The sequence below is a fragment of the Occultella gossypii genome (genome assembly GCF_019947135.1).
Taxonomy (GTDB): Bacteria; Actinomycetota; Actinomycetes; order Actinomycetales; family Beutenbergiaceae; genus Occultella; species Occultella gossypii.
In genome coordinates, this window is record NZ_JAGSHT010000008.1 from 1 (window position 1) to 56665 (window position 56665).

51 protein-coding genes and 2 pseudogenes (1 of these 53 cut by a window edge) are annotated in these 56665 nt (G+C 71.6%); 17 read left to right on the forward strand and 36 right to left on the reverse strand.

The window, feature by feature from the left end; genetic code table 11:
- Nucleotides 1-62: 62 nt before the first annotated feature.
- Both KCQ71_RS08055 and KCQ71_RS27880 read right to left on the reverse strand, forming a co-directional pair.
- On the reverse strand, nucleotides 63-749 hold the full coding sequence (locus tag KCQ71_RS08055; RefSeq protein WP_308116620.1) for a serine hydrolase domain-containing protein: 687 nt from the start codon (nucleotides 747-749) through the stop codon (nucleotides 63-65).
- Nucleotides 665-979, reverse strand: a pseudogene (locus tag KCQ71_RS27880) (serine hydrolase); the annotation flags it as partial. The gene KCQ71_RS08055 and the pseudogene KCQ71_RS27880, both read right to left, overlap by 85 nt.
- 195 nt (nucleotides 980-1174) lie before the next feature.
- On the opposite strand from KCQ71_RS27880, the gene KCQ71_RS08060 reads away from it, so the two are divergent.
- Complete coding sequence (locus tag KCQ71_RS08060; RefSeq protein ID WP_372453966.1) at nucleotides 1175-2470, forward strand: alpha-L-fucosidase; 1296 nt, start codon at nucleotides 1175-1177, stop codon at nucleotides 2468-2470.
- A gap of 62 nt (nucleotides 2471-2532) precedes the next feature.
- The gene (locus KCQ71_RS08065) at nucleotides 2533-4836 is read left to right on the forward strand and encodes a glycoside hydrolase family 3 C-terminal domain-containing protein (RefSeq protein ID WP_223404667.1); all 2304 of its coding nucleotides are present in this window, start codon (nucleotides 2533-2535) and stop codon (nucleotides 4834-4836) included.
- 2 nt (nucleotides 4837-4838) lie between these two features.
- On the opposite strand, the gene KCQ71_RS08070 is transcribed toward KCQ71_RS08065, so the two are convergent.
- The 4 genes from KCQ71_RS08070 to KCQ71_RS08085 all read right to left on the reverse strand — a co-directional run bounded on the left by KCQ71_RS08070 (nucleotide 4839) and on the right by KCQ71_RS08085 (nucleotide 8682).
- Nucleotides 4839-5438, reverse strand: coding sequence for an NADPH-dependent FMN reductase (locus tag KCQ71_RS08070; RefSeq protein ID WP_223404669.1), 600 nt, complete (start codon nucleotides 5436-5438; stop codon nucleotides 4839-4841).
- 135 nt (nucleotides 5439-5573) lie between these two features.
- Entirely contained in the window at nucleotides 5574-6836 is a 1263-nt protein-coding gene (locus tag KCQ71_RS08075) for an ATP-grasp domain-containing protein (RefSeq protein ID WP_223404671.1), read from the reverse strand.
- 39 nt (nucleotides 6837-6875) lie between these two features.
- A complete protein-coding gene (locus KCQ71_RS08080) occupies nucleotides 6876-7622 on the reverse strand; it encodes an esterase family protein (protein WP_223404673.1) in 747 nt (248 codons plus the stop codon).
- Complete coding sequence (locus KCQ71_RS08085; RefSeq protein ID WP_223404675.1) at nucleotides 7612-8682, reverse strand: alpha/beta hydrolase-fold protein; 1071 nt, start codon at nucleotides 8680-8682, stop codon at nucleotides 7612-7614. Before KCQ71_RS08085 ends, KCQ71_RS08080 begins: the two co-directional genes overlap by 11 nt.
- A gap of 80 nt (nucleotides 8683-8762) precedes the next feature.
- On the opposite strand from KCQ71_RS08085, the gene KCQ71_RS08090 reads away from it, so the two are divergent.
- From KCQ71_RS08090 to KCQ71_RS08110, 5 genes are all read left to right on the forward strand, one after another.
- The gene (locus KCQ71_RS08090) at nucleotides 8763-9299 is read left to right on the forward strand and encodes a 2'-5' RNA ligase family protein (protein WP_223404677.1); all 537 of its coding nucleotides are present in this window, start codon (nucleotides 8763-8765) and stop codon (nucleotides 9297-9299) included.
- 159 nt (nucleotides 9300-9458) lie between these two features.
- Nucleotides 9459-10292 carry a CPBP family intramembrane glutamic endopeptidase gene (locus KCQ71_RS08095; protein WP_223404679.1) on the forward strand — a complete coding sequence of 278 codons (834 nt, stop codon included), beginning with the start codon at nucleotides 9459-9461 and terminating at the stop codon, nucleotides 10290-10292.
- The gene (locus KCQ71_RS08100) at nucleotides 10289-11476 is read left to right on the forward strand and encodes a sensor histidine kinase (RefSeq protein ID WP_223404681.1); all 1188 of its coding nucleotides are present in this window, start codon (nucleotides 10289-10291) and stop codon (nucleotides 11474-11476) included. Before KCQ71_RS08095 ends, KCQ71_RS08100 begins: the two co-directional genes overlap by 4 nt.
- Nucleotides 11473-12132: a response regulator gene (locus tag KCQ71_RS08105; RefSeq protein WP_223404683.1), complete on the forward strand. Its 660-nt coding sequence runs from the start codon at nucleotides 11473-11475 to the stop codon at nucleotides 12130-12132. The genes KCQ71_RS08100 and KCQ71_RS08105 overlap by 4 nt, the downstream gene beginning before the upstream one ends.
- Before the next feature lie 129 nt (nucleotides 12133-12261).
- A complete protein-coding gene (locus KCQ71_RS08110; RefSeq protein ID WP_223404685.1) occupies nucleotides 12262-12693 on the forward strand; it encodes a PPOX class F420-dependent oxidoreductase in 432 nt (143 codons plus the stop codon).
- Nucleotides 12694-12753: 60 nt separating this feature from the next.
- Here the strand turns inward: KCQ71_RS08110 and KCQ71_RS08115 are convergent, their stop codons facing one another.
- The 5 genes from KCQ71_RS08115 to fgd form a co-directional block, all read right to left on the reverse strand.
- Nucleotides 12754-15285 (reverse strand): golvesin C-terminal-like domain-containing protein, encoded by a 2532-nt coding sequence (locus tag KCQ71_RS08115; protein WP_223404687.1) that lies wholly within the window; start codon nucleotides 15283-15285, stop codon nucleotides 12754-12756.
- A gap of 243 nt (nucleotides 15286-15528) precedes the next feature.
- Complete coding sequence (locus KCQ71_RS08120) at nucleotides 15529-16299, reverse strand: sirohydrochlorin chelatase (RefSeq protein ID WP_308116619.1); 771 nt, start codon at nucleotides 16297-16299, stop codon at nucleotides 15529-15531.
- A 123-nt stretch (nucleotides 16300-16422) separates the two neighbouring features.
- Nucleotides 16423-16854: a type II toxin-antitoxin system VapC family toxin gene (locus tag KCQ71_RS08125; protein ID WP_223404689.1), complete on the reverse strand. Its 432-nt coding sequence runs from the start codon at nucleotides 16852-16854 to the stop codon at nucleotides 16423-16425.
- Nucleotides 16844-17071, reverse strand: a complete 228-nt coding sequence (locus tag KCQ71_RS08130; RefSeq protein ID WP_223404691.1) for an AbrB/MazE/SpoVT family DNA-binding domain-containing protein — start codon at nucleotides 17069-17071, stop codon at nucleotides 16844-16846. The genes KCQ71_RS08125 and KCQ71_RS08130 overlap by 11 nt, the downstream gene beginning before the upstream one ends.
- Before the next feature lie 101 nt (nucleotides 17072-17172).
- Nucleotides 17173-18195, reverse strand: coding sequence for a glucose-6-phosphate dehydrogenase (coenzyme-F420) (gene fgd, locus KCQ71_RS08135; protein ID WP_223404693.1), 1023 nt, complete (start codon nucleotides 18193-18195; stop codon nucleotides 17173-17175).
- 82 nt (nucleotides 18196-18277) lie between these two features.
- On the opposite strand from fgd, the gene cobA (KCQ71_RS08140) reads away from it, so the two are divergent.
- On the forward strand, nucleotides 18278-19261 hold the full coding sequence (cobA, locus tag KCQ71_RS08140; RefSeq protein WP_223404695.1) for a uroporphyrinogen-III C-methyltransferase: 984 nt from the start codon (nucleotides 18278-18280) through the stop codon (nucleotides 19259-19261).
- Nucleotides 19262-19344: 83 nt separating this feature from the next.
- The gene (locus tag KCQ71_RS08145) at nucleotides 19345-20328 is read left to right on the forward strand and encodes a zinc-binding dehydrogenase (RefSeq protein ID WP_223404697.1); all 984 of its coding nucleotides are present in this window, start codon (nucleotides 19345-19347) and stop codon (nucleotides 20326-20328) included.
- 82 nt (nucleotides 20329-20410) lie between these two features.
- Here KCQ71_RS08145 and KCQ71_RS08150 read toward each other — a convergent pair whose 3' ends face one another.
- From KCQ71_RS08150 to KCQ71_RS08185, 8 genes are all read right to left on the reverse strand, one after another.
- Nucleotides 20411-21493 (reverse strand): uroporphyrinogen-III synthase, encoded by a 1083-nt coding sequence (locus tag KCQ71_RS08150; protein WP_223404789.1) that lies wholly within the window; start codon nucleotides 21491-21493, stop codon nucleotides 20411-20413.
- 44 nt (nucleotides 21494-21537) lie between these two features.
- Complete coding sequence (gene cobA, locus KCQ71_RS08155) at nucleotides 21538-22425, reverse strand: uroporphyrinogen-III C-methyltransferase (RefSeq protein ID WP_223404699.1); 888 nt, start codon at nucleotides 22423-22425, stop codon at nucleotides 21538-21540.
- Entirely contained in the window at nucleotides 22422-22853 is a 432-nt protein-coding gene (gene nirD, locus KCQ71_RS08160; protein ID WP_372453967.1) for a nitrite reductase small subunit NirD, read from the reverse strand. The genes cobA (KCQ71_RS08155) and nirD overlap by 4 nt, the downstream gene beginning before the upstream one ends.
- Nucleotides 22850-25525: a nitrite reductase large subunit NirB gene (gene nirB / locus KCQ71_RS08165; RefSeq protein WP_223404700.1), complete on the reverse strand. Its 2676-nt coding sequence runs from the start codon at nucleotides 25523-25525 to the stop codon at nucleotides 22850-22852. Before nirB ends, nirD begins: the two co-directional genes overlap by 4 nt.
- An 86-nt stretch (nucleotides 25526-25611) precedes the next feature.
- Nucleotides 25612-27270, reverse strand: coding sequence for an FAD-dependent oxidoreductase (locus tag KCQ71_RS08170; protein WP_223404702.1), 1659 nt, complete (start codon nucleotides 27268-27270; stop codon nucleotides 25612-25614).
- Complete coding sequence (locus KCQ71_RS08175; protein ID WP_223404704.1) at nucleotides 27267-29441, reverse strand: molybdopterin oxidoreductase family protein; 2175 nt, start codon at nucleotides 29439-29441, stop codon at nucleotides 27267-27269. Before KCQ71_RS08175 ends, KCQ71_RS08170 begins: the two co-directional genes overlap by 4 nt.
- Before the next feature lie 7 nt (nucleotides 29442-29448).
- Nucleotides 29449-30831: an MFS transporter gene (locus KCQ71_RS08180; protein WP_223404706.1), complete on the reverse strand. Its 1383-nt coding sequence runs from the start codon at nucleotides 30829-30831 to the stop codon at nucleotides 29449-29451.
- 165 nt (nucleotides 30832-30996) lie between these two features.
- Nucleotides 30997-31305, reverse strand: a complete 309-nt coding sequence (locus KCQ71_RS08185; protein WP_223404708.1) for a chorismate mutase — start codon at nucleotides 31303-31305, stop codon at nucleotides 30997-30999.
- A gap of 84 nt (nucleotides 31306-31389) precedes the next feature.
- Between KCQ71_RS08185 and KCQ71_RS08190 the strand changes: the two genes are divergently transcribed.
- Complete coding sequence (locus KCQ71_RS08190; RefSeq protein ID WP_223404710.1) at nucleotides 31390-31986, forward strand: TIGR03086 family metal-binding protein; 597 nt, start codon at nucleotides 31390-31392, stop codon at nucleotides 31984-31986.
- A gap of 42 nt (nucleotides 31987-32028) precedes the next feature.
- On the opposite strand, the gene KCQ71_RS08195 is transcribed toward KCQ71_RS08190, so the two are convergent.
- A complete protein-coding gene (locus KCQ71_RS08195) occupies nucleotides 32029-33207 on the reverse strand; it encodes a baeRF2 domain-containing protein (RefSeq protein ID WP_223404712.1) in 1179 nt (392 codons plus the stop codon).
- A gap of 381 nt (nucleotides 33208-33588) precedes the next feature.
- Between KCQ71_RS08195 and KCQ71_RS08200 the strand changes: the two genes are divergently transcribed.
- From KCQ71_RS08200 to KCQ71_RS08220, 5 genes are all read left to right on the forward strand, one after another.
- On the forward strand, nucleotides 33589-34953 hold the full coding sequence (locus KCQ71_RS08200; protein ID WP_223404714.1) for a cystathionine beta-synthase: 1365 nt from the start codon (nucleotides 33589-33591) through the stop codon (nucleotides 34951-34953).
- Between the two features lie 14 nt (nucleotides 34954-34967).
- Entirely contained in the window at nucleotides 34968-36149 is a 1182-nt protein-coding gene (locus KCQ71_RS08205) for a cystathionine gamma-synthase (protein WP_223404716.1), read from the forward strand.
- A gap of 75 nt (nucleotides 36150-36224) precedes the next feature.
- On the forward strand, nucleotides 36225-36791 hold the full coding sequence (locus KCQ71_RS08210) for an RNA polymerase sigma factor (protein WP_223404717.1): 567 nt from the start codon (nucleotides 36225-36227) through the stop codon (nucleotides 36789-36791).
- Nucleotides 36791-37651 carry a hypothetical protein gene (locus KCQ71_RS08215; RefSeq protein WP_223404719.1) on the forward strand — a complete coding sequence of 287 codons (861 nt, stop codon included), beginning with the start codon at nucleotides 36791-36793 and terminating at the stop codon, nucleotides 37649-37651. The genes KCQ71_RS08210 and KCQ71_RS08215 overlap by 1 nt, the downstream gene beginning before the upstream one ends.
- Before the next feature lie 72 nt (nucleotides 37652-37723).
- Nucleotides 37724-38602: a LysR family transcriptional regulator gene (locus KCQ71_RS08220; protein WP_223404721.1), complete on the forward strand. Its 879-nt coding sequence runs from the start codon at nucleotides 37724-37726 to the stop codon at nucleotides 38600-38602.
- Between the two features lie 104 nt (nucleotides 38603-38706).
- On the opposite strand, the gene KCQ71_RS08225 is transcribed toward KCQ71_RS08220, so the two are convergent.
- The 16 genes and pseudogenes from KCQ71_RS08225 to KCQ71_RS08300 all read right to left on the reverse strand — a co-directional run bounded on the left by KCQ71_RS08225 (nucleotide 38707) and on the right by KCQ71_RS08300 (nucleotide 54392).
- Entirely contained in the window at nucleotides 38707-39783 is a 1077-nt protein-coding gene (locus KCQ71_RS08225) for an LLM class flavin-dependent oxidoreductase (RefSeq protein ID WP_223404723.1), read from the reverse strand.
- Between the two features lie 50 nt (nucleotides 39784-39833).
- Nucleotides 39834-40598, reverse strand: a complete 765-nt coding sequence (locus tag KCQ71_RS08230) for an alpha/beta hydrolase (protein ID WP_223404725.1) — start codon at nucleotides 40596-40598, stop codon at nucleotides 39834-39836.
- Nucleotides 40595-41734, reverse strand: coding sequence for an LLM class flavin-dependent oxidoreductase (locus tag KCQ71_RS08235; protein WP_223404727.1), 1140 nt, complete (start codon nucleotides 41732-41734; stop codon nucleotides 40595-40597). Before KCQ71_RS08235 ends, KCQ71_RS08230 begins: the two co-directional genes overlap by 4 nt.
- Before the next feature lie 78 nt (nucleotides 41735-41812).
- The gene (locus tag KCQ71_RS08240; protein ID WP_223404729.1) at nucleotides 41813-42703 is read right to left on the reverse strand and encodes an ABC transporter ATP-binding protein; all 891 of its coding nucleotides are present in this window, start codon (nucleotides 42701-42703) and stop codon (nucleotides 41813-41815) included.
- Nucleotides 42696-43556, reverse strand: a complete 861-nt coding sequence (locus KCQ71_RS08245; protein ID WP_223404731.1) for an ABC transporter ATP-binding protein — start codon at nucleotides 43554-43556, stop codon at nucleotides 42696-42698. The genes KCQ71_RS08240 and KCQ71_RS08245 overlap by 8 nt, the downstream gene beginning before the upstream one ends.
- On the reverse strand, nucleotides 43546-44415 hold the full coding sequence (locus KCQ71_RS08250) for an ABC transporter permease (RefSeq protein ID WP_223404733.1): 870 nt from the start codon (nucleotides 44413-44415) through the stop codon (nucleotides 43546-43548). The genes KCQ71_RS08245 and KCQ71_RS08250 overlap by 11 nt, the downstream gene beginning before the upstream one ends.
- Complete coding sequence (locus KCQ71_RS08255) at nucleotides 44412-45461, reverse strand: ABC transporter permease (RefSeq protein WP_223404735.1); 1050 nt, start codon at nucleotides 45459-45461, stop codon at nucleotides 44412-44414. Before KCQ71_RS08255 ends, KCQ71_RS08250 begins: the two co-directional genes overlap by 4 nt.
- A complete protein-coding gene (locus KCQ71_RS08260) occupies nucleotides 45458-46987 on the reverse strand; it encodes an ABC transporter substrate-binding protein (protein ID WP_223404737.1) in 1530 nt (509 codons plus the stop codon). The genes KCQ71_RS08255 and KCQ71_RS08260 overlap by 4 nt, the downstream gene beginning before the upstream one ends.
- A gap of 440 nt (nucleotides 46988-47427) precedes the next feature.
- The gene (gene clpX / locus KCQ71_RS08265) at nucleotides 47428-48711 is read right to left on the reverse strand and encodes an ATP-dependent Clp protease ATP-binding subunit ClpX (protein WP_223404739.1); all 1284 of its coding nucleotides are present in this window, start codon (nucleotides 48709-48711) and stop codon (nucleotides 47428-47430) included.
- A gap of 181 nt (nucleotides 48712-48892) precedes the next feature.
- Entirely contained in the window at nucleotides 48893-49567 is a 675-nt protein-coding gene (locus KCQ71_RS08270; RefSeq protein ID WP_223404741.1) for an ATP-dependent Clp protease proteolytic subunit, read from the reverse strand.
- Nucleotides 49568-49601: 34 nt separating this feature from the next.
- The gene (locus KCQ71_RS08275) at nucleotides 49602-50219 is read right to left on the reverse strand and encodes an ATP-dependent Clp protease proteolytic subunit (RefSeq protein WP_223404743.1); all 618 of its coding nucleotides are present in this window, start codon (nucleotides 50217-50219) and stop codon (nucleotides 49602-49604) included.
- Nucleotides 50220-50464: 245 nt separating this feature from the next.
- Nucleotides 50465-51940, reverse strand: a pseudogene (gene tig / locus KCQ71_RS08280) (trigger factor); the annotation flags it as partial.
- A gap of 179 nt (nucleotides 51941-52119) precedes the next feature.
- On the reverse strand, nucleotides 52120-52725 hold the full coding sequence (locus tag KCQ71_RS08285; protein WP_223404745.1) for a cysteine hydrolase family protein: 606 nt from the start codon (nucleotides 52723-52725) through the stop codon (nucleotides 52120-52122).
- 86 nt (nucleotides 52726-52811) lie between these two features.
- Nucleotides 52812-53117: a hypothetical protein gene (locus KCQ71_RS08290; protein WP_223404747.1), complete on the reverse strand. Its 306-nt coding sequence runs from the start codon at nucleotides 53115-53117 to the stop codon at nucleotides 52812-52814.
- 54 nt (nucleotides 53118-53171) lie between these two features.
- Nucleotides 53172-54008, reverse strand: coding sequence for a MerR family transcriptional regulator (locus tag KCQ71_RS08295; protein WP_223404749.1), 837 nt, complete (start codon nucleotides 54006-54008; stop codon nucleotides 53172-53174).
- Nucleotides 54009-54011: 3 nt separating this feature from the next.
- Nucleotides 54012-54392, reverse strand: coding sequence for a VOC family protein (locus KCQ71_RS08300; RefSeq protein WP_223404751.1), 381 nt, complete (start codon nucleotides 54390-54392; stop codon nucleotides 54012-54014).
- 120 nt (nucleotides 54393-54512) lie between these two features.
- Between KCQ71_RS08300 and KCQ71_RS08305 the strand changes: the two genes are divergently transcribed.
- Nucleotides 54513-55592 (forward strand): NAD(P)H-dependent flavin oxidoreductase, encoded by a 1080-nt coding sequence (locus KCQ71_RS08305; protein ID WP_223404753.1) that lies wholly within the window; start codon nucleotides 54513-54515, stop codon nucleotides 55590-55592.
- A gap of 109 nt (nucleotides 55593-55701) precedes the next feature.
- A protein-coding gene (locus KCQ71_RS08310; protein WP_223404755.1) for a hypothetical protein crosses the window boundary here: on the forward strand, nucleotides 55702-56665 show its 5' portion. Its footprint extends 164 nt past the window's final position; 964 of the gene's 1128 nt are visible here — the first part of the coding sequence; its start codon is at nucleotides 55702-55704; its stop codon lies beyond the right edge, outside the window.

Genomic DNA, 56665 nt, shown 5'->3' on the forward strand with positions numbered 1-56665 from the left:
GGGTGCGATCCTGCGGCGCAACCGGCCGTTGCGCCGCAGGATCGCACCCCCGCAGCAGTTGGCTACCGGGCTGCGAGGGTTTCCGCGAGCTCGGTGCCGAGATCGCTGATGGCCTGTTCGGTGCCACCCACGCTGAGGACGGCAACCGCGATCCGTCGTGCCGGGACCCGAGCGGTCTTCGCCAGCCAGGCACCCCAGGAACCCCCGTGGGTGACGAGGGAGCCGTGCGGTCGGGCGCGCACGCGAACACCCCACGCGTATCCGGAAGCGTTCCCGGCGTCGAGCCCACCCGGCGTCTCGGCCATGCGTTGGGCACGCTCCCCGAAGCGGTCCCGGTTGCAGGCATCCAGCCAGGTGGTCAGATCCGCGACCGAGGTCCACAGGCCGCCGTCACCGATCGTGCCCGGCGGGTCCGGCACTCCGGGAACCCGGACGATAGGGCTCCCGAGCCTGGTCTCCCGCAGTGCGAGTGGCCGGAACAGCTCGGCCGCGGCCAGCTCGTCGACCGGTCGCCCCGACATCCGGCCCAGCGCCTCGGCCAGGAGGACGTAGCCGGCGTTGTTGTAGGCGTAGCGTGCCCCGGGCTCGGGCGGCTGGACCGGCGTCCAGCCCTGGATGCGTTCGATGACCTCGGCGTTGCCGGCCGGTACCGAGCGGGTGGGGTCGTGACGTCCGGGAGATCCGACGTGTGGTGAACGAGATGGCGAAGCCGGACCGGCTCGACCCAGTCGGGCAGCTCCGGTAGCCAGCGACGCACGGGATCATCGACGCCGGCGGCCCGCGCGAGCAGCAGGCCGATGACCTGCTTCGTCACCGAGGCCGCGTAGAACGAGGTCCGTGCGGTGACGGCCCGACCGTCGACGCCACCTCGGCAGATGACCTCCATCGCATCATCGACGACGACGCCGACCGCCACCGCCTGTACACGCCCGGCAGACAGCACATGGTCCACCCGGCCGACGAGCCCCTCGGTGTCCATGCCACATCCTCCCAGGACCTCGAGCGGGTGATCCTGCGGCCGGTCGGGCCGGTGCGCCGCACGACCGCACGCTCGCCCGGGGCAACCCGGAGCCGGACAGCCGCCACCCCCGCGAGAGCGTCATCATGCGGCGCAACCAACTCTTGCGCCGCACAACCGCGCCCTCGTAGCGCCGGGTGCGCTGGATCGGGTTGAATGGCGCCCGTGAATCCTGCGCACGCGTGGCTGACCCACGCCCGTCTCGGCATGTTCGTCCACTGGGGCCTGTACTCCCTGGCCGCCCGGCACGAGTGGGTGATGAGCCGCGAGTTCACCTCGGTTGCCGACTACGAGCGGTATGCCACCCACTTCGAGGCGGACCGCTACGACCCGCGCGCCTGGGCGAAGGCCGCGAAGGCGGCCGGCATGGAGTACGTCGTGCTCACCACCAAGCACCACGAGGGCTTCTGCCTGTGGGACTCCGCCCTCACCGACTACAAGGCGACGAACACGCCGTTCGGTCGGGACGCCGTCGCCGAGTTCGTCGAAGCGGTCCGGGCCGAAGGACTACGGGTCGGGTTCTACCACTCCGTGATCGACTGGCACCACCCGGACTTCACCATCGACGCCCTGCACCCCCGCCGCGACGACGCGGACATCGCCGAGCAGAACGCCGGCCGGGACATGGCGCGCTACCGCGAGTACCTGCACGGCCAGGTCCGCGAACTGCTCACCGGCTACGGTCAGATCGACTACCTGTTCTTCGACTTCTCCTACCCCGACGGTCGCGACCACCACGCAGACCTGGCCGGCAAGGGCGCCGCGGACTGGGACTCCGAGAACCTGCTCGCCATGGTGCGCGAGCTGCAGCCCGGCATCATCGTCAACGACCGTCTCGGCATCCCCGGTGACCTCATCACCCCCGAGCAGTACCAGCCGGACGGCCCGATGGAGCGCGACGGCGTACCCGTGGTCTGGGAGGCGTGCCAGACCCTGAACGGCTCCTGGGGGTATGACCGGGACAACGACGACTACAAGTCCCCGGACCTGCTCGTCCGGATGCTCATCGACGGCGTCGCCAAGGACGGCAACCTGCTCCTGAACGTCGGGCCGACCGGCCGCGGCGATCTGGACCCGCGAGCCGTCGAGTCGCTCGCCGGGATCGGCGCCTGGATGGACCGGCACGCCCGCTCGATCCGGGGCGCCGGAGCCACCGACTTCGCGCCCCCGCCGGACGCCCGCTACACCCGCGCCGGCGACCGGCTGTACCTACACCTGTTCGCGTGGCCGTTCGGGCACGTCCAGCTGCCCGGGCTCGCCGGCAAGGTGACCTACGCCCAGTTCCTGCACGACGCCTCCGAGGTCGCCTACTCCGAGATCGACCCGGACCAGGCCGGCTGGAACACCACCCCGGACGGGCCGGCGCCCGGCACGCTGACGCTGACGCTGCCGATCCGTCGTCCGGACGTGGCGGTTCCCGTCGTGGAACTCTTCCTGGGCCCGACGGCGTAGGGCTGAGCCCGGCGCTCGACGGCATCCGCCGGCAACCCCCTCCATCCGAAGGATCCGCAGACATGGGCGTCACCGCTTCCGACATTTCCCGCTTCCTCGACGAGCTCACGCTCGAGGAGAAGGCCTCGCTGCTGTCCGGCTCGGACTTCTGGCACACCCAGGCCATCGAGCGGCTGGGCATCGGCGCCGTGATGGTCACGGACGGCCCGCACGGGCTGCGCAAGCAGGCGGGGGCGACGGACCACCTCGGGCTCAACGACTCGGTGCCGGCCACGTGCTTCCCGTCGGCCGCGGGGCTCGGCTCCTCCTGGGACCCCGACCTGCTCCGGCGGGTCGGGGAGGCGCTCGGCGAGGAGACCCGAGCGAACGCGGTGGCCGTGCTCCTCGGCCCCGGCATCAACATGAAGCGCAGCCCGCTGTGTGGGCGCAACTTCGAGTACTTCTCCGAGGACCCACACCTGGCCGGCGAGCTCGCGACGCCGCTGGTGCAGGGCATCCAGTCCAAGGGTGTCGGCACCTCGCTGAAGCATTTCGCCGTGAACAACCAGGAGACCGACCGGATGCGGGTCTCGGCCGAGGTCGACGAGCGCACCCTGCGGGAGATCTACCTGCCCGCGTTCGAGAAGGTCGTCACCCGGGCGCAGCCCTGGACCGTGATGTGCTCGTACAACAGGATCAACGGCACCTACGCCTCGCAGGACCCGTGGCTGCTCACCGGTGTGCTCCGCACCGAGTGGGGCTTCGAAGGGCTCGTGGTCTCCGACTGGGGCGCCGTGGACGACCGGGTCGCCGGGGTGGCCGCGGGCCTCGACCTGGAGATGCCCGCCTCCGACGGGATCAACGACGCCCGGGTGGTCGAGGCGGTCCGCTCCGGCGCGCTCACCGAGGCAGACCTCGACCGCGCCGTCACGCGGGTGCTCACCCTGATCGCACGGTCCCAGGCGGCACTCGCCGAGCCGGGCACCACGGACCTCGAGGCGAACCACGCGCTCGCCCGCGAGGCCGCGACCCGGGCCGCGGTGCTGTTGAAGAACAACGACGGCGTGCTCCCGCTGGAGCGCGAGACGCTCTCCTCGACCGTGGTCATGATCGGTGAGATGGCGCGCACGCCGCGCTACCAGGGCGCGGGCTCCTCTCAGGTGAACCCGACCCGGCTGGTGAGCGCGCTCGACGCCCTGCGCGAGCATGGCCTCGACGTCCCCTTCGCCCCGGGTTACCCGCTCGCGGAGGCCGCGGGCGCCGTCGGGCAGGAGCGCAGCGACAGCGAGCTGCGCCGCGAGGCGGTCGACCTGGCCACCGGCAGGACCGCGGTGCTGTTCCTCGGCCTGCCCGCGATCGACGAGTCCGAGGGCTACGACCGCGAGCACATGGACCTGCCCGAGTCTCACACGGCACTGCTGCGTGAGGTCGCGGCCGTGGCCGACCGCACGGTCGTCCTGCTGGCCAACGGGTCCGCCGTGACGGTCGCCGACTGGCAGGAGCAGGCCGACGCGATCCTCGAGCTCTGGCTCGGCGGTCAGGCGGGCGGGAGCGCCGCCGTCGACCTCCTCCTCGGCGACGCCGCGCCGTCGGGCCGCTTGGCCGAGTCGATGCCGGAGCAGTTGGCCGACGTGCCCGCGCAGCTGAACTTCCCCGGTGAGAACGGGGTCGTGCGCTACGGCGAGGGCATCTTCATCGGCTACCGCGGGCTGGACGCCACGGCCGCGCCGGTGTCCTACCCGTTCGGGCACGGCCTGACCTACACCACGTTCGCGTACTCCGACCTCGCCGTTGACGCCACGCCGGTCACGGAGCACACCGGCGAGGGCGACGGCGTGGTCGCAGTCACTGCGGTCGTCACGAACACCGGTGCTCGGCCCGGCGTCGCCGTGCCGCAGCTGTACGTCGGGCGGCCGGCCTCACAGATCGCGCGGGCACCGCGCGAACTCCGTGCCTTCGCTCGGGTCGACCTCGCGCCCGGTGAGTCCCGGACCGTGGAGTTCGCCCTGACCCGACGCGACCTCAGCCACTGGGACACGGTCACCGGCGGTTGGTCGGTCGAGCCGGGGACCCTCGAGATCTCGGTCGGTGCGTCCTCGCGGGACCTGCCGCTGACCGCGACGGTGCCACTCGAGGCGCCCGCGCGCCGGGTGCCCCTGACCGCCTACTCGACGATCGGCGAGTGGGTCGCCGACCCCGCCGCCGGGCCCGCGCTGCTCGAGGCGATGGGAGCGTTCGGGGCCATGTTCGGCCCGGACAGCCCGGAGCCGTCGACCGCCGCGTTCCTGACCGCGATGCCGCTGGTCAAGGTGCCGCTGATGGGGATGAGCGGCACCTTCACGGTCGACGACCTCGACGCCCTGCTCGAACGGTTCGGGACGCGCTGACCTCAGGGACGCCCCGTTGCCTCCGCGTCCCCGATGTGGCCAGGGGCGTTCACGGCGAGCACCCTCTGGACGAACCCGCTGTACTCCTCCATGTAGTGCCGCAGGAAGCCGGCGGTGGACTCGTCCTTGCACTCGCCGTCGTCGCCGAACGCCTCCGGCACGAAGGTGATGTACGCCTCGGGGGCGTTCAGCTGCGGGGCGTCGAGGAAGCTCAGCACGCTGCGCATCGAGGACTGCATGACGGCGGTCCCGATGCCGCCGATCGAGGCGCCGATGATCCCGCTGGGCTTACGCGCGAACGAGTTCGTGCCCCACGGCCGCGAACCCCAGTCGATCGCGTTCTTCAGCGCGCCCGGGATCGAGCGGTTGTATTCCGGGGAGACGAACAGGATGCCGTCCGATGCCTCGATGGCCTCCTTCAGCGCACGGCCCTGCGGTGGGTAGTTGTCGTCGTAGTCGTAGCTGTACAGGGGCAGGTCCCTGATGCCGATCTCGGTGAACTCGAGCTCCGCCGGCGCCAGGCGGATCAGCGCCTTGGACAGGGTCCGGTTGATCGAGGCCGTTGCCAGGCTCCCGACGAAGTAGCCGATCTTGAACGCCATGGCACTCTCCCATCTCACCGGATCGGCGGGGCGCCGATCCGCTCCGGGCCAGTGGCTCCGGCGGCGTCCATTGTTCTCCTCGTAGGCTCTCCCGGCACGCTGAAACGGACGCGCGGTCCAGGACGGCTCAGCCCCTCAGCCTGCCGCGCCGCCCGCCAGCCGGGCCTGCTCGTCGGAGGTCCACAGCCCGATCAGCCCTCGGAAGTGGGCGAGGAACTGCTCGTGCTCGTGCGGCGGGTAGGTGGCGCGCACGGTGTCCACCAGCATGCGGTCGAAGTCGGGTGAGGTGACCCAGTCGAGGACCCGACCGGGCAGGTCGGCCAGGTGCTTCGCGCACCAGTCCCAGTACCGGTCGGTCTCGAAATGGTCGTCGGCGAGCCGGCGGTACGCGGTGAGTCTGCCCGCGTAGTCCAGCTCGGGGTCGTCGGCGATCGCGTAGTAGGCAGCGGTGTCCGTGTCCACCGACACCCGGCGCCCGGTCACCAGCGCGTACGTGCTCCAGCGCACCAACGCCGTGATCGCCCACGGGAAGTAGTAGTGCAGCGACGTCACGGCCACGTCGGGGCACGCGTTCGCGTAGTCGATCGGGTAGACCTCGTCCCCGGTGACGAGCATCTCCGCGGAGTTGAACTCCCACCTGAAGAACGCGTTGACCAGCCGGGAGATGGTGACCGCCTGGTCCCCCGCCGACGGCGACAGGAAGTCGTGCGTGACGGCGTACCGGTTGTGCATGGGCTGGTCCGGGCGGAAGTCCATCACCATGGTCTCCGGCCCGATCGACAGGGCGCGGGCGAAGTGCTCGTAGTCCACGGTCGCCTGCAGGTGCATGAGCATCTGACCCGAGGAGTCGTACGCGCTGCGCAGGTCCTCGGGGTTGTCGATGCGGGACACGCCCCGCCAGCCACCGCCGTCGAACGGCTTCATGTACAGCGGGTAGCCCAGGTCCGCGGCGATCGCTTCGAGGTCGAACTGCTCGTTGTACTTCGCCGACGTGTACGCCCAGCGGGCGTTGTCCACCGGGTTCTTGTACGGCACCAGCACGGTGCGCGGGATATTCAGCCCGAGTCGCAGCATCGCGCAGTAGGCGCTGTGCTTCTCCATGGCCTGGAACGTGAACGGCGAGTTCAGCAGGTACGTGCCGTCCATCAGGGCGGCCTTCTTCAGCCACTCCCGAGGCACGTAGTACCAGTACGCGAGCCGGTCGATGACGAGGTCCGAGGCCACCGGATCGGTGAGTTCGAACGGGGCCACGGTGAGCCGCTTCGTGGTGATCTCGTGGGAGCGGCCGGCGGCATCGGTGACCGGCCCGAGCCGGGAGACGATCGCCTCGAACGCACGCGGCCAGTCCTCCTCCTGCCCGAGCAGCAGGCCGATCAGGTGCCGGGAGATGTCGCTCATGTGCCCTCCGAGGATCGCGCTCGCGGCAAACGTATCGGTTCAGCAGAACCGCGGCAGATGATGTGCGATCTGCTCGCGCCACCACGGCCACTGATGGGACACGTCGTGGCCCCAGACGTCCAGCTCGTGGCCGATGCCCTTCTCGGTGAGCAGCCGGTCCATCGCGAGCGTGGCGGGCAGCGCCCCCGTCGGGTCCACCTCGAACTCGCCCTGCCCCACCACCAGCACCGGGTACACCCGCGAGCGCAGCCAGTCCAGGTGGTCGCCGGCTGCACCACGCAGGTAGTCCATCGGGTTGGTGAAGTAGGCGTCATCGCCGCGCTCGCCCCAGGTGCGCCAGAACGACGGGTCGTAGTTACCCGACTGGCAGATCGCGACCGTGAACAGGTCCGCCCGCGAGAGCATCACGTGCAGGGCGTGGTAGGCGCCGAGGCTCGCGCCGGTGGTGATCAGGTCCCCCGCTCCCGGGGAGTCGTCGCGGATCACCGACACCACGGCGTCGGTCACCCAGCGCTCGTAGTCCCGGTACCGTCGGGCCCGCTCCTCGTGGGAGATCGAGGTGTCCGACCAGGTCAGGTGGTCGAAGGAGTCCACGCAGTAGAGCTTGATCCGACCGTCGTCGATCAGCGGCGCGAGCGCGCCGACCATCCCGTTCTCCTCGTACTCCCAGGCCCGTCCCAGCTCCGTGGGGAACACCACGACCGGGCGGCCCCAGTGCCCGTACCGGATCAGCGTGCCGGGCCGGTCCAGGCCGGGGGCGTCCAGTTCGATCTGGTCACGTCGCATCGTGGCCTCCGGCCACCGGGTGTCCGACGGCGGAGGTCAGCAGCCGTTCCAGGTGCGGTTCCAGGGCATCGCGCCAGGAGACGAAGTTGTGCAGGTCGTCGGTCTCCGCGTGGCGCACGTCCCAGCCGAGCCGGCTCAGGTGGGCGGCCATCAGCCGGTTGTTCACGACGTTCTCCTCCGTCGCGCCACAGGTGAGCGTCACGACCGGGCCAGGCTCCGCCGTCGGTGCTGCCGGGGCTCCGGCGATCTCGGCCACGAACGAGGTGATGTCGTCGAACCTGCTGAACCACGATTCCTGGGCGTCGGTGCCGGGGGTGAAGAACGAGCCGGACTGCAGGAACAGGCCGTCGAACGTGCCGGGGTGGCGCCACTGGGCGTGCAGCGCGGCGAGGGCGCCGAGGCTGACGCCCGCGGCGATGGTGGCGGTCGTTGGCCACTGGTCGCGCGCGGCGTCCAGGACGTGCAGCACGAGGGCGTCGGCGTAGTCGTCGTTGGCGGCGTACCAGGACATCCGGTCGGGTGAGCCGAGCAGCAGCACCCGCAGCGGCGCGAGGACTCCGGCGCCGATCCGGGACCCGATGAAGTCGGTCAGGTGCCCCATCGCGCTGTAGTCGGGCCCGTCATGGGCGATCAGTAGCGGCGCAGGCTCGTCCGGGTCGAGCCGTTCGGGGACCCAGAGAGTGGCGTCGATGTCTCCGACCGGGGTGTCGGTGAAGGAGACGTCCGCGAGCCGGCTCGCGATGGCTTCGGCGGCGACCCACTCGGGCGTGGCGTAGCCGGGTAGTTCGAGCACGGACCTGTCGCCGAAGCCGCCTGGCACCGTGCGCGGGTTGGTCGGGTCAAGGATCGTGCTGGTGACCTCGAACCGGTACTCCACCCGGCCCAGCGGTGGGCGCGGGATGCGCAACTCCCAGACACCGTCGGTCCGGGTCAGGTCCCGGGGAGCGTCGGTGGTACCGAGATCGGCGTCCACGCGGACGCGCCGGTAGCGGGCGTCGGGGTCGGCGAGGCGGAAGCTCAACTCGTCCCCGACGGTCTCGGTGATGGAGTCGTCGCGCACAGGGCGAGACTATCCGCCCCCCGCCCCCGTTTCTTCCGGACCATCCTCGCTCGGGCGGTGGGTGTCCGTATGCTCCGAGGGTGGCTCGCTTTCCCCTCGGTGCGACGGGCCTGACCGTCCTGGTTCCGGAGGCGGAACCGATCGTCGCCGGTCCGCGCTCCCGGTATGACGTCGCGGCCCAGTTCGGGATGCCCGCCCACGTGACGGTGCTCTACCCGTGGCTACCGCGCGAGACACTGGGTACCGGCGACCTCGAAGCAGTCAGCTCGCTCGCTCGCGCGACCGCCTCGTTCGAATCGGTACTGGCCCGCACGGCGCGGTTCCCGCGCACGCTCTGGCTGGAACCGACTCCGGCGGACCCGTTCCGAGTGCTGACCGAGGCGGTCGCGCGACGGTGGCCGCAGGCGCAGCCCTACGACGGCGAGTTCGAGACGGTGGTCCCCCACCTGACGGTCGCCCACGAGCAACCGGAGGAGGTCCTCACCGCCGTGGCGGCCGAGGTGTCGACCTTGCTGCCGGTCACGTTCTGGGCCACGGCTCTCGTGCTGCACGAGTTCGACGGCGTCCGGTGGGTCGAGCGCGACCGTTTCGCGTTCGGTGGGTCCAGCGAGGATTAGCCCAACCGGGCCTCTGCCGGAGCCCTGGGTCTGTCCCCGCTGTCCCCCGTGCGGACTACACGCAAGTGTCCGCCGTGCGGTGACGTTTCCGGCTCGGGGATTCCATAGCGTTCGGAGTAGTCCGCGGCGGTCGGCCGCGGCTTCAGCGAGGGAGTCATCGTGCGATTGGTTTGGCAACTACTGGCCGTGGTCGCGATCGCGGTTATCGGCCGTCTGAGCAGCGTCGCGGTGCAGGGCAACGCGTGGCTGACGCTCGTGATCGGCCTGGCGACGGGGGTGCTGTCGATCGTCGTCTACGCCCGGGTGGTCCAGCGCACCGAGCACCGGGCGCCGGTGGAGGTCGCCGTGAAGGGCGCCGGCCCCGCGATGGCCTGGGGCACGCTGCTCGGCATCGGCCTGTTCGGTGCCGTCATCGCGATCATCGCACTCCAGGGCCACTACACGGTCAACGGCCTCGGCACCCCGGCGGGCGCCATCGGGCTGCTCGGCTTCATGGCCGGCGCCGCCGTGACCGAGGAACTGGTCTTCCGCGGCATCCTGTTCCGGATCGTCGAGGAACGGACCGGCACCTGGATCGCGCTCACGCTGGTCGGCCTGCTGTTCGGCCTGGTACACCTGCTCAACCCCAACGCCAGCCTCTGGGGCGCCATCGCGATCGCGATCGAGGCCGGCGGAATGCTGACCGCCGCCTACGTCGCCACCCGCAAACTCTGGGTACCGATCGGCCTGCACTTCGGCTGGAACTTCGCCGCCAGCGCCATCTTCAGCACCGAGGTCTCCGGAAGCAACACCCCGCAGGGCCTGCTGGACGCCACGATGACGGGCCCCACCCTGATCACCGGCGGCACCTTCGGACCCGAGGGCAGCTTGTACGCAATCGCCTTCGGCATGCTGGCCACCGGCGCGTTCATGTGGCTCGCCTACCGGCGCGGCCACGTGATCCCCCGCCGCCGCTCGGCCCGAACGAACCAGGCCACTACGCTCACCCGGTGAACGATCTCCGGCAGGTCCTGGACCGGTGGCGACAGCTCGACGTCACGATCCGGGACCTGCCTCTCGCATTGCTGCTGGCCGTCTCACCGTTCGTGCCCACGTTCCACGGGATTGGAACGGAGGTCGGCAAGCTGCCGACCCGCCCCTTCGACGCGTTGACCGTCGTGGCGATCATCCTCCAGTCCTTCCCGCTCGCCGTGCGCCGGCGGTGGCCGGCCGCCTGCCTCGTCCTGGTGGCGCTGGGCTTCGCCCTCGACCAGCTCCGGGGTTACCACACGTTCGCGGGCACCGGGCTCGCGATCGCGCTGCTGAGCGCGGGGGCCCACCTGGAACGCCGTCGCCGCACGGTCGCGATCCTCCTCTCGGGGGCATACGTGGCGCTGGCGGTTGCGATCGCACGGGTCGGCGGGACCGAGCGGGCGGTCGGGTACCTGACGTTCTATCTGGCGCTGGCTCTCATATGGGGCGTCGGCTCCTGGCTACGGTCCACCCGGGCCGCCGAGGCCGAACGTCGGCTCCGGGTCGCCGAGGACACCCGCACCGCCGAACGCACCCGGATCGCCCGCGAGCTGCACGACGTCGTGACCCACCACGTGACCGCGATGGTCGTGCAGACAGAGGCCGCCCGGTACCTGACGGGAGCCCCCGACCGTCTCGACGAGACCCTGAACGCGATCACCGACACGGGCCGGCGGGCCATCGGCGACCTCCGGCAGCTCCTGGACCTGCTCGATCCGGGCCACGACGTCGCCGCCCGGACGCCGTCCCTCCGCGAGTTGCACACGCTCGTCGAGCAGGCCCGTCGGGCCGGGCAGCCGGTCGAGCTCACCGAGGAGGGCACGCCGTCGGAGTCGGCCGGGAGTGCCGAGCTGGTCGCGTACCGGGTGGTGCAGGAGGCCCTGACGAACGCCCTCAAGCATGCACAGGGCAGCCCGACGGCGGTCGGCGTGCGCTACGACGAAAGGGAGATCACCGTGGAGGTCAGCACTGCCGGGCCGATATCCGGGCCGGCCGCCGAGCGGGTCGGGGTCGGCGCCCGCCTTCGGCCACCGGACGGGAGTGGTCGGGGTCTCGTCGGGCTCCGCGACCGGGTGGACGCCTTGGGTGGCGAGTTCGGCACGGATCGTCGGGCCGACGGCGGATTCGTCGTCCGGGCCCGCATCCCCACCAGGAGCCCGGCATGAAAGCGCCGATCCGGGTCCTGGTGTGCGACGACCAGGCGCTGATCCGCACCGGGTTCGCGACGATCATCGACGCCCAGCCCGACCTCGAGGTGGTCGGCGAGTGCGGGGACGGACGGGCCGCCGTCGAACTCGCTGGGCGGCTGGACCCGGACATCGTGGTGATGGACGTCCGGATGCCGGTGCTCGACGGCATCGAGGCGACCCGCCTGCTCGCCGGTGCTGGCGTGGCGCACCCCGTCAAAGTGCTCGTGGTGACGACGTTCAACCTCGACGAGTACGTCTACGAGGCGCTCCGCGCCGGGGCCAGTGGGTTCCTGCTCAAGGACGCCCCCGCGGCGCAGTTGCTGCACGGCATCCGCACGGTCGCGGCCGGGGCCGCACTGCTCGCGCCCGAGGTGACACGGCAGCTCGTCGGCAGGTACGCGGCGCGGATCCGCCCCTCCGAGAGCCCAACTGCCGACACCGTGCTGACGCCGCGCGAGCTCGAGGTGCTGCGCCTCATCGCCAATGGCCTGTCGAACAGTGAGATCGCCGCAACGCTGGTGCTCAGCCAGGAGACCGTCAAGACGTACGTGTCGCGCATCCTGGCCAAGCTCGGCCTGCGGGACCGCGTACAGGCGGTGGTCCACGCCTACCGCAGCGGTCTGGTGACCTGAGCGGCAGAGGTGCCGTTGATCCAGGTGAGAGCCGCGCGTCGGCTCCGGGACCCCGAGGAGTTCCCCTCCGTTGGTCTCAGGGAGAGCAACCGCGGAATAGTCGTGCCCACACGCGGGGTTGGCCCGAGCATGACCGACACCACATTCGATCCCCGCGGCGTGCTCGCCAACGCCAAGATCGGCGTCCTCGCCACGATCAAGGCGAACGGCCTGCCCCAACTCTCACCGGTGACGCCGTTCTACGACCGCGACACCGAGCAGCTGCTCGTCTCGATGACCGAGGGCCGCGCCAAGACGACCAACCTGCGCCGCGATCCCCGGGCCGCGCTCGAGGTGACCAGCGAGAACGGCTGGGAATGGGCGACCGCCGAGGGCTCGGTGACGCTGACCGGGCCGGGCACCGAGCCGAACGGGCCCGAAGTCGAGGCGCTCGTGGACTACTACCGGCGTGCCGCCGGGGAGCATCCGGACTGGGAGGAGTACCGCGCGGTCATGGTCTCCGATCGCCGGGTGCTGATGACGATGACCGTGGCGCGTGTGTACGGGGCGAAGATCCGCTGACGCGGCTACCCGCGTTCAACCAGCCCCGGCACGGGCCGTCACCAGGTCCACCGATCGCGGCTAGGGCTGGAATCGGACCGCGTTGCTCCGCAGCCAGCCCTCGCCGGCAGTGTTGCGCACCCTGACCTCGGCCGTCGTAGCGAACGAGTACGTGCCAAGGGCCAGCCATTCGTTGCCACCCGCGGTCTGATCAACGGTGAAGGTGGCCATGCCGTCCTGGTGTTCGACGCTGTATTCGGCCGCGACCGTGCTGGTCGTGTGGGCCGGGTACCAGACCGCGACCGCATACGCTCCGGCGGAGTCGAGTTGCGCCTGCCATCCCGCCGCACCGTTGGGATCCTCGGTCGCACGGCACGTGGTCCCGGCCCACCCCGCGAGACCAGAGGCCTCCCACAACCCCGACTCCACGTAGCCGTCATCACCGACCCTCACGTCGAACGCGTCCACGGGCGTGACGCTGGCAGTGGCCGCACCCGACTCGTTTCCGGAACGATCGATGGCCGTCACCCCGACCGTCTGCACGGTGCCGGGAGGGAGGCCCTCGACCACTGTGCCACCCCGCGACCAGGCCTGAGGTTCGGTGGTGCGCCTGACTCCGTCGACGTAGATGTGATAGCCGGCGACGTCGTACTCGGTGTTGCGGGCCCACTTCACCGCAGCGGAGCGTCCCCCAGGCTCCACGCTGAGCGAGGTCGGTGTCGCCGGCGCTGCGGCGTCGGTCGGCATCGTCGCGACTGTCACAGGTGACATCGTCCGTTCTCCATTGCGCCCGACGGCCTGCACCGAAAGGTCGTAGGAGAGGCCGAAGGTCAAGGAACTGATGCTGAACCTGCCACGTACGACTGGTTGCCAGGTCAGCTGGGCTCCGTCGAGGAAGACGTGGTACCCGGCGACGCTCGGGTCGACGTCCCAGGTGTAGTCGAGGTCTATCCGGCCCGTGTCAGGGTGCGACTGCAGCGTGAAGGACGGTGCTGCCGGTGTGGAGGGGGGTGGGGTGGACGGCGACGCGATCGGGGTCAAGCTCACCGGCCCGGCCCAGACGCCGTCATCTTCCAGCGGCCGGAGCTCGAGTGTGCAGGGCCGAAGGGTCGTCAGCGTGACCGTGCCGACATCGACCCACCCGGCCGCAACTGGTTCCTCGATCTCCTTGACGACGTGATGCCAGCCGTTTCGCATCGTCAACCGCAGGCCGCCGGTGTTCGCTGGCATCCAGACGCGCAGGTGCGCGAGGCCGGTCTGGGGTTGGGCGGTCCACATCACACGGGCGCCCGCACCACCGGACGTGAGGCGAAGGTCCCTGCCGTTCGGGCCGGTGCCGGCCTCCGTGATCCAGCCGTTGCCGATCTCGCGATAGCCGGCCGATACGGACGTGAGCAGCGTCGTCGGGACGAATCGTGTCGCGTCGACGCGAAGGCTGCCAGCATTCCCAGGGCCCTGCGACGCCGTGACACCGTGGCTCGCGCCCGGGCTCATCTCGAAGGTGCCAAGATCCACCCACTGCTGGCCAGCCGTGCTGAGGTCGACGTCGACGGCGGTGGCGCCGGCGTCGTGGGTCACCTCGTACCGCGCCGACGTGGCCGCCGCGGGGTAACTCGGGTTCCAGACCGCCACCTGATAGGCCTCGGCGTCGACAGGCAGGACGGGAGTCCAGGTGGCGGTGGCGGCCACGGTCCGGGCGACCTTGGTCTCCTTGTCCTGAAAGCCGTACGGACCCGGCGAGGGGACCCAGGTGCCAGTCTCGGCGTAGCCCGGCTCGTCGTTGTCGACGACGATCGTCCCGTCGACACCATCGAGGGGGTTCCATACCGGGCGGTAGTACCGGAAGTACTGGTAGAGGTCTTGACCGGGCAGGTCCGACTCGTCGACCGGTGGCGTGAGCCCGATTGAACTCAGCCAGACGTTCTGCATCGCGTGGGGCCCGTGATAGGCCGCTTCACCCGTCTGGACGCCGTCGACGAAGAACCTCACGTGCGTCGGCGTCCATTCGTAGCCGTACACATGGAACCCGTCGCTGGTATCCACCTGGTCGTAGGCGGCAACGCTGATGACGTCGTACGCCGGCGTGTACCAGTGCAGGTTGTGCATCACGTGCGACGGCTCGTGGGTGTTGACCTCGAAGCCATCGAGTTCGTTGATCGCGTTGCTCGGACCGACGTAGTCCGGCACATGGGCACTGTAGGCGCTCAGGCCCAACTGCCAGAAGGAGGGGTGGAAGCCGGCACCGTGCCAGAGCTTCGCGGTGACCTCGTAGTAGCCGTAGCCGAAGAGTTGCCGCGTGACCACGCCGCCGGTGGTGTACTCCATGCCGGCAGCTGCCTCCTTCTTGAGGGCGATGCGCAGACACCCCTGGTCGACGCTCACGTTCTCTGGGCGACAGGCGGACAGCCCCTTCGTGTCCTGCCGGTAGAACCAGTTCGAGGTGTCCAGCGCGGTGCCGGTGAACTCGTCGGACCACGCGAGCTGATACTCCTGCTGACCCGACGGCTGCAACGTGGGGTCAGCGGCCTGTGCGCGCGAACCGCTGCTCGCACCTCCTGCTCCGGCGATCACAACCGCGGCGGCGGCGCCGCGGAGAACGGTTCGTCGTGTCATGTCGACCATGCGGGTATCCCATCTCGCTGACCAGCCGCGATGCTGGCGCGCCACAGCGTGCAGATCGACACGCCGACGCGGTTGCCTCATCCGTAATACGGATGACAACTTCAGGATTCAGGCTACCCACCTATGGATGATTGCCGCAACCGTTTGCGCCGACAACTGTTCATCGACATGGATTCGCACGCGATGACGGTTGACGGAGTCGACGGAGCCACGATCCGGTGACGCGGCGGACCTTCAGCAGGCCAGGTAGCGGTCCAGCACCAGATCCACCAACTCGGCGGCGGGCTCCTCACCGTCGACGAGTAGCGGCGCGGTGACCACGTCGGCGCCGCAGACCGCGGCGAGGTCGGCGAAGTAGCCCGGCGCGAGCAGGTACGTCGCTACCACGACGTGACCTCCGCCGTCGCCCCGGGCCCGCAGGCCTGCCCGCGCGGTCGCCACGGCGTCCCCCAGGCGCGGGCCGGCCGCGGAGATGAAGCCGGTGATGACGTCGCGGCGCAGCGCGGCCGCAAGCATCTCGCCGGTCTGCTCGCAGTGGGCGACGGCGCCCGCGTCCGAGGAGCCGGCGGCCGCCAGGACCACCGCGTCCCCGGGTGCCAAGCCCGCCTGCGTGAGCCGGTGCTGGAGTTGGCGGACGAGCCGCGGGTCCGGGCCGAGCGCCCGCATCACGCGAGTGTCGGGATTCGTGGCGGCGGCCTCGGTGAGGTCCACGTGCACGTGGTAGCCGGCCGAGAGCAGCAGCGGCACGATCCGCACCGCCCCGCGGCCCAGCCCGGTCAGCGACGTCGGCACGTCGGGCTGCTGTACGTCCACGAACGAGCCGGCCACGGGCACGTCCGGGCGACGATCCGCCACCGCCCGCACGAGCTCGGCGACGGCCCGCTGGCCGGCGGGCGAGGAGGTGCCGTGCGAGCACGCGAGCAGGGCCGGCATCGTCCGGGTGGCGGGGGTGAGCGGGGCCCGGCCGTGGCGGGTGTGCGGGGCACCGGCGAGGATCGCTGTCATGCCCCGACGCTACGGAGGCGCTGTTACGCCCAGCCGCGCCGATGCGTTTCGGGGCGGTTAAGACTTCCGCACGCCCCGCCGACGGGCCTGTGGCTCACACCGGGCGCGGCGCGCGGTGCGTACCTAGCCCTCCGTCGGGGTCAGCAGAGCCACGCCCGGGAAATACGTCCGATATCGGCGCGCGTCGCGGGTGAGCAGCCGGTAGCCGGCAACCGCGGCGTGTGCCCCGATGTAGAAGTCCGGCAGCGGTGACGACCTCGAGCCGCCGTGGCGGCGATACCGCAGGAAGGCCTTCCCGGCGAGGAAACCGGCCGGATACGGGAGTGGTTCGCGCCGGAACGCGGTCGCCGGTAACACAGCGTCGAGATCCTCGATCCGGTCGAAGCCGACGGACACCTCGGCGTAGACAAGAGGGTTCAGGACCGCTTCGCCGTCGTCGAGGACATGTGCGAGGGCCTGGCTCGACCACCCTGACCATGCTGGATCATCGGTGGCGATGTCGAGGAGCACGTTGGAGTCGACCAGCGTGATCATCCGCTCCCTGTCACTCGCCACGCAGCAACATCATCAGCTCGTCGGTTGTCTGCGTCGTGGAAGCCTGATTGCGCATCCTGCTGACGACCCGCTCACCCCTGGTCCGACCGGGCGTGAGGTGCACGATGCGTAGCGTGTTGCCGTCTTCGACAACGTCCACCTCATCGCCCTCGTCGAATCCGTGCCGGTGCCGCAACTCGGCCGGGATGGTCACTTGGCCCTTGCTGTTGAGCTTCACTGCGCCTCCTGACACGTTGCTGATGTATTACATGATACGCCGTGGCCGGCGGGTACCTCAGCGACGACCGCAACGAGGACGCATTGACCCGGACACTCTGGTCAGCCGTGCGCACGCAACCGCGGCGCGAGGTCCCGCTCGAACAGGTCCAGGAACCGGCGCTGGTCGTGCCCCGGCGCGTGGAAGACGAGGTGGTTGAACCCGGCCCGGCGGTACTCGAGCACCTTCTCGGCGGCCTCGTCCGGATCGGCGGCGACGATCCACCGCCCGGCGATGGTCTCGATCGGCAGCGCGTCCGCGGCCCGCTCCATCTCGATCGGGTCGTGGATCGAGTGCTTCTGCTCCGCCGTCAGCGACAACGGGGACCAGAACCGGGTGTTCTCCAGCGCTGCCTCGGGGTCGGTGTCGTAGGAGATCTTGATCTCGATCATCCGGTCGATCGTCTCCGGGTCCCGCTCTGCCTTCGCCGCACCCTCGGCGACCGCCGGGATGAGCTTCTCGGTGTACAGGTCCCAGCCCTTGCCGGAGGTGCAGATGAACCCGTCCCCGGCGCGCCCTGCGTACCGGGCCACCATCGGGCCGCCGGCCGCGATGTAGACGGGGATACCCACGTCGGGCCGGTCATAGATGCTCGCGCCGTGCGTGGAGTAGTACTCGCCCTCGAAGTCGACCCGGTCGGAGGTCCACAGCTCACGCATCAGGCGGACTGCCTCGCGCAAGCGGGCGAACCGCTCCTTGAACTCCGGCCAGTCCTGCTCGCCGGCGCCGCGGAAGCCGGTGGCGATCTCGTTCAACGCCTCCCCCGTGCCGACCCCGAGCATGATCCGGCCGGGGTAGAGCACTCCCATCGTCGCGAACGCCTGGGCGATCACGGCGGGGTTGTACCGGAACGTCGGGGTCAGCACGGAGGTGCCGATCTGCACCCGCGAGGTCCGCTCACCCACGGCCGCCATCCACGCGAGCGAGAACGGGGCGTGCCCGCCGTCGTGGCGCCACGGCTGGAAGTGGTCGCTGACGGCGACGCTCTCCATCCCGTGCGCCTCCGCGGCGACCGCGATCTCCACCAGCTCCCGCGGGGCGAACTGTTCGGCCGAGGCCTTGTATCCGAGTTTCAGGGGCAGCATGAGACGTTCCTCCGTGGTGCGATGCGGTCCTCCAAACGTAGTCGACAATGTTGTCCACCAAGCGATGAGGGGAGCACGCCGGATGCTGATCGAGACCCGGGTCGACGGCCTGCCCGTGCTCGTGCTGGGCTCGGGCGAGCAGGCCGCGCGCCTCGAGCGCCGCTACGCCGCTGCGGGCGCGCGGGTGCGCACCGCGTCGATGCCCGACGGCGTCACGCCCGCCGCGCTCGACGGCGTCGCGCTCGTGGTGGTCGGGCTGGGCCCGGCCGAGGTCTCGGCGGACTGGGAGCAGGCGCTCGCCGGGGTTGGACGCACGCACCTGATCAGCCGCGAGCCCGGCGCTCCGGCCGGGCAGGTGACCCTCGTCGGAGGCGGTCCGGGTGCCGACGACCTGCTCACCCTCGCCGCCCTCCGGGCCCTCGCAGCCGCGGACGTGATCCTCTACGACCGGCTCGCCCCCACCGATCACCTGGCCGACCTCGCCCCCGGCGCGGAGCTGATCGACGTCGGCAAGCGGCCCGGCCATCACCCGCTGGGGCAGGCCGAGATCGAGGAGCTGATGCTCACCCGGGCCGCCGCCGGGGAGCGGGTGGTCCGGCTCAAGGGCGGGGACCCGTTCGTGTTCGGCCGCGGCGCGGAGGAACTCGCCGCCGCGCGCGCCGCCGGGGTCACGGCGCGGGTGGTCCCTGGGATCAGCGCGGCGATCGCCGTGCCGGCCGCGGCGGGGATCCCGGTGACCTACCGGGACCTCTCGCACCACTTCACCGTGATCTCGGGCCACCACCCCCTCTCGGACGACGAGCACGCCCATCTGACCCGCGCACTCACCCTCGGCGGGACCGTCGTGGTCCTGATGGGCGTCGCCACCCTGCCGCATCTGCTCGCCGGGCTGCTCCGCAACGGCCTCGGTCCCGAGACCCCGGTCGCGGCGATCGAGCGCGGGTACACGCCGGACCAGGCGAGCACGGTCAGCACGGTCGGGGACGCCGTCGCCGGGGCTACTCTCGCCGGGGTCTGCTCCCCCGCCGTCATCGTGCTCGGAGACGTGGTCCGGGTCGGCGGCTGACCCGACCTCCCGGGTCTTGACCTCAACCATTGTTGATGTCGTTGGATCGAGTCCTGACCGACCGACCACAAGGGAGACCACTGATGGACGCCATCCGCCTGCACGCCTTCGGCCCGCCCGAGAACCTCGTCCTGGACGAGGTGCCCGACCCCGAGCCGGGCGCTGGGGAGGTGCTGATCGCCGGCCGCGCGCACGGCGTGCACCTGCTCGACACGACGCTGCGTCGCGGCGAGCCCGGCCCGCTACCGCTGCCGGCCCTGCCGACGATCCCGGGCCGCGAGGTCGCCGGCTCCGTCGCCGCTGTCGGGCCCGGGGTGGATCCGGGCTGGGTCGGTCGCCGGGTCGCCGCGCACCTGGGCGCAGTGCCCGACGGCGGAGGTTACGCCAGGCTCGTCGTGGCACCGCTCGAGGTGCTGCACCCGATCCCCGACGGACTCTCGGAGGCGGCGGCCGTCGCCATGATCGGCACCGGCCGGATGGCCACGATCGTGCTCGACGCCGCCCGGCTCGGCCCCGACGACCAGGTGGTCATCACCGCAGCCGCGGGCGGGTTGGGCAGCCTGTTCGTGCAGGCCGCGCTCCGGGCCGGCGCCCGGGTGGTCGCCCTCGTCGGCGGCCGGTCGAAGGCGGACCAACTGGCCGGGGCACTCGCCGACATCGACACGGCCGCCCTCACCGTCATCGACTACCGCGCCGACGGCTGGCTCGACGAGGCCCGCACGGCGCTCGGCGACGGCGGTGCGACCGTGGCGTTCGACGGCGTCGGCGGCGATTCGGGCACTGCTGCGGCGTCCCTGCTCAGTGCCGGCGGCCGCCTGGTCAGCTACGGCTGGGCCTCCGGCACCGCGACCGACGTCCCGTCCGACGCGCTCTACACCGTGGTGCCGATCGTCGGACCCGGTGCGAAGCCGATCACCGACATCTACGAACGCCAGCAGCGGGCCCTGGCCCTCGCGGCCGCCGGGACCTGGCGTCCGCTGCTCCACGAGGTCCCGTTCGCCGACGCCGCCCGCGCCCACCACGACCTCGAGTCCCGCGCCACGACGGGCAAGGTCGTCCTGGTCTGACGTCACCGAACGTGCGCTCCTGCGGCGCAACGGCGCCATCAGCCGCACGATGTCACTCTCGGTGCTGTCTGAGCAGCCGCCATCAGGCGAGTTCGAGCCGGTACCCCCGCTTGACCACCGTCTTGATCAGGCCGCGCCCGGCGGCCTCCCGCAGCCGGGCGATCGCCACCTCGGCGGCGTGCGGGTCGGTGGAGTCCCCCGGCAGCACGGCCAGCACTGCCTCCCGGGACACCACACCGCCGCCGGCGAGCAGCCGCAGCACCTCCACCCCGGTGGGCGAGAGCGGCAGCACCTGCCCGTCCAGCACGGCTACCCGGGAGCGGATCTGCAGGGTCCCGACGGCGGTGCACAGCGCGAGGGTCTCGGCCTGTTCGTAGTGGCTCACCAGGGCGCGCACGAGCGCGCCGAGGCGACCGCGCTCGGGTTGCAGTGTGGTGATCCCCCGGTGCTCCAGCGGCTTGGCCGTGATCGGCCCGACCGCCGCCGCGATCATCGCCCCCGAGGTGAACCGTGCCACGACCTGGGGTCCGACCCCGTCCGCCTCGGCGGCGCACAGCCACGCCTCGGCGCCGGGCGCGGAGGTGAACACGACCGCGTCGATATCCCCGGTCGCGGCGGCGCGGGCGGAGGCGCGCACCGCGTCGGGATCCGGGGCAGGGCCCCAGCGGTAGACGATCAGGCTCTGCACGTCGGCGCCGGCCTTCGCGAACACGGCGTCCAGCCCGTCGGCCCCGGCGCCGTGATGCTGCACGGCCACCCGCAGCCCGGCCACGCCCTCGCCGAGCAGCACGTCGGCGATCTCCCCGGACGTCTCGGACTCGGCGACCCAGTCGGCCTGGAGCCCGGCGGCCTGGATGGCGCCGCGCGCCTTCGGGCCGCGGGCCACGATCCGCGAACCGGCCAGCACGGTCATCAGGTCATCTGCGATGCCGTGCGCGTCCGCGGCCTCGATCCAGCCGCGGAACCCGATGCCGGTGGTGACGACCACCACGTCCGGGGCGCGTTCGATCAGCTCCCGGGTGTCGGCGATGAGCTGCTCGTCGTCGACGTTGGAGAGGATGCTCAGCGCGGGCGCGTGCCGCACCTGCGCGCCCCGCCGGGTCAGTGCCGCGGCCAGTTCGGCGGAGCGGCGGTCCGCGGTGATCAGCACGGTGCACCCGGCCATCACCTGGCCGAGGGCGGGCCTGCCCGGTGGCAGGTCCTCTCGGTTCACGCGAGGAGCACCCGGGCGCCCGGCGCCGCCACGTCGTGACCAACATGCTCCGGGCCGAACCCGGAACGTACCCGCGTCGGACGGCTCGCCGGCTCTTCCGGCCCCAAGGGCACCGGTGTGAGCAGTCCCGGCGCCGCCACGTCCCCGAGCACGATTACGGCGGGGTTGCGCACCCCGACCTGCTCGGCGCGGGCGACCAGATCACCGAGCGCCGCACGGGTGACCCTCTGGGCCCGCGTCGAGCCGTTCTCCACGATGGCCGCGGGCAGCGCGGGGTCGGACCCGGCGGCCAGCGCCTGGTCCACGATCCGCTCCAGCATCGCGACTCCCATCAGGATGACGACGGTAGCGCTGCGGTGTTTCAGGCAGGTGACGGCCGCCTCGTCCAGCCCGTCATGGCCGCTGAGCACGTGGAACGCGGCCACGGTGCCGCGATGGGTCACCGGGATGTCCGCGAGCGCGGGCACCGACAGGGCGCTGCTCACCCCGGGGATGATCTCGACGGCGATGCCGGCCTCCCGGCACGCGATCGCCTCCTCGCCGCCACGGCCAAACACGAATGGGTCGCCGCCCTTGAGACGCACCACCACGCGGCCCCGCCGGGCCTGCTCGAGCAGGATCTCGTTGATCTCCTCCTGCGGCACCCGGTGGTGGCCGGGCACCTTTCCCACGTCGATGACCTCGACGTGCGGCGGCAGGTCGTCGAGTACCTCGGTCGGGGCCAGCCGGTCGACCACCACGACGTCCGCCGTCTGCAGCGCCCGCCACGCCCGCAGGGTGAGCAGGTCCAGCGCCCCCGGGCCGCCGCCGACCAGGATCACCCGGCCGGCGCCGCCGGAGGCGGTGCCGCCACGTGCTGCACCGCGAGCCCGGGGCGCGCTCACGCGCCCGGCTCCGCTGCGCCGTCGGGCGGGCCCACCTGCACCACACCGTCGGTGACCCGCACGGGGAAGGTGACCAGGTGTGCGTGCGCGGGGTCGAGCGGGGTGTACCCGACCGGGTCGAGGCAGACGCCGGTCTCGAGGCTGAACACCTGCTTGTACATCGGCGCGGCGACCGTGGGCAGGCCCCGCCTGGTGCCGACGATGCCACGGGACATGACGTTCGCGCCGCTGTACGGGTCGCGCTGCTGCACGGCCCGCACGGAGTCGTCCGGGAGCCGGAACAGGGCGATCTGGGTGCCGTCCACGAGCGCGGCGGCCCCGCGCTCGACGGCGAGGTCGTGCAGCAGGCAGACGCGCACCCAACGCCCGACGGCGGTGCTCGCCTCATCCGGGACCGCGGCCGTTGAGGCAGTGGTTGCGGTGCTCACGAGCGGACCTCCAGGGTGGCGCCGGCGATCAGGACCGGGACGCCGGTCTCGGCGGCCGCCTCGCGTTCGGCCGAGGTGGCCGGGCGGATCTGACCACGCTCGGGCACGTAGGCCAGATCGGGGTCGGGGGTGGCCGGGGCGTTGACGAAGGAGCCGAACCGACGCAGTTTCTCCGGATCCTCGAGCACGGCCCGCCACTCGTCCTCGTAGTTGCCGACGTGGGCGGCCATCGCGGCGTCGAGGTCCGCGGCGATGCCGAGGGAGTCGTTCATGATGACCTCCCGGACGCCGTCGAGTCCGCCCTCGACGTCCTCGATCCAGGGCGCGGTGCGCTGCAGCCGGTCCGCGGTGCGGATGTAGTACATGAGGAACCGGTCGATGGTGCGGATCAGGGCTTCGGAGTCGAGGTCCTCGGCGAGCAGCTGCGCGTGCCGCGGGGTGAACCCGCCGTTGCCGCCGACGTAGACGTTCCAGCCCTTGTCCGTGGCGATCACGCCGACGTCCTTGCCGCGGGCTTCGGCGCACTCCCGGGCGCACCCGGAGACGCCGAGCTTGATCTTGTGCGGGGACCGCAGGCCCCGGTAGCGCAGTTCCAGCTCGACGGCCATGCCGACCGAGTCCTGCACGCCGTAGCGGCACCAGGTGGAACCGACGCACGACTTCACGGTCCGCAGCGACTTGCCGTAGGCATGCCCGGACTCGAACCCGTGCTCCACGAGCCGGCGCCAGATCTGCGGCAGCTGCTCGATCCGAGCGCCGAACATGTCGATGCGCTGCCCGCCGGTGATCTTCGTGTAGAGGCCGAAATCCTTGGCGACCTGACCGATGACGAGCAGCCCGTCCGGGGTGATCTCGCCGCCGGGGATCCGCGGCACCACGGAGTAGGTGCCGTCCTTCTGCAGGTTCGCCATGACGTGGTCGTTCGTGTCCTGCAGGGTGGCCTGCTCCCCGTCGAGGATGTGCCCGTTGCCCAGGGACGCCAGGATCGAGGCCACCACCGGCTTGCAGATGTCGCACCCGCGACCCGCCCCCACGCCGTCCGGCATCTCCGCGGTAGCGGCCGCGAGGGTCCCGACGGTGCCGAACCGGTCGATGATCTCGCTGAACGTGTGCAGGTCCGCGACCCGGACGGCATCGAAGAGCTGCGCCCGGGACAGGTCGAAGTGTTCGCAGAGGGCGTTGGAGACCTCCACGCCGGCCCGTTCGAGCTCGGTGGTGGTGAGCTTCTTCACCAGCGGCAGGCAGGATCCGCAGGAGGTGCCGGCCCTGGTACAGGCCTTCACACCGGCGACATCGGTGCACTCGTGCTCGGTGACCGCCGCGCGGATGGTGCCGGCCGTGACGTTGTTGCAGGAGCACACGGTGGCGGCGTCGGGCAGTTCCAGGCTCGCCGCGCCGCCGGTGGACTCCGGGAGCAGGAAGGCGCCGGGGTCCCCGGGCAGCTCGCTGCCGACCATCGGACGCAGCGACGCGTACGGGGTGGCGTCCCCGACGAACACGCCGCCGAGCAGGGTGCGGGCGTCGTCGGAGAGCACCAGCTTCTTGTAGACGCCGGCCACCGGGTCCGCCCAGACGAGTTCCATGGCGCCCTCGGTGCGGGCGAACGCGTCCCCGAAGCTGGCCACGTCCACGCCCTGCAGCTTGAGCTTCGTGGCGGTGTCCGCGCCGGGGAACGTGGCCTCGCCGCCGAGGAGGCGGTCCGCGACCACCTCGGCCATCGCGTACCCGGGGGCGACGAGCCCGATGCAGCGGCCCTCGATGCACGCGACCTCACCGACCGCCCAGACGTGCGGGTCCTGCGTGCGGCAGCCGAGGTCCACCACGGCGCCGCCGCGGTTCCCGATGTCCAGCCCGGCGGCGCGGGCCAGCTCGTCGCGGGGACGCACGCCCGTGGCGACGACCACGACGTCGACGTCGAGCCGGCCGCCATCGACGAAGTCGAGCCGGCCCACGTGCCCGTTGCGGCGGGACGGGCGCATCTGCGCGGTGGCGGTGTCCGTGCGCACGGCAATGCCCATGTCGTTGATGAGGCGTTTGAGCGCCTGCCCGCCGCCGAGGTCGATCTGGGCGTCCATCATGTGCGTGCCGAACTGGATCACGGTGGCCTGCGCGCCGAGGGCCTTGAGCGCACCGGCGGCCTCGAGGCCGAGCAGGCCACCACCGATGACGGCGCCGCGCACGGGGCGCTCGAAGTCGGTGGACCTTCCCCTGCCGGCGGCACGCTTCTCCTCGACCCAGCCGCGCAGTGCGGCGACGTCGTCGATAGTCCGGTAGACGAACACGCCGGGCAGGTCGTTGCCGGGGATCGGCGGCATCGCCGCGCTGGAACCGGTCGCGAGCACGAGCTCGTCATAGTGGTGGATTCGCCCGAGCCGGTCGGTGACCAGGCGGCTGCCGGTGTCGATCGAGGTGACCGCGCAGTCCCGGTGCAGGGTGACCAGCGGGTCCTCCCACAGTGCCGGGTCGCCCAGGGTGAGTTCCTCGGGGTCGCGGGCGGAGAAGTAGGAGGTCAGGGCCACCCGGTCGTAGGGCTTGGCGGCCTCCTCGGCGAACACGCTGATCCGCCAGGCGCCGGCGCCGTCCCGGGCGCGCAGGGCCTCGACGAGGCGCTGGGCCACCATGCCGCCGCCGACGACCACCAGGTGCTTGGGCTCGTTCTCGGTCTGGCTCATCTGGACTCTCCCGGGTGATCGACGGCCGGCTGCCGATCGGCAGTGGTGGGGCGATGTCGGCGACGCTATGCGGTGGCGGTTTCCTGTCAGTGCCCCGCCCGTTGCCCGGTCGTAACGTTGTTCTCACTCGTCGCCCGGGCGCGCTGAGAGGTCGCGTCGCTCCCGCCCGACGGCGTGGGCCGGGCCGGCCCCTCGGCCTCGGCGAGCCACTCCAGCAGTCCGCAGACGGTCTCCTTGCAGCCACCGCACCCGGTGGTGGCGCGGGTGGCGCTCGCGAGGTCCGCAGCGGTATGGGCGCCGGCGCGGCAGGCGTCCACGATGTCCTTCTTGGTGACGCCGTTGCACAGGCACACGGTGGCCCCCTCCGGCATCCGCTCCGGGGTGGCTGCGGGGGCGGCGGCGGTCGCGAGCGGCCGGATCAGCAGGTGCGCCGGGTCCGCCGGAACCGGGGTGCGGCGGACGTAGGCGGCGCTCAGGTCCGCGGCCACCTCGGGGGCGCCCACGCAGGTGGCCCCGACGACGAGTCCGTCGGCGACGACCACCTCGACGTGCCGGCCGGAGGCCGGGTCGGACAGCCGCACCGACCGGTGCGTGGGGTCCCGCCTGCGCCGGGTACCGCTGACGCCCATGGTCACCACCTCGAGGCCGGCTGCCTTGAGGCGGACCACGTCGGTCCCGGCGGCGAGCGCCGGGGTGGTGGGCCCCGCCGAAACGGAATCCGCCGGGCGGGACACCACACCGGCGCTGAGGCTCAGCCGCAGCGCCATGCTCGGCTGCTCGGGCCGGGCCGCGGTGGGCGGCCCTTGCGCCGGCCGGGTGAGCCGGCCGGCGAGCCGGCGGGCCTGGTCCCAGCCCTGGGCGATCAGGCCGGCCCCACCCTCGGGCGGCTGGGCGCAGTCCCCGATCGCGAAGATCCTGGGGTCGTCGGGGCTGGCCAGGTCCGCGCCCACCAGCACACCGCGGTCGACGGCGAGCCCCGCGGAGCGGGCCAGCGCGACCTCCGGGGTGGTGCCGCAGGCGAGGACCACCAGGTCGGCGGTCAGGGTGACCGGCCGCTCCCCCGCGTCGACGTCGACTCCGGTGACCCGGCCGTCCTCGACGACGACCCGCCGGGTCCTGGCCCGGGTCCAGGTGGCGATGCCGAGGCCGGCGAGGGTCGCCTGCGCCACGCGGCCGGCGTCGGGGTCGAGCTGGCGGTCCATCACCGTGTCTGCGGAGTGGATCACGGCCACGTCGAGCCCGCGCCGGGCCAGCCCGCAGGCGGCCTCGATGCCGAGCACCCCGGCGCCGATGACGACGGCGCGGCCGGCGTTCGCGGTCACCGCGACGATCTCGCGGGCGTCGTCGAGGGTGCGCAGCGCGTGCACGCCGGCGGGCAGGTCGCCCTCGAGCCCGGGCAGGTCCGGGATCCGGGCGACCGAGCCGGTGGCGAGCACCACCCGGTCGTAGCGGTGCGACCCGGAGCTGGTGAGCACGGTCCGCGAGGCGCGGTCGATCGCGATCACCGGGGTACCGCGCTCGACGCGCACCCGGTCGCCGTCGGCCTCGGGCAGTGCGAGGGCGGAGAGGTCCGCCTTGCCGGCCACCACCTCGGAGAGCAGCACCCGGTTGTAGGGGTGGTACTCCTCCTCGCCGAGCAGGGTCACGTCGAACTCGGCGTCGGCGTCCCGGGTGGTCAGGTCGGCGACGAACCGGGAGCCGACCATGCCGTTGCCGACCACCACGATCCGGGTGCGTGTGGTCACGGGGCGACCCCTTGCGCGGCCATCGGCTCGGCGGCGGCGGGGATCAGCGGGGTCACCGAGACGGCGCAGACCTTGAACTCGGGCATGTGCGAGATCGGGTCGGTCGCGTCGGTGGTGATCCGGTTGACGCTGCCGGCGCCGCTCCAGTGGAACGGCATGAACACGGTGTCCGGGCGGATCCGGTCGGTCCAGCGGGCGGGTGCCTGGATCGTGCCGCGTGCGGAGGTGAGCCGGACCCGGTCGCCGTCGGCGATGCCGAGCCGAAAGCCCAGGATCGGGTGCAGCTCCACGAACGGTTCGCTGCTGAGCCGTTCGAGCTCGGGCACCCGGTGGGTCTGCGCGCCGGACTGGTAGTGCTGCAGGACCCGGCCGGTGACGAGGTAGATGGGCGCGTCCGGGCGGACGTCGTCGCTGGGGCCGACGTGGTCGACAGCGATCATCCGGGCCCGCCCGTCCGGGGTGGGGAAGGCGTCCAGGAACAGCCGCGGAGTGCCCGGGTGCTCCGGGGCGGGGACCGGCCAGAACAGGCCGGGGCCGCCGTCGGCCTCGTCGGCGTCGAGGCGGGCGTGACTCAGGCCGGCGTAGTCGGCGATCCCGCCGGCGGAGGCCGCGGCGAGTTCGTCGAAGACGTCGGCGGGGTCGGTCTCGAAGTGGACGTCGGAGCCGAGCCGGCGAGCCAACTCGGCGAGGATCCACAGTTCCGAGCGGGCCTGCCCGGGGGCGTCGACGGCGCGGCGGCGCCGGATCACGCGACCCTCGAGGGAGGTCATGGTGCCCTCCTCCTCCGCCCATTGGGTGACCGGCAGCACCACGTCCGCGCCCAGTGCGGTCTCCGAGGGGACGAAGTCGCACACCACGAGCAGGTCGAGGGCACGCAGCCGGTCCGCGACCCGGTCGGCGTTCGGGGCGCTGACGAGCACGTTCGAGCCGTGCACGAACAGGGCCCGAGGGCCGCCGGGGGTGCCGAGCGAGTTCAGTAGCTGCACGGCGGGCTTGCCGGGCCCGGGGATCGTGGCCGGGTCCACGCCCCAGACCCGCGCGACGTGGGCGCGGGCGGCCGGGTCGTCGATCTTGCGGTAGCCGGGTAGCTGGTCGGACTTCTGGCCGTGCTCGCGTCCGCCCTGCCCGTTGCCCTGCCCGGTGATGGCGCCGTAGCCGGACCCGACCCGGCCGGGCAGCCCGAGCGCCAGGGCGAGGTTGATGGCGGCGGTGACGGTCGCGGTGCCCTGGGTGGACTGCTCCACCCCGCGGCCGGTGAGGACGTAGGCGCCCGGTCCCCCGTGCACCGTGGCGGCGGCCGCGAGGAGCCGGGCCGTGGCCCGCAGGTGCGCCGCCGGCACCCCGCATACGCCCTCCGCGCGTTCGGGCCACCAGGCCGCCACCGAGCGCTGCACATCGGCCGCGCCGGTGGTGCGGCCGGCGAGGTAGGCCTGGTCGGCGAGCCCTTCGGTGAGCACCACGTGCGTGAGCGCGAGCAGGACCACCAGGTCCGTGCCGGGCACCGGCTGCAGATGCACGCCACCCTCGCCGTCGGCCCCGGTGAGGGCCGCCGTCGTACTCCGGCGCGGGTCCACCACCACGAGACCGCCGCGTTCACGCACACCGGCCAGGTGCTGCACGGACGGCGGCATCGTCTCGGCGAGGTTGGACCCGAGCAGCATCACGGCGCCGGCCCCGGCGAGGTCGGCGAGTGGGAACGGCAGCCCGCGGTCCGCGCCGAGGCTTCGGTTCGCCCCGGCCGCGGCGCTGGCCATGCAGAACCGGCCGTTGTAGTCGATGTTCGGCGTGCGCAGGACGGTCCGGGCGAACTTCCCGAGGGCGTAGGCCTTCTCGTTCGTGAGCCCGCCGCCGCCGAACACCGCGATCGCCTCCCGGCCGTGCTCGGCCTGGATGGCCCGGACCCTGCTCGCGATCACCGTGAGTGCCTCGTCCCAGCCGGCGGGGTGCAGGTCACCGTCCGCGCCGCGCAGCAGCGGGGTGGTGATCCGGTCCGGGGTGGTCAGCACTTCTGCGCTCGTCCAGCCCTTCTGGCACAGGCCGCCGAGGTTGGTCGGGAACTGCCGGGGCGTGATGGTGACCGGCGTCGGCGCGGTCGCGGCCTCGGGACGGGTCAGGGTCATCGCGCACTGCAGCGCGCAGTACGGGCAGTGGGACTGCGTGCCGACGCTCATCCGCTCCTCAGATCCCGGCCGCGGCCATGGCGGACCCGCGCCGCGCGTAGACGGCCCAGGTCACCACGGCCATCACCGCGTAGACCGCGATGAAGATCCACAGCGCCGGCGCGAGCGAGCCCGCCATCGAGCTCGACGCGGCGAACCCACGCGGGATTCCGAACCCGCCGAACGCGCCGATCGCGCCCGCGATGCCGATGCACCCGGCGGCGGCCTTCACCGAGGCCGGCCCACCGCCGTCGACCTGGAAGACGGCCGGGATCATCCGGTACGTCGACCCGTTGCCGACCCCGGTCGCGACGAACAGCACGAGGAACGAGGCGAAGAACAGGCCGAAGCTGCCCCGGTCCAGGGCCGCGATCGCACCGGCCGCGCCGAGCCCCATCACCACGAACGAGGCGATGGTGACCCGCGCGCCGCCGACCCGGTCGGCGATGATGCCGCCGAGCGGGCGCGACACCGAGCCGACGAGCGCCCCGAGGAACGCGATCGAGAGCGTCACGGTCGGGAACTCCGCGCGCAGCAGCGTCGGGAACACCCCGGCGTAGCCGATGAAGGACCCGAAGGTGCCGATGTACAGGAACGAGATGATCCAGGTGTGCCGGTTGCGGGTCGCGGCCGCGAACGAGCGCAGGTCCGCCCTCGCGGTGGACAGGTTGTCCATCCGGCGCCAGGCAAGGAACGCGGCCAGCAGGATGAACGGGATCAGCATCAACCCGGCCCGCTCCAGGGCGATGCCGGCACCGGTGACGATCACGAGCGGCACCGCGAACTGCACGGCGGCCGTGCCGAGGTTCCCGCCGGCGGCGTTCAGCCCGAGCGCCCGGCCCTTCTCCCGCTCGGGGAAGAAGAACGAGATGTTCGCCATCGAGGAGGCGAAGTTGCCGCCGCCGACGCCCGCGAGTGCCGCGATCGCCAGCAGCGCCCCGAACGGGATCTGCGGGTGCTGCACGGCGATGGCCAGGGCGGCGGTCGGCAGCAGGAGCAGCAGCGCACTCGCCACCGTCCAGTTCCGGCCGCCGAGGACCGGTACCGCGAAGGTGTACGGGATCCGCAGGGTCGCCCCCACCAGTGACGGCACCGCGATCAGCCAGAACTGCTGGTCCACGGTGAGTGCGAACCCGGCCGCGCCCAGCTGCGGCACCACGATCGACCACAGCGCCCACACGGAGAACCCGAGGAACTCGGCGAAGATCGAGATCCGCAGGTTCCGCCCGGCGACCTTCGCGCCGCCGTCACGCCAGAACGTCGGGTCCTCAGGGTCCCAGTGGTCGATCCACCGCCCACCGCGGTGGGTGACGTGCCCGACGGCGGTGGTCGCCGCCGCGGGCGCGGCGTCGGAGTCCGTGGTCTCCTCGGTGGTGCTCGACGGTGTCGCAGGCGCAGACATGGCGGCTCCTCACGCGCTCGGTGTCAGTACCGAGGACGGTAGGAACCGCGTGTTTCACCGGGCTGCGCGGGTGGTTACCCGCCCGTAATCATTTCCGCACAGGCCGGCCGGGGTGGCTGTGAGAGGAACGCTGCTGGGCTTGAGTCAGTGGCCCGGGGCGGGCGATCAGCCCTGCGAGCCGGCGATGTCCTCGTGGTGCCGGATCACCTCGGCGACGATGAAGTTCAGGAACTTCTCCGCGAACACCGGGTCCAGCCCGGCCTCCTCCGCGAGTGCGCGCAGCCGCTTGATCTGCCGTTCCTCGCGTGCCGGGTCCGACGGCGGCAGCCCGGTGCGTGCCTTCAGCCGGCCCACCGTCTGGGTGTACTTGAACCGCTCGGCCAGCATGTGCACGAGCGCGGCGTCGATGTTGTCGATGCTGCCGCGGATCCGGACCAGCTCGGCCGGAAGGTCCACGTCTGTTCCCTCGCTCATGGACGCCCATCCTAGGCAGACGTCCGCGTCACGGGAGTGCAGTCCCACGGACCGAACGCCGACGCCCCGCGCTACCGTTCTGACATGGCGACGCTGCTGGAACTGCACCACCGGACCCTGACCGTGAGCCGTGACCTGGTGCGCCGGGTGGCGCCGGACGTACTCGGGGCGGCCACGCCGTGCGCCGACTGGGACCTGGGTGAGCTGCTCGCGCACATGGCCGGCCAGAACCACGGCTTCGCCGCGGCCGCGGACGGTCCGAGCACCACCACCGGGGACTTCGAGCCGCGGAACGTGGCCGCGGACCCGGCGGGTATCTACTCGGCGTCGGTGGACCGGGTGCTGGCCGCCGTCGCCGCCGAGGGTGCCACCGAACGAACATGGCACCTGGCGGAGTTCTCACCGCGGCAGGACTTCCCCGGGCAGGTCGCGCTCGGCTTCCATCTGATCGACTATGTGGCCCACGGCTGGGACGTGGCTCGCGCGATCGGGACGGACCCGGTGTTCGACGACGAGGTGCTCACGACGGCCGTGCGGATCGCGGAGCAGGTCCCCGACGGTCCCGCGCGGCTCGCCCCGGGCGCCGCGTTCGCGCCGCGCCTGCCGACCGCGGACCCGGACGCGGACCTGCTCGTAACCTTCCTGCGGCTGCTCGGCCGAGATCCCGACTGGCGCGCCTGACCCGGGCCGGGTACCTCAGGCGCTGACCCGGCCCGGGGTGTCTCAGGCGCGGCTGCGGTCCGTGCTGCGCGTGTACGCGGTCTCCCCCGGCGTGGACGCGTCGTTCCAGCGCAGGATCGCACCCACACCGTCGACGAGTGTGACCGATTCGGCGTCCGCCACCGTGATGCCCGCGCCCTGTTCCAAGGCCGCCCGACCGATCGCGAGGTCGGCCCGCAGCTCGGTCGGCTCGCTGACCCCGAGGTCGGTCAGGTCGGAGCGCGTCAGGGCGAGCTCGAGCGCGCCCGGGCCCACCCAGAGTGTCCGTTGCGCGATCGCCGACGGCGGCCCGGCCACCTCCTCGGTGATCACCAGTTCGGCGACCTGGCCTCGGCGCAGCACCTCCACCACGTCCTCGACGCCGGACACGGCCGCACCGTCCCGACCCTGCTCCTGGCGCAGGTGATCGAGGGCGGCTTCGCGCCGTCGGTCCCGGAACTCGCCGAGCGCCTGGCCGATGGCGGCGTCGAACGCACGGTTGTTCACGCCCTCGGTTCGGGCGCCACCCTCCACCTCCGTGAGGAGCTCCCGCGCGGACTGGCCCAGGTCCGCCCGCACGAGGGACACCGCGCGCAGGTCCCCGGTGAGCAGCACCAGCTCGGGGCGCCGCTCGGCCACGACGCGGTCGATCTCGGTGGCCACCACCTCGGCGTTACGCTCCCAGGAGTCCTCGGCGCGGTTCTCGATCCGCTTGTGCGCGAGGGGCCCGAGCTGCGGCTTGGCGAGCTCGTCGTGATCGCCTTCGACGCTGTGCTGCTCACGGGTGGCCTGGAGGTCGGTGGTGTCGTGCAGGCTCAGGTCCGCCCCCGCCCTGTCCACCGTGACCAGCAGGTACCGCACACCGCAGTCCGCCACACGAGCGAGCGCGAACGCATGCGGGGCGTCCCCGACGACGGCCCGATCGACACCGGGCGGCGCGGCCAGGGAACGGTCCAGGTACACCCGCGTCCCCGCGGCGACCACCACCCGGCCGTGCGGACCACTGAGCCAGGTGGGCCGGGACACGGCGTCGTCGATGGCCTCGAGCAGCACGCCGTCGGCGCCCTGCTTGTGCAGCTGACGGCGAAGATCGGCCCACCGGCCGAGTACCGTCTGGTCGCCACTCTCGCTGGTTCGCGTGGCGTCCATGATCACGGTCACCACCGGCTCACCGGCCGGCAGATCGGGGACATTCAGGCGCATTTGCTCCTCCGCAACGTTGCTCGGATCCCGCTGGTGAGACTGTCCCCCAACCTTGCATCAACGGCACTGTGCGCGCCACTGCTTACGCCCGCCCTGACCGAACCCGGGTCCGCTCAGGTGTGGCGGTCGCGGGGCGCGGGGCCGGAGCCGACGCGGGGCGCGGCGTCGGCTACAGTCAAGCCATGGTCCTGTGCACCCGCCTGTGTTGTTGTTGAGCCGAGCTCCGACCCTCGCCGCGCGGCGCGTTCGCATCCCGACCGCCGCTGCACCCCGCATGACCTCACGGCCCGACGACGGGCCCGCCTCAGCCGATCAAGCGCTCGGCGATCACAGACCGTTCCCGGCCCACCACCTCACCTAGCCCCACGCAAGGACACTGAGATGAAGTACGCAGAGACCATCGTCGACCTCGTCGGGAACACCCCGCTGGTCAAACTCAACCGCGTCACCGCCGGGATCGCTGCCACGGTGCTGGTCAAGGTGGAGTACTTCAACCCGGGCGGGTCGAGCAAGGACCGGATCGCGACCAAGATCATCGAGGCCGCCGAGGCCGAGGGGAAGCTCGGTCCGGGTGGCACGATCGTGGAGCCGACCTCCGGGAACACCGGCGTCGGGCTGGCCCTGGTGGCGCAGCAGCGCGGATACCGGTGCGTCTTCGTGGTGCCGGACAAGGTCGGCGAGGACAAGCGCGCCGTGCTGCGTGCCTACGGGGCCGAGGTAGTCGTGACGCCCACGTCCGTGGCACCGGACAGCCCGGAGTCCTACTACTCCGTCTCCGACCGGCTCACCGCAGAGATCCCCGGGGCCTTCAAGCCGAACCAGTACGAGAACCAGAACGGCCCCCTCTCCCACTACGAGAGCACCGGGCCGGAGATCTGGCGGGACACCGACTCGCGGATCACGCACTTCGTGGCCGGGGTCGGTACCGGCGGCACGATCAGCGGCACCGGCCGTTACCTCAAGGAGGTCTCCGAGGGCGCCGTCACCGTCGTCGGTGCCGACCCGGAGGGCTCGGTCTACTCCGGCGGGACCGGCCGCCCGTACCTGGTGGAGGGCGTCGGCGAGGACTTCTGGCCGGGTGCCTACGACCCGTCCGTGGTGGACGAGATCATCGCCGTTTCCGACGCGGAGTCTTTCGAGATGACCCGGCGGCTCGCGCAGGAGGAGGGCATCCTCGTCGGTGGCTCCAGCGGCATGGCCGTGGTGGCTGCCCTGCGAGCCGCGAAGGACCTCGGCCCCGACGCCGTCATGGTCGTCCTGCTGCCCGACGGCGGTCGCGGCTACCTCGGCAAGATCTTCAACGACGGCTGGATGCGCTCGTACGGTTTCGCACCCGACTCCGAGGAGCGCACCGTCGCCGACGTGATCAGCGCCAAGACCGGGCACCTGCCCGACCTCGTGCACGTGCACCCGGCCGACACCGTGCGCGAGGCCATCGACATCCTCAACGAGTACGGCGTCTCCCAGGTGCCGATCCTGTCCGCGGAACCCCCGGTGGTGATGGGCGAGGTGGCCGGCTCGATCAGCGAGCGCACGCTCGTCGACCTCGTGTTCTCGCGTGACGTCGAGCTGACCGACCCGGTCTCGAAGGCGATCGGCCCGCCGCTGCCGCTGATCGGTGCCAACGAGTCGGTCCGGGCCGCCCGCGCGGCCCTCGCCGGCGCCGACGCCCTGCTGGTCACCGAGTCGGGTAAACCCGTCGGTGTCCTGACCCGGCACGACCTGCTCGCCTACGCGGGCGTCTGAGGAGAGGAACCACCATGAGCGCGAGCAACGCGGACGGCCCCGGCAGAACCCACGGCGCTTTCGACACCCGGGCCATCCACGCCGGCCAGGAATTCGACCCGACCACGGGTGCCGTCATCCCCCCGATCTACCAGACCTCCACGTTCGTCCAGGATGGAATCGGTGGGCTGCGCGGCGGCTACGAGTACAACCGGAGCGCCAACCCGACCCGCACCGCGCTGCAGACCCAGCTCGCCTCGCTCGAGGGCGCCGCACACGGGTACTCGTTCGCCTCCGGGCTCGCCGCGGAGGACGCTCTGCTGCGTGCCGCGATGCGCCCCGGCGACCACGTGGTGCTCGGCAATGACGTCTACGGCGGCACCCACCGGCTGATCTCGAAGATCCTCGGCGAGTGGGGCATCGAGATCACCACCGTGGAGATGGGCGACCTCGACGCGGTCGGCGCCGCGATCCGGCCCAGCACGAAGGTGCTCTGGGTGGAGACCCCGTCCAACCCGCTGATGAAGATCACCGACATCGCCAGCCTGGCGCAACTCGGTCACGACCGGGGTCTGCTCGTGGTCGTGGACAACACGTTCGCCACCCCGGCCCTGCAGACGCCGCTCGCCCTGGGCGCGGACGTGGTGGTGCACTCGACGACGAAGTACCTCGGCGGCCACTCCGACGTCCTCGGTGGCGCCGTGCTGCTCAACGACGACGAACTGGCCGAGAAGGTCGGTTTCATCCAGTTCGCGGCCGGCGCGGTCTCCGCCCCGCTGGACGCCTGGCTCACCACCCGCGGCATCAAGACCCTCTCGGTCCGGATGCAGCGGCACAGCGAGAACGCCCAGGCCATCGCCGAGCACCTCGCCGGGCACGCGGCCATCGAGCGCGTCTACTACCCCGGGCTGCCGGACCACCCGGGGCACGACACCGCCTCCAGCCAGATGTCCCGGTTCGGCGGCATGGTCTCGCTCGGGCTGACGGCGGGCCCGACGGCGGCCCGCACCCTCGCGGAGAGCACCCACCTGTTCCAGCTGGCCGAGTCGCTCGGTGGCGTCGAGTCGCTGATCGGATACCCGCCGGAGATGACGCACGCCTCGGTACGAGGCACCGAGCTGGCGGTACCGGAGAACGTGGTGCGCCTGTCCGTGGGCATCGAGGACGTCAGTGACCTGATCGCGGACCTGGACGACGCGCTGGACCGGCTCGGCTGACGCGTCCGGCGGCCCGGAGCGTCCCGCGCGTCACCACGATTGTGACCATCCGGTGGCGCGCGGACACTACTGGGTGTGACCGACGATTCCGATGAGGCCGTGTGGCAACGGGTGCTTTCGGGGGACGCCTCCGCCTACGGCACGATCTGGCGTCGCCACCGGGATCGGGTCTTCCGTCATCACCTGGCCTGCGGCACCCCGGCCCCGGACGCGGAGGACCTGACCGCGACGACATTCCTGGAGCTGTGGCGGCGCCGCGACGACGTGCGCTTCGTCGATCACTCGCTGCTGCCGTGGCTGATCGTGACGGCCCACAACGTGTCCCGCAACGCCGCGCGCGCCCGTCGCCGCTACCACCGGTTCCTGGCCGCCCTTCCCCCACCCGCCGAGATTCCCGATCATGCCGACGGCGTGACCGACGCACACGACGAACGGCTCCGCGCCGTCCGCGAGGCACTGGCCGCGGCCCGCCCGGCCGACGCACGGCTACTCGCGATGACCGCGCTGGAGGGCTTCACCGTCCGGGAGTCGGCCGCCGCCCTGGGCCTCTCGGAGTCCGCGGCCAAGATGCGCCTGTCCCGCTTGCGCAGTTCCCTGCGCGCTCTGATCGGCGAACAACCACTCACCGAAGGAGGGTCATGATGGCTGCTGACTTCACCCCCGAGCGCTCCCAGGCGATCGAGCAGGCGCTCATCGAGCATGTGTCGCGTCACCCCGGCCGAGGGCGCCACGTGTCCCGGACGATCGCGCTCCTGGTGTCCGGTGCCCTCGTGGGGGCGGGTGCCACCGCCAGTGCCTTCGCCGCCACCGACACGACGCCGCCCGCCGTCACCGGGGCCACGGCCGCGCCGCAGGGCGAGCCGACACCGGACCTGCCGGACGCCGTCGTGGCCCCGGCCGGGGTGACACCCGGCACGCCGCTGGTCTCCGCACTCGCCGATCCCCTGGCCGTCACCGTCGCCGCCGACACCGTGGTGCCGCTGACCGAGCGGCCCGACGAGGCAACACACGCGCGGGTGATCGTGTCCCCGACCGGCACCGGGTCGCTGTCCTTCGGCACCGACCCCGGTGGCAACAACCCGTCCGCCGCCTGGTCGCCGTCGGAGATCGGCGGGGACCTCACCCCCGCAGCCTCCTACGACTTCCCGCTCGACGCCTCGGTCGACGCGCTCTACCTGGTGCCGTCCGGTTTCACCGGGACCGTCACCGTGCAGTTCGTCACGCACGTCCCCACGCGGCTGGGCGTCAACCCAAGCGGGCAGACGTTCGGCACGTCCGGGGGCCCGCAGGGTGAACCCGACCTGATCGCCGTGATCGCGACCAACGGACGGACCGGCTACGTGTCCCAGGAGTCGCTCGAGACGGCCTCGGGTGGCCACGTCGCCGACCCTGAGGAGGCGCTCGCCTGGCAGGAGGAGAACGCCGGCACCACTATTGTGCTGCCCGTCTACGAGTCGGACGGGACCACACCGATCGGGGAGTTCCAGCTCGACGGCCCGTGAGCCTCGTTCCCATCTGGTGAGACGAATCAGGTGCACCCGCTGGACGCACCAGCGGATTCCTAGACTCACGGCATGCAGGCCACCCTCGACATCACCCCGCTGCGCAGCCTCGTCGCGGTCGCTGACCACGGCGGCTTCGCACGGGCCGCCGAGGCGCTGCACCTGACCCAGCCCGCGGTGAGCCAGCACATCCGCAAGCTCGAGAAGGCCGTCGGGCGGGACCTGGTCACCAAGCGCGGCCGGGTCAGCGTGTTCACCGAGGCCGGCACCCAGCTGCTCGACGAGGCCCGCCTGATCCTGAGCGCCCACGACGGCGGCCTCGGTCGGCTACAGGCCCTGCCGACCACGATCATGGTCGGCTCCACCGAGCACGGCGCCGAGGATCTGCTCCCCGTCGTCGCCGACGCCTTGCGTGCCGCGAACCCCGGCGCCACCGTACGGTTCCGCGTGGACCGCGGCGCCCGGCTGGCGGAGGAGGTCGAGCAGGGCACCGTCGACGTGGCACTGCTGCTCGGCACCGACGACGCGACGCCAGGTGATCTGCCCGCCGCTCCCCTGCCGCTGAGCTGGTTCGCGGCGCCCGGCTGGCGCGCTCCCGAGCACGGCGCGATCCCCGTGGTCGCCTTCGACGCCCCCTGCCGGATCCGGGACCGGGCCCTGCGTGGCCTCGCCGAGGACGGCCGCCCGGGCGAGGTCACGGTCGACTGCACTTCCTTGTCCGGAGTCCTGGTGGCGGTCCGGTCCGGCCTCGGTGTCACCGCCCTACCCCTGCAGGACGCCGTCCCCGGCCTCGTGCTCCGCCCGGACCTACCCGACCTGGAGCCGATCCCGCTGCGCGTCCGCGCCCGGGTCGGCGCGATCGACCTCGGCCGGGTGGCCGCGCGGGCCATTCGCGACCACCTGCGCTCGGAGTCGGACGCCCAGGTCCGCACCTTCGCCACGGCGAACTGACCCGAAACCCTCCCGGGCACGCCGAGGCTCAGAGGGTTCCGGGTGAGTCAGCGGGTCCTGACGCGCCGGCTCACCCGGGACCCTCTGACTCAACCAGTCGCGCCTCAGGGCGCGGCGACGCCGGCGAGGCCCGCACCAGCACCCGTGCCGAGGCGGTGCCCCACCAGCGGGAACACCTGTTCGGCGATCCGCTCCAGCTCCTCGTGCAGCGGCGAGGACTGGATCAGGACGAGGTCGAGGCCGGCGTCGGCGTAGGCGAGCAGCTTCTCCGCGACCTGCTCCGGGGTGCCCACCAGATTCGGGCGCAGCCCACGGGTGCCGACCGAGTAGTCGCGCAGGCTGACCTTCTGCTCCAGCTGGGAGTGCGAGATGAACTCCTGGTAGGACGCGAAGCTCGGACTGTCCGCGGACGGCGCGGCGGTGATGCGCTCCAGCTCCGCCTGCGCCTGCTCCTCCGTGTCCCGCACGATCACGTAGGCGGCCATGCCGAACTCGCCGAAGCTCTCCTTGCCGAGCTCCTCGCGGCGCCGACGCATCTCGGCGACCTTCGTGCCGATCTCGTCGACCGTGCCGCCGTGCATCACGTAGGAGTCCGCGAACCTCGCGATCGAGGCCTTGCCGCCCTCGCTCTCACCGCCGGCCCAGATCGGCGGGATCCGCTGCGGCTTGGGTTCCAGGATCGTGCCCTCCGCCGTGTAGAACTGGCCGGCGAAGTTGAACGGCGTCTCGCGCCAGAGCCCGGACACCACGTCCATCCACTCCTCGGTGCGCACGTACCGCTCGTCGTGCTCGCCGAACACCCCGCCGTACTGCTTGGCCTCTTCGGCCCACCACGCGGAGACCACGTTCAGGGCGAGCCGGCCGCCGCTGATGTCGTCCAGCGTCGCGGCCCGCTTGGCGAGCACCTGCGGCGAGTGGAACCCGGGCCGCACGGCGACCATGATCTCGACCTGCTCCGTGACCGCGGCGACCGCGGCGGCGAGTTCCCAGGCCTCGAGGCTCGGCGCCGACGGGCCCTTGCGGTCGTTCAGGTACAGCTCCGGGATGAGCGTGATGTCATAGCCGAGCCGGTCGGCGATCTCGGACACGCGCCGCACGTAGGCGAACGTGGCCGGCATCTGCTCGTCGTCGATGTTGCGGAGGAATCCGCCGTAGATCGGGGTCCAATAGCCCAGTCGCATCGCTGGTCTCCTTCAGGGTGTGGGGGTGGTGGTCGGGCGCGGGGGCCGGTTCAGGCCGGGCGGCCGCCGTGGTTGAGGATCTGGCCGCCTGCGCGCAGCTGCTCGAGGAACTGCACGATGACGGCGGCCACGCTGCGGTGGTTGGCATCGTTGAGCACGTCGTGGACGCCGCCGCGCACGGTGACGAGTTCCACGCCGGGCCAGTGCCCGACGGCGTCGCGCACCCGGTCCCAGGGCGCGAGCAGGTCCGCCTCGCCGTGCAGGACGAGCGTGGGGACGGCGACCTGCCAGGCCTCGCCGCCCTCGATGGCGGCGCCGTCGAGCGCTGCCCGCCACTGCCCGACGGCGGGGGTGCTGTCCGCGAGCGCGGTCACCGTGGTCGGGTCGGCGGCGAGCAGCCCGCGGTGCAGGGGGCAGGCGGTGCGGGCGGCCAGCGCCTCCTCGACGTCGGTCGGCGCCACGCCCACCTCGAGGGTGGTGCCGGCCAGCACGAGCGCGTTCGCGTCGATGGTGGCCGGGGAGAGCGCCTGCACGGCAGCCGCGGCGGACACGTCGGTGGCGACGAGCACCCGGGGTGCGTCGCCGAGCCGCCCGGCCAGGGCCAGGGCGTCCCAGGCGTGCGCGAGCTCGTTCCCGGCGGAGGCCAGGTGCGGCAGGACCTCGACGGCGTACCCGTCGGCGCTGATCCGGCGCCCGAACCGCGCGTAGTGCTCGGGGCGCTCGCCGCGGCCGGGCACGAGGACGATCGTGCCGCGGACGGCGGCCGGCGGGTCCCAGCGGACGGCGTCGACCGCGTTCTCGATCAGGGTGCTCATGCCGTCCCACCTGCGCCGACCAGGGCCGGTTCGCCGGAGCCGTCGGACGCAGCGGCGTCGCGCGCCTGCGCACCGGAGCGCAGCAGCGGGACGAGCTCCTCGCCCCACCGGCGCACGTCGTTCAGCGGGTCGAAGCCGCGGATCAGCACCCGGGTGACGCCGAGGTCGTAGTACCGCAGGATCGCCTCGGCCACCTGCGCCGGGGTGCCCACGGGCGCCGTCGAGTTACCGGCCGGGCCGACCAGCTTGGTGATGCCGGTCCAGAGCCGCTCGTCGTGGATCTCGGACTCGGCGGCGGCGTCCTGCAGGCGCTGCGCGGAAGTCGAGGTCTGGTCCCCCTGCCGCCTGCCGAAACGCCACCCGGCCTGGTGGTTGCCGAGACGCTCCGCGGCAGCGTCGTAGATGGCCGCGGCCTTCTCCCACGCGGCGTCCTCTGTGTCCGCGACGATCGGGCGCAGCGAGACGGAGAACTCGACGTTGCGGCCGTGCTTGGCGGCCTCGGCCCGGATCAGTGCGATCCGCTCGGCCGTGGGCGCCAGTGGCTCTCCGAACAGCATGAACGTGTCCGTGTGCTGGGCGCCGATCGCGACGGCGTCGCCGGACTGGCCGCCGAAGAAGATCGGGATCTGGCCGCTGGGCTTGACCGCGCTGAACGCGCCCACGTACTTGTAGAACTCGCCCTCGTGGTCGAACGGCTCGGCACTGGTGAGGGTGCGACGCAGGACGTCGATGAACTCCGCGGTGCGGCGGTAGCGGGCAGGCTTGTCGGAGAAGTCGCCCTCGCGCTGCTGGTCGGTGTCGCTGCCGCCGGAGATGTGGTGGATCGCCACGCGGCCCTCACCGTAGAGGTTCTCGAGGGTGGCGAGCTTGCGCGCCACGAGCACGGGCTCAGTGAAGCCGGGCCGGTGCGCGATCAGCACGCCGAGTCGCTCGGTGGTGGCGAGGATGTCGGAGGCGATCGCGAAGCCGTCCGGGGAGGCGGCGCTGTAGCCGATCAGGGTGCGGTCGAAGCCGGCCGCGTCGTGGGCGCGGGCGAACGCACGCAGGAAGGCGGGGTCGACGACCTTGCTGTTGGCCCAGCCGAGGGACTCGGAGCCGTTCTGGGTGGCGACCATGCCGAGGATCTGGATGCTCATGGGAACTCCTTGGGTGACGATGAGGTCGGGTCAAGTCGGGATGTTCTGGCAGATGGGTTGGGCAGGCGACCGGACTGCTCAGGTGCTGGCGAGCACCTCCCGGCGCAGAGCCTGGCGTTGTGCCGCCCCGGCGTCACCGGCGTGCAGCGATGCCGCGGACGCGAGCAGCATCCGGGTGTACGGGTGCTCCGGCTGGGCGAGCACCTGCGCCGTCGGACCCTCCTCCACGATCGAGCCGCGGTAGAGCACGGCGACCCGGTCGCTGACGGCGGCCACCGAGCCGAGGTCGTGGGAGATGAGCAGAAGGCCGAGGTCCCGGTCGCGGCGCAGCCCGTTCAGCAGCTGCAGCACGTGGTTGCGGTGCGCGGCGTCGAGCGCGCTGACCGGCTCGTCGCAGATGAGCACCTGCGGCGAGACCGCGAGCGCGCGGGCGATCGCGACCCGCTGGCGCTGGCCACCGGAGAGCTGTCCCGGCGTGCGACCGGTCAGCTCGGGTTCGAGCCCGACGGCGTGCAGCGCCTCGGTCACGCCCGTCTCGATCTGCGCGGCGCCGAGTCCGCCGCGCAGGACCAACCCCTGGGCCACCGAGCGGCCCACGGTCAGGTCCGGGTCGAGGGATCGCAGCGGGTCCTGGAAGACGTACTGCACGGTGCCGGTGCGGCGGAATGCTCGTAGCCTGGAGCCGTGCAGGCCGGTCACCTGGGTGCCCTCCCGGCCGACCGTGATCGACCCGTCGGTGGTCGGTACCAGACCGAGCGCCGCCCGGGCGAAGGTGGTCTTGCCGGATCCGGTCTCCCCGATCAGGCCGACGACCTCTCCGGAGCGCACCGACAGGTCCACTCCGTGCAGGATCTCCCGGCGCCCGAGGCGCACCCTGATCCCGGTGGCGGTCAGCAGGACCGGGCCGGCAGCGCCGACCGGGCCGGCAGCGGTGCCTGGTCGGGACGCAGTCACGACGGACTCAGACATCGGCGGTCTCCTTCTCCAGGTACCCGGCGAGCGAGTACGCGTCGTGGTGCTCCACCAGCAGCTGGGTGTAGGGGTGCTGGGGGTTCGCAAGGACCTGCGTCGTCGGCCCGGACTCGACGACCTCGCCGTTGCGCATCACGAGCAGGTTCTCCGTGCTTCGGGCCACCACGGCGAGGTCGTGCGAGACCAGCACCAGGGCCAGTCCCGCCCGGGCGCGGACCGTGTCGAACAGGTCGAGCACGTCCGCCTGGACGGTCACGTCGAGGGCCGTCGTGGCCTCGTCCGCGATGAGCAGCTCGGGACCGAGGCAGATGGCGATCGCGAGCAGGACCCGTTGCAGCATCCCGCCGGAGAGTTCGTGCGGGTACTGGGTCAGAACCAGGTCCACCCGGTGCAGCCCCAGGGACTCGAGCAGTTCGGCGGCCCGTTCCCTGGCTGCGGACCGCGTCAGCCCGCCGCGCACCCGGAGCACCTCGGTGAGTTGCTTGCCGACGGCGATCGAGGGGTTCAGGTAGGAGGCCGGGTCCTGGAACACTGCGCCGATGCGGGAGCCCCGCACCTGCTCCCACTCCTTGCGTCGCAGGGTGCGAAGGTCGAGACCGTCGAAGCCGACACTCCCGCTGGTCACTGAGATCCCGTGGGGCAGCAGCCCGAGCAGCGCCCGGGTGGTGAGGGTCTTGCCGGAACCGGACTCCCCGACGATCCCGAGCGAGCCACCCCGGGCGAGGCCGAACGACACCCCGGCGACGAGGTCGCGGCCGTCCGGGGCCGCGATCCACAGGTCCTCGACCTGGACCAGGTCGGTGTTCGCCGTCGCAGGGACGGTCGCGCCGATGCTGGCGTCAGCGGACATCGGCCACCTCCCGCTTGAGTGGGTTGCGCAGGGCCTCGGCCGCGCGGCCGGCGTCCCCGCTGGCGTCGCGGATCGCGTCGGCGAGCAGGTTCAGGGCCGCGACCGTGCCCATGATCGCCAGCGCCGGGGCCACCGGGCCGAACGGACGCTGGGTGAGGTAGCCGAGGTCGCTGGCGAGCATGCCACCCCAGGTGGGCTCCGGCGGCTGGATCCCGATGCCGAGGAACGTCAGCGAGGAGACCACGAGCAGGCCGCCGGCGGCGAGGTTCGCCGTGGTGACGACGACGGCGGGCAGCACCTTGGGCCAGATGTGTACCGCCAGCACGTGCCACCAGGGCGCGCCGAGCAGGGTCGCCGCCTCGACGTACTGCGCGCCGGCGTGGCTGAGGGCCGCGGCCCGGATGATCCGGAAGTAGACCGGGGCGATGAGTATCCCGACGGCCACCATCGCCTGGAACAGGCCGTTGCCGAACAGGCCGGCGACGGCGATCGCGAAGATGATGAACGGCAGTGCCAAGAACGCGTCCGCGACCCGCAGGCTGGTCCAGGTCGCGACCTTGCCGCTGAACGCACTGAGCATGCCCGGCACGATCCCGAGCACGGCGCCGATCACGACGGCGGTCAGCGCGGCGAACACCGAGACCCGGGTGCCCGCGATGAGCCGGGAGAGCACGTCCCGGCCCAGGTAGTCGGTGCCGAGCCAGTGCGCGGCACTGGAGCCCTGCAGCACGGCACCGGTGTCCTGCGCCAGCGGGTCCTGCGGGGCGAACAGGTCACCGGTGATGACGAGAAGGAGGACGAGGCCGAGGAACGCCACGGCCACCTGGGCGGTTCGCGCCCGCAGCGCCCGGCGGATCATGCCGCACGCCCCGAGGCGGGCAGCAGCCGGGCCAGCACCACGTTCACCACGAGCGAGGAGACCAGCACGAGCAGCACGGCCACCAGGAGCGCACCCTGGATCACCGGCACGTCCCCGCGCAGGGCCGCGTCCCGGGTGAGTTGCCCGATGCCGGGCATCTGGAAGACCGCCTCGGTGATGACGGCGCCCCCGACCAGCCGCGGGATGTGCAGACCGACGACCGCGATCGCCGGGGCAGCCCCGTTGCGCAGGGCGTGCACGAGCACCACCCGGCGCCACGGCAGGCCGCGCACCTGGGCACCGAGGACGTAGTTCTCGTCGAGCGAGCCGACCAGACCGGTGCGCAACTGCCGGGCCAGGTCCGCGGACGCGTCGAGGCCGAGGGCGAACGCAGGCAGCACCAGGAACGAGGCCCAGAGGCCGATGCCTGCTGAGATCGGCACGTAGCCGCCGGTCGGGAACACCGGGATGAGCACCGCGAACACGATGATGAGGCCGATGCCGGCCACGAACGCCGGCACAGTGGTGATCGCCGCGGACACGGCGGTGATCGCCCGGTCGACGAACCGGCCCCGGTTCAGCGCCGCGACGATGCCGCCGCCGGCGCCGAGAACCAGCGCGATCGCCAGGGCGAGCCCGGCCACGGACAGGCTGACCGGGAGACGCTCGACGATCGAGTCGGCGACCGGGATGTTCGTGAACCACGAGGAGCCGAGGTCGCCGTGCAGCGCGTTCCAGACCCAGCTGCCGTACTGGGAGTAGAACGGCCGGTCCAGCCCGAACTCGTGGCGCATCCGCTCCACGTCGGCGGGGGTGGCGACCTCACCGAGCACCGCCGCCGCCGGGTCCTGGTCGCTGAACGCACCGAGCGCGAACGTGATCAGGGTGGTCAGGAACAGCACCGGGACCGCGATGGCCAGGCCCTTGCCGAGCGCGATCAGGACACCGCGCGCCGGGGAGTGCGGGGCGAGGTCGGCGACCTCGTCGAGAGGGGCGAGCACTTCCTCGGCCGGGGCCTGCACCTCGGGGGTCGCGACCGCCGTCATTCGACCCACACGCCTTCGAATCGCACCGTGCCGATCTGGTGCTGCCAGTCGTGCACGTTGTCGCCGTGGACGTACAGCCGCGGCCAGGTGAACAGGAACGTGTTCGGCATCGTGGTCACGGCCGTGTGCACGGCCGTCTGCAGTGTCTCGGCGTAGGCGGGGTCGTCCAGCGGGACCTGGCGGGCCGCGTCGATCGCGGCGTCGAGCTCGGGCGGGCTGTTGCGGCCGAGGTTCATCAGGCCCTCCGGGCCGAACAACACCTCGAGGGCCTGCAGCGGCGACTCCCGTCCGGAGAAGCTGTCCAGGTAGAGCGGGTACTGGCGGGAGATGTAGTTGCTCACGCCGGGCGTGGCCACCTCGATGGTGATGGTGATGCCGGCCTCGGCGACCTGCGCCTGGATCTGCTCGGCAAGTGCCTGGTCGGCGGCGCTACCGATGGTCAGCGTCAGGTCGATGCCGTCCGGGTGTCCGGCCTCGGTCAACAGGTCGGCGGCCGTGTCGGGGTCGTAGGCGTACAGATCGTCCAGGGACTCGTCGTAGGCGAGGTAGCCCTCCGGGAACGGCTGCCAGTTCGGCTCCCCGTGGCCGAAGTACGCGACGTCGACGAGGGCCTGGCGGTCGATCGCGTGGCTCAGCGCCTGGAGCACGAGCGGGTTGTCGTAAGGGGCGACCGTGTTGTTCACGTCCAGGGTGCGCACGGTGAACACGCGCTGCTCCTCGACCGTCAGTTGCGCCGCCTCGGCGGCGGCGACCTGCGCGGGCGGCACCACGGCGATGTCGAACTGACCGGAGGTGAGCCCGGCGACCGCGACCGTCGGGTCGGGCGGCGGCTTGAGCTCCACCCCGCCGAGCAGGATGTTCTCGGCGTTCCAGTAGTCGGCGTTGCGCTCGAAGACGGCGCGTGAGTCCGGCACGTACTCGGTGAGGACGAACGGGCCCGACCCGACCGGGGCGATGGCGAGGGCATCGACGTCGGCGGCGGCCGCCGTCGGGCTCACGAGCATGCCGGTCTTTCCGGACATCAGCAGCGGGATCTGGTAGTCGGGCTGGTCCAGTTGGAAGGTGACGTTCAGCTCGTCGACCACGGTGACGCCCGTGATCACGGCGAGCTGCGCGGCGATCGTGGAGTTCGACTGGGTCTGACCACGCTCGATGTTCGCCCTGACCGCCTCGGCGTCCACCGGGGTGCCGTCGCTGAACGTCAGGTCGGGGCGGAGGGTGAAGGTGATCTGGTCACCGGCCTCGTTGTAGGACCAGGACTCGGCCAGCCCGGGACGGGCGTCGCCGTCGTCCTCCTGCTGCACGAGCGCGTCGTAGGCGAGCGCGAGGGCGTGCACGTCCTGGCCGGCGGTCGAGGCGACCGGGTCCCAGGACGTCGGCAGGTGCCAGCCCCAGATGAGCGTGCCGTCCGGGTCCGGGGTGCCGTCGGAGGAGCTGTTCCCGCCGGCGCCGCCGGAGCAGGCCGCCAGGAGGGCGAGCAGGAGCAGGGGTATGAGCGCGCGTACGGGGCGTCTGCGTGAAGTCATGGGGCGTCCTGTGTGGTGCGGAGGGAGGTGTGCGGGGGCACGGTGGGCGGATGGCCGGTGGCTCACCGGCAGCGGCGTCAGGTCGGCAACCGAGGGGGCCTGGGTCGGCCTGGTCGGACCGCAGGGGCGGGCACGTGTGCCCGGCGGGTCGGCGTCAGGGCCGACAGCAGGACATTCGGGCGCGCCCGCAGGGACACTCCCGACACCGCATCCGGGCAGCCCGGGGCCCACGCCGCGTGGCGGGCCGGTTCTGGGTGCTCCGAGTCATGACGTCGATGCTCGCAGGGGCCCATCGCCGGCGTCCAACAACGATTCGCCGACCAGCCGATAGCGGATTCTTATCGGTAGCGGACGTCCAACGAGAACACCACCCGGCCCCGGCGGTTCCGCCGGGATCGGGTGGTGTTGGACCGCTACCGCGGCGTCATCGTCGGGTGCGCTCAGGCGCTCTTCTCGCGGGGTGTCCGCTTGGACCGGGGCGCCTCACGGGGCACCAGGGTCGGGTTCACGTTCTCGAGCACGACCTCACGGGTGATCACGACGCGGGCGATGTCCTCACGGCTGGGCACGTCGAACATCACCGACTGGAGCACCTCCTCCATGATGGCCCGCAGGCCACGGGCGCCGGTGCCGCGCAGGATCGCCTGGTCCGCGACCGCCTCGATCGCGTCCGGGGTGAACTCGAGCTCGACGCCGTCCATCTCGAACATCCGCTGGTACTGCCTGATCAGCGCGTTCTTCGGCTCGGTGAGGATCTGCGCCAGGGCGGGGCTGTCGAGCGGGGAGACGGTGCTGATCACCGGTACCCGGCCGATGAACTCGGGGATCAGCCCGAACTTCAGCAGGTCCTCCGGCATGACGTCGTCGATCACGTCGACGTCGTCGGCGCTGTGCAGCGGGGCGCCGAAACCGATGCCGCGGCGGCCGGCCCGGGCGGAGATGATCTCGTCGAGACCCGCGAACGCCCCGGCCACGATGAACAGGACGTTGGTGGTGTCGATCGTGATGAATTCCTGGTGCGGGTGCTTGCGCCCGCCCTGCGGTGGCACCGACGCCTGCGTGCCCTCGAGGATCTTCAGCAGGGCCTGCTGCACACCCTCGCCGGAGACGTCCCGGGTGATCGAGGGGTTCTCGCTCTTGCGGGCGATCTTGTCGATCTCGTCGATGTAGATGATCCCGGTCTCGGCCTTCTTCACGTCGAAGTCGGCCGCCTGGATCAGCTTGAGCAGAATGTTCTCGACGTCCTCGCCCACGTAGCCGGCCTCCGTCAGCGCGGTGGCGTCGGCGATCGCGAACGGCACGTTCAGCATCTTCGCGAGGGTCTGGGCGAGATAGGTCTTGCCGCAGCCCGTCGGGCCGATGAGCAGGATGTTGGACTTGGCGAGTTCCACGTCGGCGTCGTCGCCGGTGCTGGAGGCCGCGGACGGGCCGGCCTGGACCCGCTTGTAGTGGTTGTAGACGGCCACGGCGAGCGACTTCTTGGCGCTCTCCTGGCCGATGATGTACTGCTCGAGGAACTCGAAGATGTCCCGCGGCTTCGGCAGGTCCACCAGGCCGAGTTCGTTCGCCTCGGCGAGCTCCTCCTCGATGATCTCGTTGCAGAGGTCGATGCACTCGTCGCAGATGTACACGCCGGGGCCGGCGATCAGCTTGATGACCTGCTTCTGACTCTTTCCGCAGAACGAGCACTTCAACAGGTCGGCGCCCTCTCCTATCCGAGCCATGCGCCTCACCTCTCCGATCTGCTGGTCAACCTGGCCGCCCGGCGATCCGCCGTCGATCCATTGTGCGTCATCGATCCTCGACAACAACCATTTCACACTACGTGCGCCACGTCTTTTGTTGCACGAACGGCCCGCCGCGTGTCGTCACGCGTCGGGCCGTTCGGCGGTCAGTCCGTCCGGGTCACTTGCCGGCCGGCAGCTGCGGAGCCTTGCGACTCTCCAGCACCTGGTCGACCAGGCCGTACTCGAGTGCGCCCGCGGCGGAGAGGATCTTGTCCCGCTCGATGTCCCTGCGGACGTCCTCCACCGGCTTGCCGGAGTGCATGGCCAGGGTGTCCTCGAGCCACTCGCGCATGCGGAGCACCTCGGCCGCGTGGATCTCGATGTCCGAGGCCTGCGCGTAGCCGCCACCCTCGAGGGAGGGCTGGTGGATCAGCACGCGGGCGTTCGGCAGCGCGAGCCGCTTGCCGGGCGAACCGGCGGCGAGGAGTACGGCGGCCGCGGAGGCAGCCTGCCCGAGGCAGACCGTCTGGATCTGCGGCTTGATGTACTGCATCGTGTCGTAGATCGCCGTCATCGCGGTGAACGAGCCACCCGGTGAGTTGATGTACAGGGTGATCAGGCCGTCCGGGTCCTGGCTCTCCAGGACGAGGAGCTGGGCCATGATGTCGTCCGCCGACGCGTCGTCGACCTGCACGCCGAGGAAGATGATGCGGTCCTCGAACAGTTTGGTGTACGGGTCCTGCCGTTTGAAGCCGTACGCGGTCCGCTCCTCGAACTGCGGGAGCACGTAGCGGGACGTGGGCGCGGGCAGGGCCCGGCCGCCGAAGTTCGCCGCCTGCTGGGAAAGGTTCACAAGTGTTCTCCTACGAATCGATGATCGGCGGGCGTCAGTCGGTGGTCCCGCCACCACCGGTGACGGACGCGGCATCGGTGACGACGTGGTCGATGAAGCCGTACTCGAGGGCCTGCGCCGCGGTGAACCAGCGGTCGCGGTCGGCGTCGCGGTCGATCTCCTCGACGGTCTTGCCGGTCTGCTCGGCGGTCAGTTCGGCCATGACCTTCTTCATGTGGAGGATCAGCTCGGCGTTGATCTTGATGTCCGTCGCCGTTCCGCCGATGCCGCCGGAGGGCTGGTGCATCATCACGCGGGCGTGTGGGGTCGCGTAGCGCTTGCCCTTGGTGCCCGAGGCGAGGAGGAACTGCCCCATCGACGCGGCCATACCCATCGCCACGGTGGCGACGTCCGGCTGCACATACTGCATGGTGTCGTAGATCGCCATGCCCGCGGTGACCGAGCCACCTGGGGAGTTGATGTAGAGCCAGATGTCCTTCTCGGGGTCCTCCGCCGCGAGCAGCAGCATCTGCGCGCAGATCTGGTTCGCGTTCTCGTCGCGGACCTCGGATCCGAGCCAGATGATCCGCTCCTTGAGGAGGCGGTTGAAGATGTGGTCGCCCAGACCCAGTCCCGGCTGGTCCGACTGTGCGGCCTTGGGAATCTCGCTCACGGTTCGTGCTCCTGATCGTCGGTTGTTGTCCCTGCGCATGACACTAACGCCGAGTGCGGTCGGTATCTGCCCGCAGATCGCTGGTTTCGCTGTTGGCGCACGCCCGGCCCGGCGGGGGACGGCGGAGGTCCCGCACCCAATGGGTGCGGGACCTCCTGCGCGGCGGGTGAGGTGAGGCTCAGGCCTTCGCGTCGTCGGCCTCGTCGGCGTCCCTTCGCGTCGTCGGCCTCGTCGGCGTCCTCGGCCGAGTCGGCGCTGTCCGCGGAGTCGGCCGACTCTGCACTGTCGGCAGACTCTGCGCTGTCGGCAGACTCTGCGCTGTCGGCGGACTCGAGGTCGTCGACGTCGACCTCGACGGTCTCGATGCCACCGGCTTCGACGGCCCCGTCCGCAGCGGCCTGCGCGGCGGCGACGGCGGCCTGGACGGCGTCCTCCTCGTCGGAGCCGATGTAGTCGGTCAGGTCGACCTCCGCACCGGCGCCGTCGACGACCTTCACCTGGCGCAGCGCGACCGCGAGCGACTTGTTCCGGGACAACTCGGCCACGAACGTCGGGATCTGCCCGTTGGAGTCCGCCTGCTGGATGAACTCGTTCGGGTCCGTCCCGTACTGCTGGGCGGTCCGGAGCAGGAACTCGATGAGCTCGTTCTGGCCGACCTTCACGTCGACCTTCTCGGCGAGGGTGTCGAGCAGGAGCTGACGGCGGAGCGTGTCCGTGGCCTCGACGCGCACCTCCTCGCGGTGGGTGTCGTCCTCGAGCCGGCCCTCGTTCTCGAGGTGACGGTGGATCTCGTCCTCGATCACACCGTTGGGCAGCGGGAAGTCGGTGTTCGCGAGCAGGTGCTCGAGCAGCTGGTCGCGGGCCTGCACTGCGCGGTTGTTGGACTTGGCGTCGGCGACCTGCTCGCGCAGGTTCGCGCGCAGCTCGTCCACGGTGTCGAACTCGGACGCGGTCTGGGCGAAGTCGTCGTCAACCTCCGGCAGCTCCTGCTCCTTGACGGCGGTCGGGGTCACGGTGACCTCGGCCTCCTCGCCGGAGCGCTCGCCACCGGCCAGCGGCGCGGTGAACGTGGTGGTCTCCCCCGCCGTCAGGCCGGTCAGTGCCTCGTCGAGGCCCTCGAGCATGTTGCCCGAGCCGATCTCGTAGGAGACGCCGGAGACCGAGTCGATCTCCTCGTCGCCGATGGTGGCCCGCAGGTCGATCGTGGCGAAGTCACCGGTCTTGGCGGCGCGGTCCACGGAGACCAGGGTCGCGAAACGCTGACGCAGCGTGGTCAGGCGCTCCTCGACGTCGGAGTCGGTGACCTCAGCGTCCTCGACCGTGAGGGTCACGCCGTCGAGCTCCGGCAGGACGATCTCAGGGCGGATGTCCACCTCGGCGGTGAAGACCAGTGCGTCCTCGTCCGCACCGTCGGTGGCGACGCCCGGCACGGAGGTCACCTCGATGCTCGGCTGGCCCAGCGGACGCACCTCGGCCTCGGTGACGGCCTGGCGGTACAGGCCCGGGAGCGCGTCGTTGACGGCGTGCTCGACGACGGCACCACGGCCGACCCGCTGGTCGATGATGCGTGGCGGCACCTTGCCCTTACGGAAGCCGGGGATGTTCACCTGCTCGGCGATGTGGGAGTAGGCGTGGTCCATGCTCGGCTTGAGTTCCTCCGGCGTGACCTCAACGGTCAGCTTGACCCGGGTCGGCTCGAGGTTCTCGACGGCGCTCTTCACTACGTGTTCTCCACTCATGGGTGTCTGTCGGGCAGGTCGCGCGAACGCACTCGGCGGCGTCGCCACCTCTTCGTTCGTCATTGGCGTCCGCAGACACGTGAGGGCACGGCGAAGCGAACAGCGGCCCCCAGTCTACCCCGCCCGCGGGCCACGTCCGGCGGGCCGATCTCGGCCCCGGATCAGGCGAGTTCGCCGAGGAACTGCTCCGCGGACATGGGCTTGGAGAACATCGGGTAGTCGTAGGCGAGCGCGTTCTCGTGCTCGGGCACGGACGTGGCCGCCGCGCAGTCGTTCAGCGTGATGACCTGGTACCCGTTCTCGTAGCCGCTGCGCATGGTCGACTCGACACAGCAGTTCGTCAGGAATCCGCCGAGCACGATCGTGGAGATGCCCTTGCTGCGCAGGATGAAGTCGAGGTTCGTGCTGGCGAACGTGTCCAGTCCGCGCTTGCCCTCGATGACGATGTCCCCTGGCTGCGGTTCCAGGTCGTCGACGATCGCCGCGCCCCAGGTGTCCTTGACGAACGCCTGCCCATCCACGACGCCCTTGAGGATCCCGTAGGGGTGCCGGCTGATCTCGTTGTAGCCCGCGGCGAACGTGATCGGGGCGTGCATCACGGTCACTCCGGCGTCCCGTGCCGCGGCCACGACCCGCTTGGTCTTCTCCAGCATGTCCGTGGCGGACATCACCTCGGCGACGGCGTCGTGCAGGGCGCCGCCCGGGGACGTGAAGTCGTTCTGGTACTCGATCAGGACGACGGCGGTGGTGCTCGGGTCGATAGCCATGGCTTCGCGCTCCTGGAGAGGGTGGGCCGGCGCCCGGCGCGCCGGTGACGGGACCTAGCCTAGACACGCAGCCGCACGCGGACCCGCTATCCCTCGCGCAGGGTGACCGGGAACAGCTCGGTCCGCTCGACCACGCGCTCCCGCTCGGCGGCCAGGGCCGTGCGGCGCGGGTCCGCGAGGTAGCCGTCGAGGTCGGCCTGGCTGCCGAACCGGTAGACCTGCACCTCATGGGGCTGACCGCCCGCGCCGCCGGCGACGGCCCGGTGGACGATCTGCGCGCCGTGGTCGACGAGCAGCGCGAGCACCGTGTCCTCGTAGGCGGACAGGTCCGCCTCGTTCCCGGGCCGCGCCCAGAGCAGGCAGCACAGGGTCAGTGGACCGTCCGAGCTCATGGGTGTGGATTCTGGCAGCCCCCGGCGGGGCACACAAGGACCGCGGATCCAGCCTCAGGATCCGAGCGGGGTCCAGAAGGACCATGGTTCGCCCTCAGGTCCGAGCGCCCCGTACTCGCGGACGCCGTAGGGCTGGTCCGTGGGCTCGAACGTGATCGTCCCACCACGGGCGACGACGCCCTCGTGGTGGGCGTCCACGTCCTGCACGGTGACCACGAGCATGCCCGTCGCGGCCCCGAGCGCCGCGGGTGAGGCGAGCCGCCACCGGGGCGCGACCGGGTGCAGCATGACGAGCCCGTCTACCGTCCGGACCTCCGCCTGGACGACCGCCCCGTGCGCGTCCCGGCGTACCGGTCCGGGTTCGAGCCCGAACACCCGCACGAGGTGCTCGTGGGCCCGCTCGAGATCGTCGTAGACGAGGACGGCGATCCGGCGCAGGGGTTCGGTCCGGGCGACGGCGGTGTCCTCGAGCACCGCGAGCAGCCGGCGGCAGACGTCGACGTCAGCTCCGCCGTCGCGCTCGTGCGCCATCGCGCCGGCCGCCGGCGCCTGTGCGGCGCGGACACCGGAGAGCCGGTGCAGCATCCGCTCGGTGCGCAGCACCTGGTCCTCAAGTGCCGCGAGGTGCCCACGCAGCGCGTCGTCGAGGGTCCAGGACGGGTCATCGAGGGCGCGGGCGATCTCGTCGAGATGTGTGCCGAACCGGCGCAGCACGCTGATGCGGTAGAGCCGTTCGACCTGCTCGCGCCGGTAGATCCGGTGCCCGGCGGGCGTGCGTTCGGGGCGCAGCAGGCCGACGTCGTCGTAGTGGTGCAGCGTGCGGACCGTGAGCCCGGAGAGTTCGGCGAGCTCACCCACCCGCCAGCCGTCCGGCGGGCCGCCCCCGGCCACGGGTCAGCCCTTCGAGGAGTGCAGCGCCCACCGGTGCCCGAACGGGTCCACCAGCCAGCCGCGGCGCTCGTCGCCGGAGTCGCTCGGCTCACGGTCCACGGTCGCTCCGGCCGCCACGGCGGTGGCGTAGGCCGTGTCGACATCGTCGACGCCCAGCACGATCGCCGCCGTGCTGTGCCCCAGGGTCGCAGGGGCGTACGCGCCGTAGTCGTGGTACTCGTCGGAGAGGTAGAACACGTCGTCCCCGATGGCGAGGGTCACATGACCGATCTTCCCCTCGTCGTCGAAGCGCTCCCCCGTCTCCCGCGCCCCGAACGCGGCGGCGTAGAAGGCCACGGCGGCGGCGCCGTCGTGCACGGTCAGGTATGGGATCAGACGGGTCATCTCGGTCTCCTTCGTCCGATGCGAGGGGCGACCTCGCTGGTGTGACGACGGTAGGCCCTCACGTCACGTGAGGTGCAAGCCCTCGGCGACATCTCGGCCGGCGTGACTACGATCACTGCCATGACGTCGTGGCCGGACACCCGGATCCTGGACATGTTCGGGATCTCCGCACCGATCGTGCTGGCACCCATGGCGGGGCCGGTCCTGGCCGACCTGACCGTCGCCGTCGCGCAGGCCGGGGCCTTGGGTTCGCTGCCGTGCGCACTGCTGCCCGCGGACCGCGTCCGCGCCGAGCTCGCGACGATCCGCTCGCGCACCAACGCGGCGATCAACCTCAACTTCTTCTGCCACACCACGCCCGAGCCGGACCCGGTGGCGGACCTCGCGTGGCGGGTCCGGCTGGCGCCGTACTACGTCGAGGCCGGTCTGGACCCGTCCGTCACGCCGGCGGCTTCGAACCGGAACCCGTTCGACGGCGCAGCGTGCGAGATCATCGAGGAGTTCCGTCCCGAGGCGGTCAGCTTCCATTTCGGGCTCCCCGAGCCGGCGCTCCTTGAGCGCGTCCGTGCCACCGGCACCAAGGTGCTCGGGTGCGCCACCACGGTGGCCGAGGCGCGTTGGCTCGCCGACCGCGGCGCCGACGTGATCATCGCGCAGGGCGCGGAGGCCGGCGGGCACCGCGGCATGTTCCTGTCCACGGACGTGGGCACCCAGGTCGGCACGTTCGCGCTCGTGCCACAGGTGGTCGATGCCGTCGACGTTCCGGTGATCGCAGCCGGCGGCATCGGCGACCCGCGCGCCATCGTGGCCGCCCTCGCGCTCGGCGCCGCGGCTGTGCAGATCGGCACGGCGTACCTCTACACGCCCGAGGCGAGCATCGCCGTCGGGCACCGAAAGGCCCTGCTGGAGCAGAACGCGGACGACGCGACGGCGCTCACGAACGTGTTCACCGGCCGCCCCGCACGCGGCATCGTGAACCGGGCCATGCGCGAACTCGGGCCGATGAGCGAGGCGACGCCGCCGTTCCCGCGGGCCGGCGGGGCGCTCGCGCCGTTGCGGGCGGCGACGGAGCCGGCCGGATCCACCGATTTCATGTCGCTGTGGTCGGGGCAGGCGGGAGCGCTCAGCGCCAGGTACGCGGGCCTGGGGGCCGCCGAGCTCACCCGCACGCTGGCGCGAGAGGCCCTCGCGCGGCTCTGATCGGCGGCCGAGGCCCGATCCGGCCCCTGCTGATCGAGAGATGCCCGGTGCCCGGACGTCTGCCCGAACGGCACTTGCCGCGCTCGGTGCGCGAACGGGAACCTCGGACATGACCGAGGATCGGCTCCGCCGCCACCCCCATCGTCGCGGCGACGACGGCGGAACGGATCCTCAGGATCCGCTCGGCCTCACCCCCGGCCACGCGGCGATCCTGCGTGACCAGCACGATGCCGGCAATCGGGCGGTGGCGGCACTCCTGAGGTCGTCGACTCCCGTCGCGAGCGTCGCCGACCCGGTCGCGCAACGCCAGAGCGCGTTCGTCCAACGCGACGTGCGCACCTCCTACCAGGCACGAGCGCTACGGAACCTCCGCACCGCCCAGGACGGGCCCACGACCTATCTCCGCATGCGACGACTCGTGGCTCCTGACCCCCAGGCGCTCGCGGGACTCGCCGACGCCGATGCGCTCATTCGGGCAGAAGTCGACCAGTTGCGCGCCCGCCACACGATCGCCTACGGCAACCCGGCGCTCGACGCTGCCGAGGGCCGCACGCGACTGGGGCTGATCGAACGCAGGGACCCGCAAGCGCTCGCCGGGCTGGTAAGTGCCGACAACGCGCTCCAGGAGCGTCCGGAGGACGCGGTCGAGCACGAATGGGGCCTCGGCATCGCACGGACGGGCACCGGCGAGGCGATCTTTGTGATCGGCGATGCCACCGGCGTCACCTGGGACGCAGCAGTGCGCGCGTGTCTGACCCCGGTGGCCCACTCCCACCCCTACTTCGAGGCAGGACCGGCGCGAAACCGGCGCGGGGGCGTCTCGACCGCGACCAAGGAGATCGCCGACCACCAGTTCGGCGACCAGAGGGTCACGGGCGCCGTCCTATGGTCCGACCTGGCCGGCCGGGTGGAGACCGCCGAGATGCAGAAGATCTTCCCGTCCGCCTCGGACGTGGCATTCGCCGCGGACAACGGCATCAAGCGTCACGAGGTCTTCACTCCCTACCTCGTCCTGGATCATCCGGCGGGGCGAGCGATCACCAATCCGTTCTTCACCGCCGGCCTCCGCTTCC

Excerpts from the sequence above, each read along its gene's own strand:
- KCQ71_RS08060 (WP_372453966.1), top strand. The coding sequence starts at position 1,175 with ATGGCGCCCGTGAATCCTGCGCACGCGTGGCTGACCCACGCCCGTCTC.
- KCQ71_RS08065 (WP_223404667.1), top strand. The coding sequence starts at position 2,533 with ATGGGCGTCACCGCTTCCGACATTTCCCGCTTCCTCGACGAGCTCACG.
- KCQ71_RS08070 (WP_223404669.1), bottom strand. The coding sequence starts at position 5,438 with ATGGCGTTCAAGATCGGCTACTTCGTCGGGAGCCTGGCAACGGCCTCG.
- KCQ71_RS08075 (WP_223404671.1), bottom strand. The coding sequence starts at position 6,836 with ATGAGCGACATCTCCCGGCACCTGATCGGCCTGCTGCTCGGGCAGGAG.
- KCQ71_RS08080 (WP_223404673.1), bottom strand. The coding sequence starts at position 7,622 with ATGCGACGTGACCAGATCGAACTGGACGCCCCCGGCCTGGACCGGCCC.
- KCQ71_RS08105 (WP_223404683.1), top strand. The coding sequence starts at position 11,473 with ATGAAAGCGCCGATCCGGGTCCTGGTGTGCGACGACCAGGCGCTGATC.
- KCQ71_RS08110 (WP_223404685.1), top strand. The coding sequence starts at position 12,262 with ATGACCGACACCACATTCGATCCCCGCGGCGTGCTCGCCAACGCCAAG.
- KCQ71_RS08115 (WP_223404687.1), bottom strand. The coding sequence starts at position 15,285 with ATGACACGACGAACCGTTCTCCGCGGCGCCGCCGCCGCGGTTGTGATC.
- KCQ71_RS08120 (WP_308116619.1), bottom strand. The coding sequence starts at position 16,299 with ATGACAGCGATCCTCGCCGGTGCCCCGCACACCCGCCACGGCCGGGCC.
- fgd (WP_223404693.1), bottom strand. The coding sequence starts at position 18,195 with ATGCTGCCCCTGAAACTCGGATACAAGGCCTCGGCCGAACAGTTCGCC.
- cobA (WP_223404695.1), top strand. The coding sequence starts at position 18,278 with ATGCTGATCGAGACCCGGGTCGACGGCCTGCCCGTGCTCGTGCTGGGC.
- KCQ71_RS08145 (WP_223404697.1), top strand. The coding sequence starts at position 19,345 with ATGGACGCCATCCGCCTGCACGCCTTCGGCCCGCCCGAGAACCTCGTC.
- KCQ71_RS08150 (WP_223404789.1), bottom strand. The coding sequence starts at position 21,493 with ATGGCCGGGTGCACCGTGCTGATCACCGCGGACCGCCGCTCCGCCGAA.
- nirB (WP_223404700.1), bottom strand. The coding sequence starts at position 25,525 with ATGAGCCAGACCGAGAACGAGCCCAAGCACCTGGTGGTCGTCGGCGGC.
- KCQ71_RS08175 (WP_223404704.1), bottom strand. The coding sequence starts at position 29,441 with ATGAGCGTCGGCACGCAGTCCCACTGCCCGTACTGCGCGCTGCAGTGC.
- KCQ71_RS08180 (WP_223404706.1), bottom strand. The coding sequence starts at position 30,831 with ATGTCTGCGCCTGCGACACCGTCGAGCACCACCGAGGAGACCACGGAC.
- KCQ71_RS08185 (WP_223404708.1), bottom strand. The coding sequence starts at position 31,305 with ATGAGCGAGGGAACAGACGTGGACCTTCCGGCCGAGCTGGTCCGGATC.
- KCQ71_RS08190 (WP_223404710.1), top strand. The coding sequence starts at position 31,390 with ATGGCGACGCTGCTGGAACTGCACCACCGGACCCTGACCGTGAGCCGT.
- KCQ71_RS08195 (WP_223404712.1), bottom strand. The coding sequence starts at position 33,207 with ATGCGCCTGAATGTCCCCGATCTGCCGGCCGGTGAGCCGGTGGTGACC.
- KCQ71_RS08200 (WP_223404714.1), top strand. The coding sequence starts at position 33,589 with ATGAAGTACGCAGAGACCATCGTCGACCTCGTCGGGAACACCCCGCTG.
- KCQ71_RS08205 (WP_223404716.1), top strand. The coding sequence starts at position 34,968 with ATGAGCGCGAGCAACGCGGACGGCCCCGGCAGAACCCACGGCGCTTTC.
- KCQ71_RS08215 (WP_223404719.1), top strand. The coding sequence starts at position 36,791 with ATGGCTGCTGACTTCACCCCCGAGCGCTCCCAGGCGATCGAGCAGGCG.
- KCQ71_RS08220 (WP_223404721.1), top strand. The coding sequence starts at position 37,724 with ATGCAGGCCACCCTCGACATCACCCCGCTGCGCAGCCTCGTCGCGGTC.
- KCQ71_RS08225 (WP_223404723.1), bottom strand. The coding sequence starts at position 39,783 with ATGCGACTGGGCTATTGGACCCCGATCTACGGCGGATTCCTCCGCAAC.
- KCQ71_RS08230 (WP_223404725.1), bottom strand. The coding sequence starts at position 40,598 with ATGAGCACCCTGATCGAGAACGCGGTCGACGCCGTCCGCTGGGACCCG.
- KCQ71_RS08235 (WP_223404727.1), bottom strand. The coding sequence starts at position 41,734 with ATGAGCATCCAGATCCTCGGCATGGTCGCCACCCAGAACGGCTCCGAG.
- KCQ71_RS08240 (WP_223404729.1), bottom strand. The coding sequence starts at position 42,703 with ATGTCTGAGTCCGTCGTGACTGCGTCCCGACCAGGCACCGCTGCCGGC.
- KCQ71_RS08245 (WP_223404731.1), bottom strand. The coding sequence starts at position 43,556 with ATGTCCGCTGACGCCAGCATCGGCGCGACCGTCCCTGCGACGGCGAAC.
- KCQ71_RS08250 (WP_223404733.1), bottom strand. The coding sequence starts at position 44,415 with ATGATCCGCCGGGCGCTGCGGGCGCGAACCGCCCAGGTGGCCGTGGCG.
- KCQ71_RS08255 (WP_223404735.1), bottom strand. The coding sequence starts at position 45,461 with ATGACGGCGGTCGCGACCCCCGAGGTGCAGGCCCCGGCCGAGGAAGTG.
- KCQ71_RS08260 (WP_223404737.1), bottom strand. The coding sequence starts at position 46,987 with ATGACTTCACGCAGACGCCCCGTACGCGCGCTCATACCCCTGCTCCTG.
- clpX (WP_223404739.1), bottom strand. The coding sequence starts at position 48,711 with ATGGCTCGGATAGGAGAGGGCGCCGACCTGTTGAAGTGCTCGTTCTGC.
- KCQ71_RS08285 (WP_223404745.1), bottom strand. The coding sequence starts at position 52,725 with ATGGCTATCGACCCGAGCACCACCGCCGTCGTCCTGATCGAGTACCAG.
- KCQ71_RS08290 (WP_223404747.1), bottom strand. The coding sequence starts at position 53,117 with ATGAGCTCGGACGGTCCACTGACCCTGTGCTGCCTGCTCTGGGCGCGG.
- KCQ71_RS08300 (WP_223404751.1), bottom strand. The coding sequence starts at position 54,392 with ATGACCCGTCTGATCCCATACCTGACCGTGCACGACGGCGCCGCCGCC.
- KCQ71_RS08305 (WP_223404753.1), top strand. The coding sequence starts at position 54,513 with ATGACGTCGTGGCCGGACACCCGGATCCTGGACATGTTCGGGATCTCC.